The organism is Limosilactobacillus gastricus DSM 16045, assembly GCF_001434365.1.
In the GTDB taxonomy this organism is placed as follows: domain Bacteria; phylum Bacillota; class Bacilli; order Lactobacillales; family Lactobacillaceae; genus Limosilactobacillus; species Limosilactobacillus gastricus.
In genome coordinates this window covers 1-57,321 of record NZ_AZFN01000005.1, presented here as the reverse complement: position 1 = coordinate 57,321, position 57,321 = coordinate 1, and the positions used below count along the sequence as shown (strand labels likewise).

Annotated in this window: 61 protein-coding genes and 1 pseudogene (1 of these 62 only partly in view); 12 read left to right on the top strand and 50 right to left on the bottom strand. The window is 40.7% G+C overall.

All coding sequences use genetic code 11. The features are described from left to right. Window positions 1–174: the 5' end (the start) of a helix-turn-helix domain-containing protein gene (locus tag FC60_RS02445; protein WP_056936916.1), read on the bottom strand. Its footprint begins 705 nt before the window's first position; only the first 174 of its 879 coding nucleotides appear in the window; the start codon lies at window positions 172–174; its stop codon lies beyond the left edge, outside the window. 139 nt (window positions 175–313) lie between these two features. Between FC60_RS02445 and FC60_RS02440 the strand changes: the two genes are divergently transcribed. Both FC60_RS02440 and FC60_RS02435 read left to right on the top strand, forming a co-directional pair. Further along, window positions 314–1,291, top strand: coding sequence for a polyprenyl synthetase family protein (locus FC60_RS02440; protein ID WP_056936915.1), 978 nt, complete (start codon window positions 314–316; stop codon window positions 1,289–1,291). Between the two features lie 111 nt (window positions 1,292–1,402). Further along, window positions 1,403–2,845, top strand: a complete 1,443-nt coding sequence (locus FC60_RS02435; protein WP_056936914.1) for a DHA2 family efflux MFS transporter permease subunit — start codon at window positions 1,403–1,405, stop codon at window positions 2,843–2,845. Window positions 2,846–2,908: 63 nt separating this feature from the next. Here the strand turns inward: FC60_RS02435 and FC60_RS02430 are convergent, their stop codons facing one another. Beyond that, the gene (locus FC60_RS02430) at window positions 2,909–3,103 is read right to left on the bottom strand and encodes a hypothetical protein (RefSeq protein ID WP_050950862.1); all 195 of its coding nucleotides are present in this window, start codon (window positions 3,101–3,103) and stop codon (window positions 2,909–2,911) included. A gap of 298 nt (window positions 3,104–3,401) precedes the next feature. Next, the gene (locus FC60_RS02425; RefSeq protein ID WP_056936913.1) at window positions 3,402–4,163 is read right to left on the bottom strand and encodes an NADPH-dependent oxidoreductase; all 762 of its coding nucleotides are present in this window, start codon (window positions 4,161–4,163) and stop codon (window positions 3,402–3,404) included. Between the two features lie 163 nt (window positions 4,164–4,326). Here FC60_RS02425 and FC60_RS02420 point away from each other — a divergent pair, with 163 nt between their 5' ends. Then, window positions 4,327–6,072 (top strand): ABC transporter ATP-binding protein/permease, encoded by a 1,746-nt coding sequence (locus FC60_RS02420; protein ID WP_056936912.1) that lies wholly within the window; start codon window positions 4,327–4,329, stop codon window positions 6,070–6,072. Further along, window positions 6,069–7,676: an amino acid ABC transporter ATP-binding/permease protein gene (locus tag FC60_RS02415; RefSeq protein ID WP_056936911.1), complete on the top strand. Its 1,608-nt coding sequence runs from the start codon at window positions 6,069–6,071 to the stop codon at window positions 7,674–7,676. Before FC60_RS02420 ends, FC60_RS02415 begins: the two co-directional genes overlap by 4 nt. Before the next feature lie 39 nt (window positions 7,677–7,715). Here the strand turns inward: FC60_RS02415 and FC60_RS02410 are convergent, their stop codons facing one another. Both FC60_RS02410 and FC60_RS02405 read right to left on the bottom strand, forming a co-directional pair. After that, complete coding sequence (locus FC60_RS02410) at window positions 7,716–8,444, bottom strand: amino acid ABC transporter ATP-binding protein (RefSeq protein WP_056936947.1); 729 nt, start codon at window positions 8,442–8,444, stop codon at window positions 7,716–7,718. Between the two features lies 1 nt (window position 8,445). Then, window positions 8,446–9,969 carry an ABC transporter substrate-binding protein/permease gene (locus tag FC60_RS02405; protein WP_056936910.1) on the bottom strand — a complete coding sequence of 508 codons (1,524 nt, stop codon included), beginning with the start codon at window positions 9,967–9,969 and terminating at the stop codon, window positions 8,446–8,448. A gap of 193 nt (window positions 9,970–10,162) precedes the next feature. Here FC60_RS02405 and FC60_RS02400 point away from each other — a divergent pair, with 193 nt between their 5' ends. Further along, complete coding sequence (locus FC60_RS02400) at window positions 10,163–11,023, top strand: NAD(P)-dependent oxidoreductase (RefSeq protein ID WP_056936909.1); 861 nt, start codon at window positions 10,163–10,165, stop codon at window positions 11,021–11,023. Window positions 11,024–11,074: 51 nt separating this feature from the next. Here the strand turns inward: FC60_RS02400 and FC60_RS02395 are convergent, their stop codons facing one another. The 8 genes from FC60_RS02395 to FC60_RS02360 form a co-directional block, all read right to left on the bottom strand. Continuing rightward, window positions 11,075–11,338, bottom strand: a complete 264-nt coding sequence (locus FC60_RS02395; RefSeq protein ID WP_056936908.1) for a PspC domain-containing protein — start codon at window positions 11,336–11,338, stop codon at window positions 11,075–11,077. After that, a complete protein-coding gene (locus FC60_RS02390; protein ID WP_056936907.1) occupies window positions 11,322–12,158 on the bottom strand; it encodes a DUF4097 family beta strand repeat-containing protein in 837 nt (278 codons plus the stop codon). The genes FC60_RS02395 and FC60_RS02390 overlap by 17 nt, the downstream gene beginning before the upstream one ends. 2 nt (window positions 12,159–12,160) lie before the next feature. Then, window positions 12,161–12,757, bottom strand: a complete 597-nt coding sequence (locus tag FC60_RS02385) for a DUF1700 domain-containing protein (protein ID WP_056936906.1) — start codon at window positions 12,755–12,757, stop codon at window positions 12,161–12,163. Then, window positions 12,758–13,084 carry a PadR family transcriptional regulator gene (locus FC60_RS02380; RefSeq protein ID WP_056936905.1) on the bottom strand — a complete coding sequence of 109 codons (327 nt, stop codon included), beginning with the start codon at window positions 13,082–13,084 and terminating at the stop codon, window positions 12,758–12,760. It lies immediately after the preceding gene. A 113-nt stretch (window positions 13,085–13,197) separates the two neighbouring features. Continuing rightward, a complete protein-coding gene (locus tag FC60_RS02375; protein WP_056936904.1) occupies window positions 13,198–13,620 on the bottom strand; it encodes an OsmC family protein in 423 nt (140 codons plus the stop codon). 61 nt (window positions 13,621–13,681) lie between these two features. Then, entirely contained in the window at window positions 13,682–14,239 is a 558-nt protein-coding gene (locus tag FC60_RS02370; RefSeq protein ID WP_056936903.1) for a DapH/DapD/GlmU-related protein, read from the bottom strand. Between the two features lies 1 nt (window position 14,240). After that, window positions 14,241–15,077, bottom strand: a complete 837-nt coding sequence (locus FC60_RS02365; RefSeq protein ID WP_056936902.1) for an SDR family oxidoreductase — start codon at window positions 15,075–15,077, stop codon at window positions 14,241–14,243. 27 nt (window positions 15,078–15,104) lie between these two features. Beyond that, window positions 15,105–15,704 (bottom strand): NAD(P)H-binding protein, encoded by a 600-nt coding sequence (locus FC60_RS02360; protein WP_056936901.1) that lies wholly within the window; start codon window positions 15,702–15,704, stop codon window positions 15,105–15,107. 107 nt (window positions 15,705–15,811) lie between these two features. Here FC60_RS02360 and FC60_RS02355 point away from each other — a divergent pair, with 107 nt between their 5' ends. Next, a complete protein-coding gene (locus FC60_RS02355) occupies window positions 15,812–16,681 on the top strand; it encodes a LysR family transcriptional regulator (RefSeq protein WP_056936900.1) in 870 nt (289 codons plus the stop codon). A gap of 52 nt (window positions 16,682–16,733) precedes the next feature. On the opposite strand, the gene FC60_RS02350 is transcribed toward FC60_RS02355, so the two are convergent. The 4 genes from FC60_RS02350 to FC60_RS02335 all read right to left on the bottom strand — a co-directional run bounded on the left by FC60_RS02350 (window position 16,734) and on the right by FC60_RS02335 (window position 20,893). Further along, window positions 16,734–17,900, bottom strand: a complete 1,167-nt coding sequence (locus tag FC60_RS02350; protein WP_056936899.1) for a phosphoglycerate dehydrogenase — start codon at window positions 17,898–17,900, stop codon at window positions 16,734–16,736. Next, on the bottom strand, window positions 17,900–18,985 hold the full coding sequence (serC, locus tag FC60_RS02345; protein WP_056936898.1) for a 3-phosphoserine/phosphohydroxythreonine transaminase: 1,086 nt from the start codon (window positions 18,983–18,985) through the stop codon (window positions 17,900–17,902). Before serC ends, FC60_RS02350 begins: the two co-directional genes overlap by 1 nt. An 11-nt stretch (window positions 18,986–18,996) precedes the next feature. Beyond that, window positions 18,997–19,587 carry a histidine phosphatase family protein gene (locus FC60_RS02340; protein ID WP_056936897.1) on the bottom strand — a complete coding sequence of 197 codons (591 nt, stop codon included), beginning with the start codon at window positions 19,585–19,587 and terminating at the stop codon, window positions 18,997–18,999. A 145-nt stretch (window positions 19,588–19,732) separates the two neighbouring features. Continuing rightward, entirely contained in the window at window positions 19,733–20,893 is a 1,161-nt protein-coding gene (locus FC60_RS02335) for a hydroxymethylglutaryl-CoA synthase (RefSeq protein ID WP_056936896.1), read from the bottom strand. 155 nt (window positions 20,894–21,048) lie between these two features. On the opposite strand from FC60_RS02335, the gene FC60_RS02330 reads away from it, so the two are divergent. Next, window positions 21,049–21,402, top strand: a complete 354-nt coding sequence (locus tag FC60_RS02330) for a HesB/YadR/YfhF family protein (RefSeq protein WP_056936895.1) — start codon at window positions 21,049–21,051, stop codon at window positions 21,400–21,402. 45 nt (window positions 21,403–21,447) lie between these two features. Here the strand turns inward: FC60_RS02330 and FC60_RS02325 are convergent, their stop codons facing one another. Next, window positions 21,448–21,798 (bottom strand): hypothetical protein, encoded by a 351-nt coding sequence (locus FC60_RS02325; protein ID WP_056936894.1) that lies wholly within the window; start codon window positions 21,796–21,798, stop codon window positions 21,448–21,450. A 213-nt stretch (window positions 21,799–22,011) separates the two neighbouring features. Between FC60_RS02325 and FC60_RS02320 the strand changes: the two genes are divergently transcribed. Further along, window positions 22,012–23,211, top strand: a complete 1,200-nt coding sequence (locus FC60_RS02320) for an aminotransferase-like domain-containing protein (protein ID WP_056936893.1) — start codon at window positions 22,012–22,014, stop codon at window positions 23,209–23,211. A 50-nt stretch (window positions 23,212–23,261) separates the two neighbouring features. Here FC60_RS02320 and FC60_RS02315 read toward each other — a convergent pair whose 3' ends face one another. The 3 genes from FC60_RS02315 to FC60_RS02305 form a co-directional block, all read right to left on the bottom strand. Further along, on the bottom strand, window positions 23,262–25,070 hold the full coding sequence (locus tag FC60_RS02315; protein ID WP_056936892.1) for a heavy metal translocating P-type ATPase: 1,809 nt from the start codon (window positions 25,068–25,070) through the stop codon (window positions 23,262–23,264). A 73-nt stretch (window positions 25,071–25,143) separates the two neighbouring features. Continuing rightward, on the bottom strand, window positions 25,144–26,250 hold the full coding sequence (locus FC60_RS02310; RefSeq protein ID WP_056936891.1) for an NAD(P)/FAD-dependent oxidoreductase: 1,107 nt from the start codon (window positions 26,248–26,250) through the stop codon (window positions 25,144–25,146). Beyond that, a complete protein-coding gene (locus FC60_RS02305) occupies window positions 26,243–27,328 on the bottom strand; it encodes an ammonium transporter family protein (protein WP_056936890.1) in 1,086 nt (361 codons plus the stop codon). The genes FC60_RS02310 and FC60_RS02305 overlap by 8 nt, the downstream gene beginning before the upstream one ends. A 174-nt stretch (window positions 27,329–27,502) precedes the next feature. On the opposite strand from FC60_RS02305, the gene FC60_RS02300 reads away from it, so the two are divergent. Beyond that, the gene (locus tag FC60_RS02300) at window positions 27,503–28,162 is read left to right on the top strand and encodes a hypothetical protein (protein ID WP_056936889.1); all 660 of its coding nucleotides are present in this window, start codon (window positions 27,503–27,505) and stop codon (window positions 28,160–28,162) included. A gap of 103 nt (window positions 28,163–28,265) precedes the next feature. On the opposite strand, the gene FC60_RS02295 is transcribed toward FC60_RS02300, so the two are convergent. The 11 genes and pseudogenes from FC60_RS02295 to rpsP all read right to left on the bottom strand — a co-directional run bounded on the left by FC60_RS02295 (window position 28,266) and on the right by rpsP (window position 35,544). Further along, window positions 28,266–28,496 (bottom strand): hypothetical protein, encoded by a 231-nt coding sequence (locus tag FC60_RS02295; protein ID WP_056936888.1) that lies wholly within the window; start codon window positions 28,494–28,496, stop codon window positions 28,266–28,268. Between the two features lie 107 nt (window positions 28,497–28,603). Then, complete coding sequence (gene rplS / locus FC60_RS02290) at window positions 28,604–28,960, bottom strand: 50S ribosomal protein L19 (protein ID WP_007122374.1); 357 nt, start codon at window positions 28,958–28,960, stop codon at window positions 28,604–28,606. A 120-nt stretch (window positions 28,961–29,080) separates the two neighbouring features. Beyond that, window positions 29,081–30,838 carry a 1-deoxy-D-xylulose-5-phosphate synthase gene (locus FC60_RS02285; protein ID WP_191978589.1) on the bottom strand — a complete coding sequence of 586 codons (1,758 nt, stop codon included), beginning with the start codon at window positions 30,836–30,838 and terminating at the stop codon, window positions 29,081–29,083. 28 nt (window positions 30,839–30,866) lie between these two features. Next, a complete protein-coding gene (locus tag FC60_RS02280; protein ID WP_056936886.1) occupies window positions 30,867–31,493 on the bottom strand; it encodes an SDR family oxidoreductase in 627 nt (208 codons plus the stop codon). Then, window positions 31,468–32,286: pseudogene (locus tag FC60_RS02275) on the bottom strand (aldo/keto reductase); the annotation flags it as partial. The gene FC60_RS02280 and the pseudogene FC60_RS02275, both read right to left, overlap by 26 nt. A gap of 11 nt (window positions 32,287–32,297) precedes the next feature. Next, complete coding sequence (locus FC60_RS02270) at window positions 32,298–32,819, bottom strand: NAD(P)H-dependent oxidoreductase (protein ID WP_056936885.1); 522 nt, start codon at window positions 32,817–32,819, stop codon at window positions 32,298–32,300. A gap of 6 nt (window positions 32,820–32,825) precedes the next feature. After that, entirely contained in the window at window positions 32,826–33,125 is a 300-nt protein-coding gene (locus tag FC60_RS02265; protein ID WP_056936884.1) for a YciI family protein, read from the bottom strand. Window positions 33,126–33,135: 10 nt separating this feature from the next. Continuing rightward, entirely contained in the window at window positions 33,136–33,753 is a 618-nt protein-coding gene (locus tag FC60_RS02260; protein ID WP_082601321.1) for a TetR/AcrR family transcriptional regulator, read from the bottom strand. 106 nt (window positions 33,754–33,859) lie between these two features. Next, window positions 33,860–34,612 (bottom strand): tRNA (guanosine(37)-N1)-methyltransferase TrmD, encoded by a 753-nt coding sequence (gene trmD / locus FC60_RS02255; RefSeq protein ID WP_056936883.1) that lies wholly within the window; start codon window positions 34,610–34,612, stop codon window positions 33,860–33,862. Next, complete coding sequence (rimM, locus tag FC60_RS02250; protein ID WP_056936882.1) at window positions 34,612–35,121, bottom strand: ribosome maturation factor RimM; 510 nt, start codon at window positions 35,119–35,121, stop codon at window positions 34,612–34,614. Before rimM ends, trmD begins: the two co-directional genes overlap by 1 nt. Window positions 35,122–35,268: 147 nt before the next feature. Beyond that, a complete protein-coding gene (rpsP, locus tag FC60_RS02245) occupies window positions 35,269–35,544 on the bottom strand; it encodes a 30S ribosomal protein S16 (protein ID WP_007122380.1) in 276 nt (91 codons plus the stop codon). A 198-nt stretch (window positions 35,545–35,742) separates the two neighbouring features. Here rpsP and FC60_RS02240 point away from each other — a divergent pair, with 198 nt between their 5' ends. From FC60_RS02240 to lpdD, 3 genes are read left to right on the top strand one after another with little or no spacing between them, the layout of a single operon-like run. Then, the gene (locus tag FC60_RS02240) at window positions 35,743–37,230 is read left to right on the top strand and encodes a UbiD family decarboxylase (RefSeq protein ID WP_056936881.1); all 1,488 of its coding nucleotides are present in this window, start codon (window positions 35,743–35,745) and stop codon (window positions 37,228–37,230) included. A gap of 9 nt (window positions 37,231–37,239) precedes the next feature. After that, window positions 37,240–37,803 carry a UbiX family flavin prenyltransferase gene (locus FC60_RS02235; RefSeq protein ID WP_056936880.1) on the top strand — a complete coding sequence of 188 codons (564 nt, stop codon included), beginning with the start codon at window positions 37,240–37,242 and terminating at the stop codon, window positions 37,801–37,803. Next, window positions 37,778–38,194 (top strand): prenylated flavin chaperone LpdD, encoded by a 417-nt coding sequence (gene lpdD, locus FC60_RS02230; protein ID WP_420804646.1) that lies wholly within the window; start codon window positions 37,778–37,780, stop codon window positions 38,192–38,194. Before FC60_RS02235 ends, lpdD begins: the two co-directional genes overlap by 26 nt. Window positions 38,195–38,241: 47 nt before the next feature. Here lpdD and FC60_RS02225 read toward each other — a convergent pair whose 3' ends face one another. From FC60_RS02225 to FC60_RS02140, 18 genes are all read right to left on the bottom strand, one after another. Further along, a complete protein-coding gene (locus FC60_RS02225) occupies window positions 38,242–39,441 on the bottom strand; it encodes an MFS transporter (protein WP_056936879.1) in 1,200 nt (399 codons plus the stop codon). 99 nt (window positions 39,442–39,540) lie between these two features. Further along, entirely contained in the window at window positions 39,541–40,374 is an 834-nt protein-coding gene (locus tag FC60_RS02220) for an alpha/beta fold hydrolase (protein WP_056936878.1), read from the bottom strand. An 89-nt stretch (window positions 40,375–40,463) separates the two neighbouring features. Then, complete coding sequence (locus FC60_RS02215; protein WP_056936877.1) at window positions 40,464–41,762, bottom strand: O-acetylhomoserine aminocarboxypropyltransferase/cysteine synthase family protein; 1,299 nt, start codon at window positions 41,760–41,762, stop codon at window positions 40,464–40,466. 140 nt (window positions 41,763–41,902) lie between these two features. Continuing rightward, entirely contained in the window at window positions 41,903–42,745 is an 843-nt protein-coding gene (locus FC60_RS02210; protein WP_082601320.1) for a homoserine O-acetyltransferase/O-succinyltransferase family protein, read from the bottom strand. A gap of 374 nt (window positions 42,746–43,119) precedes the next feature. Continuing rightward, the gene (locus tag FC60_RS02205; protein WP_056936876.1) at window positions 43,120–44,250 is read right to left on the bottom strand and encodes a trans-sulfuration enzyme family protein; all 1,131 of its coding nucleotides are present in this window, start codon (window positions 44,248–44,250) and stop codon (window positions 43,120–43,122) included. A 3-nt stretch (window positions 44,251–44,253) separates the two neighbouring features. Then, window positions 44,254–45,408 carry a trans-sulfuration enzyme family protein gene (locus FC60_RS02200; RefSeq protein ID WP_056936875.1) on the bottom strand — a complete coding sequence of 385 codons (1,155 nt, stop codon included), beginning with the start codon at window positions 45,406–45,408 and terminating at the stop codon, window positions 44,254–44,256. Between the two features lie 339 nt (window positions 45,409–45,747). After that, a complete protein-coding gene (locus tag FC60_RS02195; protein WP_056936874.1) occupies window positions 45,748–46,875 on the bottom strand; it encodes an amidohydrolase in 1,128 nt (375 codons plus the stop codon). Window positions 46,876–46,887: 12 nt separating this feature from the next. Further along, entirely contained in the window at window positions 46,888–47,565 is a 678-nt protein-coding gene (locus tag FC60_RS02190; protein ID WP_056936873.1) for a methionine ABC transporter permease, read from the bottom strand. After that, a complete protein-coding gene (locus tag FC60_RS02185; RefSeq protein WP_082601328.1) occupies window positions 47,562–48,581 on the bottom strand; it encodes a methionine ABC transporter ATP-binding protein in 1,020 nt (339 codons plus the stop codon). The genes FC60_RS02190 and FC60_RS02185 overlap by 4 nt, the downstream gene beginning before the upstream one ends. 36 nt (window positions 48,582–48,617) lie before the next feature. Then, window positions 48,618–49,454: a MetQ/NlpA family ABC transporter substrate-binding protein gene (locus FC60_RS02180; protein WP_082601319.1), complete on the bottom strand. Its 837-nt coding sequence runs from the start codon at window positions 49,452–49,454 to the stop codon at window positions 48,618–48,620. 20 nt (window positions 49,455–49,474) lie between these two features. After that, window positions 49,475–50,641, bottom strand: coding sequence for an aminotransferase class I/II-fold pyridoxal phosphate-dependent enzyme (locus tag FC60_RS02175; RefSeq protein ID WP_056936871.1), 1,167 nt, complete (start codon window positions 50,639–50,641; stop codon window positions 49,475–49,477). A gap of 8 nt (window positions 50,642–50,649) precedes the next feature. Next, complete coding sequence (locus tag FC60_RS02170; RefSeq protein WP_082601318.1) at window positions 50,650–51,693, bottom strand: iron-containing alcohol dehydrogenase family protein; 1,044 nt, start codon at window positions 51,691–51,693, stop codon at window positions 50,650–50,652. Window position 51,694: 1 nt separating this feature from the next. After that, window positions 51,695–52,990 (bottom strand): lanthionine synthetase LanC family protein, encoded by a 1,296-nt coding sequence (locus FC60_RS02165; RefSeq protein WP_056936870.1) that lies wholly within the window; start codon window positions 52,988–52,990, stop codon window positions 51,695–51,697. Between the two features lie 13 nt (window positions 52,991–53,003). Next, window positions 53,004–53,654, bottom strand: a complete 651-nt coding sequence (locus tag FC60_RS02160) for an amino acid ABC transporter permease (protein WP_056936869.1) — start codon at window positions 53,652–53,654, stop codon at window positions 53,004–53,006. A 17-nt stretch (window positions 53,655–53,671) separates the two neighbouring features. Next, complete coding sequence (locus FC60_RS02155; protein ID WP_056936868.1) at window positions 53,672–54,463, bottom strand: transporter substrate-binding domain-containing protein; 792 nt, start codon at window positions 54,461–54,463, stop codon at window positions 53,672–53,674. A gap of 305 nt (window positions 54,464–54,768) precedes the next feature. Beyond that, on the bottom strand, window positions 54,769–55,503 hold the full coding sequence (locus FC60_RS02150) for an amino acid ABC transporter ATP-binding protein (RefSeq protein WP_056936867.1): 735 nt from the start codon (window positions 55,501–55,503) through the stop codon (window positions 54,769–54,771). Beyond that, complete coding sequence (locus tag FC60_RS02145; RefSeq protein WP_056936866.1) at window positions 55,504–56,199, bottom strand: amino acid ABC transporter permease; 696 nt, start codon at window positions 56,197–56,199, stop codon at window positions 55,504–55,506. It lies immediately after the preceding gene. A 3-nt stretch (window positions 56,200–56,202) separates the two neighbouring features. Further along, on the bottom strand, window positions 56,203–57,000 hold the full coding sequence (locus FC60_RS02140; RefSeq protein ID WP_056936865.1) for a transporter substrate-binding domain-containing protein: 798 nt from the start codon (window positions 56,998–57,000) through the stop codon (window positions 56,203–56,205). Window positions 57,001–57,321: the final 321 nt, after the last annotated feature.

The window sequence follows — 57,321 nt, the reverse complement described above, 5'->3', positions numbered from 1 at the left end:
TTCATCTAATGATAAACCCAAGCGGTTACACAACTGTTGTAAAATATTTAAAGATGGAATTTGACCGTTATTTTCGAATTTACTTAGGGTTGCTTGGGTACAAATTCCCTGAGCTAGCTGTACTTGCGAAAAACCTAGTTCCTTTCGTCGACTGACAAATCGATTAATATCCATCTTTGCATCCCCACTTATAAATATCGTTACCTTTAATTATAAAGAAATCCGCTGTAAATATGAATGACCAATCTTAGTATTTCTAAAATTAAGATTGTAGGTTAGAATATAAGTTAACATATGATAAAGGAACAATAAAATGTCACGCTCATTTATCCCTCAATATCCCGAATTAAATACGAATCTCCAAGCGGTTGCTGATTTAATTACTAATCGCATTCAAACAGCCGATCATCAATTAGAAACTGCTTTAAAAACGATGGCCAATAATGGTGGTAAATATATTCGTCCGGGATTTGTCTGCCTTTTTAGTATGATCAAGGGGCCAAATGATCATGAACAATTATTAAAAGCGGCAGCCTCGATTGAAATTTTACACATGGCTACATTAATTCATGATGACATCATTGATGATGCTCCGCAACGTCGCGGAGCCATTAGTATTCAAGCTGCTTTTGGTAAGGATATTGCGGTTTATTCGGGCGATTATCTTTTTACCGTATTCTTTCAATTAATCACTGAAGCGTTTGCCAATACACCGTTGCTCAAGGTTAATGCGACGGTGATGTCTAAAATTTTGAATGGTGAACTGGGACAAATGGCCCACCGGTTTGATCTCAATCAATCAGTGTCCACCTATCTGGATAATATAAAGGGAAAAACTGCCGCCCTATTTTCTTTAGCGGCTCGTGAAGGGGCATTCCTCGGCAATTTATCGGAGCAAGAAGTTCAAATCGCCCAAGCCATTGGCGAAAAGGTGGGGATGGCTTTTCAAATTTTGGATGATATTTTAGATTATTCCGACGGCCGCGACATGAATAAACCAGTTCTCGAAGACTTAACGACGGGCGTTTATTCGCTCCCCTTACTAATTGCGTTAGAAAATGATCCTTCCCATGCCATCAGCGATCTGCTAGCCAAACAAAGCCAAATGACAATGGATGATCTTTTACAAATTCGACAATTAGTAATTGCTAACGATGGTGTCAAAATTGCACATCGGACTGCTCAACAATATTCTAATGATGCTTTAGCATTATTAGCTGACTTACCTGATAGCAAGGCAACCCGTAATCTAAAGAAACTAATCAATAAATTATTAAACCGAACTAATTAGATCCGTGATAACTTGAGAGAAATCTCAAGTTTTTTTATTGATAAACTTACGAAAAATTTAAAATTCTGGTAGAGTAATCAATTGTGTGAAAAAGAAAGAAGGAGTTTATTTATGGAAAATACAAACGTTATGTCCGCTCGCGTACAAGTGAAACATCCTTGGATCGCGATGTTTGGAATGTTGTTGGGCGCTTTTGTCGGAATGTTTAGTGAAACATCCCTCAACATTGCAATCCCCCAACTTGAACAGGCCTTTCACCTGCCAACCTCGACCATCCAATGGTTGGTAACGGGTTATATGCTAGTAATTGGGATTGTCATGCCCCTTTCTAGCATCATCGGTAAATGGTTTACGACTCGCCAAGTGGTGATCTTTGCGATTGTCGCCTTTATGATTGGGTCGATTATTTCAGCCCTAGCCGGCGACTTTGCAATCCTTTTGACCGGTCGAATGATCCAAGGGATCGGAACGGGGTTGATTCTTCCAACCATGTTCGCAACTGCCATGCAACTATTTCCGCCCCAAAAATTAGGGGCCGTCAACGGGGTCATGGCACTGGTGATTATGTTTGCCCCTGCTATTGGACCGACTTTAACTGGGATCATCTTAGGGATTGCTTCTTGGCGTTGGATTTTTTGGACTTTTGTCATCTTTTTAGCAATCGCCTTAATCTTCTCGATTTGTTTTGTTAAAAACGTTGGTCAACAAACTAAACCGCCCGTTGATTTATTATCAATTTGCGAATCAATCATTGGTTTCTCCGGAATTGTAGCGGGAGCTAGTTTAGCCAGTGAATTAGGCTGGCTTTCTTGGCAAGTTCTCACCTGCTTAGTTGTCGGGATCGTCGTCTTTATTCTTTACTGTGTTCGCCAATTAAAATTAGCAAATCCAATTCTCAACCTTAAGGTAATGCGCAATTCCAGTTTTTCCTTAGGGGTTGCAGTTGTCATGCTCGACTTTGGAATCATCCTTTCGGCAATGTACTTAATGCCCCAATTCATTCAAAATGCAATGGGGATTGCGGTTGCATTAACCGGAATTATTATGTTACCAGGGGGTATCATTAACGCGCTTGTTTCAGCAATTGCTGGTCGAATGTACGATCAAGTTGGCGCTAAGCTCCCCGCCACCATTGGCTTCATCGTTGCTTTTGTTGGTGCATTGATGCTAGCCGTTGCTGGTCCTTCATCATCCATTCTTTACATCATCATTGCCCATGTAATTTTGATGATCGGGGCACCATTAGCCATGTCACCAGCTCAAACTAGTGCTTTAAACTCTCTCCAAGGTTCTGAAGCCGGCGACGGTAGTACCATTATGAATACTTTACAACAAGTTGTAGGAGCCTTAGCTACGGCCTTAGCAACTAGTTTCATGAGTATGGGACAAGCAGCTAGTCATGCCTCATCTGCCGCTCGCTTTGCGAATGGCGCTCACTATGGTTTTTGTTTCACAATTGTCTTAATTGTAGTCGCCTTGATCCTATCATTTAAGCTTAAGGGTCGAAAAGCTCAAACCCGTAGTACAGATATTGATCTCGACCAATTTAAATAATTTAGCTACCCGATATAAAAAACCTGCGACCACTGAGCCGCAGGTTTTTTATGATGTCTAATCTTAATATTGGTAAGGTAAAAATGCCCCGTGTTTCCGAGCAATTCGTTCAATTTCACTTTGGTCATTCTTTTTCGGGACGTAGAAAATCACCCCATCTTCAGCTACGAATACTTGGTATTCTGATGCAACTGGTTTGATAAAACTGGGTACTGTTAATGTGTTTGATGTCCCCACACGTCTTAATTTAACTGTCATCTTCTCACCTCACATGATGTCTAAATAGGTAAAATATTACATATTTGGTTCATTATATTATCATCCATCATAGATGCTCAGACTACCCAAATTAATTGATTTGCGTATATATTATATATTCTTATTGTAACAATAATAATGGATATTTAAACTGCATCACGATAATTTTAGTTATATTCTTAATCATAATTATAGGAATTATATAAAGATACACTAATTTAGATAATGAGTATTTTTGCTAAAGTAAAATAAAAACCCGCCCCTTTTGATTCCTCAAATGGCGAGTTTATCTTAAGATTTAAACGTTTAAATCCAAGGCTAAACCTTGTTGATGTAAAGCAGCTACAATCTCATCACGCTTTGTAACCTGTTGATTCAACTTATCGCTATTAATCTGATTGGTAAATGTATCTACCCGCTGATTAGCGTTTCGTAAATCGTAATAAGTATTTACAACTCGGTCGTAATCCGGCATTAAATTCATTGGCATCGTCTTTGGATAATCATTTTCAAAGGCCATTAATGATAAAGGCAACCGCGGTTTTAATTGTGGCTCTTGATCTGGGATCCCAATTTGCAGACCTAAGATTGGAAAGGTTATTTGCGGTAAATCTAAGACCTCAATTAATTTTTGCGAATCATTCTTGATTGACCCTAAGACGACCCCACCGAGTCCCATACTTTCGACCGCATTCAACACGTTTTGGGTAGCTAATACTGTATCTTCAACAGCTTGTAAAAAGATATCCGTAGTGTGTAACCGACCATCATCATTTCCAGCTTGTTGACGAATTATTTGGTTACGGTGCAAATCAGCAATAAAAATTAGCAGATCCCCATTGGCACCAACGTAGGGTTGATGACAAATTTCCCGGACAGCAGCCCGTTTTTTCTCATCCGTCACATGTAAAATCGTCATTTGTTGCATAAACATACTAGTGGAAGTTTGCCGGGCCACCTCATATAGGGTCGTCAGTTGTTCGGTCGACAATGATGCAGGTTTGAATTGACGAATGGAGCGGTGATTTAATTGGTGTTTGATGGTTTCGTTTTCAATCATAAAAGGATCCCTTCTTTTCATTAAATTATTTTAATCTTGATTGGGATCATTATCGCACAATTTAAATTAGCTTCTCAACTCTGAATCTTAATTTTATTAAATTAAGTATTTCGAAATGAAAGTGAAGATGATAAAATCTTATTTATTTACGGGAGATTAGAATATGATTAAAATTCGCTTATTAAAAATGCTGACCTCATCACGTCGACAGATTGCTCTCCAAATTTTCTGGCAATGGCTTTCATTAATTGCGCAAATCATGTTAATTTTTGCATTTGCCTCGATCTTTGATCTAATTCTACACAATGAAGGCAAAACAATATCGTTTATGTCCGCCCTCTGCACAATCGGGGTGGCAATTATCGTTCGGATGGGATGCTCGCTGGCTTATGATCATGCAAGTTTCTTTGCTGCGAGTGAAATTAAACAAAGTCTCCGCTTCGCCATGTTTGAAAAGTTAGCACGCTTAGGAACTGGTTATCGAGAACAAATTCCTTCCGTTCAAATTACGCAAATGCTGACCGAAGGAATTGAACAACTAGAAACTTACGTTGGCCGCTATTTAAGTCAATTTTTCTATGCTCTTTTAGCTCCAATTACCCTTTTCATTATTTTGGTTCAAATTAATGCTCCAACCAGTATTGTTCTCCTTTGTGCCGTCCCGTTAATTTCCATCGTGATAATGGTGGTTATGAAGTTAGTCACTTCGGTCCTCTCGACTTATTTTAGAAGTTACTACCAACTGGGCGATACCTTTTTGGAGAAGCTCCATGGGATGACCACCTTAAAAGTTTATCAAGCAGATCAGACGGCAGAAGATGAGATTGTTGCCGAAAGTGAACAATTCCGTCGGGTGACCATGAAGGTCCTTTCTACTCAACTTTTTAGTACCATCATTATGGATCTCGTGGCTTATGGTGGTGCCGCCGTGGGCATTGTGGTGGCTCTTAGTCAATATCATCAAGCTCAGATTACGCTTCAAGAAACCATTATCTTGGTATTACTTGCCACCGAATATTTCTTACCAATGCGACAATTAGGTGCTTATTTCCATATGGGAATGAACGGCATGAAGGCTAGTGACAAAATTTTTGAATTCTTAGATTTAACTGAACTAACCGATGGTGATCAAAATCTAGCTGATCAGGAATTTACAATTAGCAGTCAAGATCTTACTTTTACTTATCCGCATGCTCATCAGCCGAGTTTAACTAATATTGCTTTAACCATTCAGCCTCATCAGTTGGTGGCTTTCGTGGGTCCTTCGGGAGCTGGTAAATCTACTTTAGCAGCTTTACTAAGCGGACAAGTTCGTCAATATGCTGGATCGTTAAAATTCGGTCCCACTGAACTGTCTGATTTATCACAGGATTCCCTTAATGATCGAATTACTATTGTTAGTCACCATGCTTTTGTCTTTAAGGGCAGTTTTCGCGATAATCTTATCTTGGCTAAACCTGATGCCACCGATCAAGAGCTAATGCAAGCTTTAAAGCAAGTTAACTTATGGGACTTTTGTCAATCTAAAGCTGGGCTAGCGACGCTGATTGAGACTGATGCCGCAAATCTATCGGGTGGGCAAAAACAACGGCTAGCCATTGCTCGAGCCTTACTGACAGATGCCCAGGTCTTTATTTTCGATGAAGCAACTTCAAATATTGATCAAGAATCAGAAGCTATAATTATGCGACTTATTAAACAAGTTGCAAAAACTAAAACAGTTATCTTAATTTCACATCGATTAGCCAATGTGACTGATTGTGATCAAATCTTTTACCTTGACCAGGGAAAAATTATTGAAAGTGGTGATCATCAAACCCTGCTGGCGCAGAACGGTGCCTATACCAATCTATTTAATCATCAAGCCGAATTAGAGAGTTTCACAAGCGCTAAGGAGGAATTATCATGAGTGCCCTATTTCGTCTATTTAAATTAATTGCTCCCTTGACTGGCGTCATGTTTGCAGCCATCTGCTTAGGGGTGCTAGGTCAGTTAACGGTTATTGCCCTTCCCGTAATTGCTATTACTGGTCTACTCACGGATCCTAGCAATTTTACTAATTATCTTTGGCCTATTCTAATCTGTGGTTTTTTGCGAGGCCCTCTTCATTATGGGGAACATTATTGCAATCATTTAATCGCCTTTAAGCTTTTAGCGCTCCTGCGGCAAAAAGTGTTCTCGGCGCTTCGTCGGTTAAGTCCGGCCATCTTAGAAAATAAGAGCAAAGGAGATTTAATCGCACTAGTAACCAGTGATATTGAAATGTTGGAATTATTCTATGCTCACACCATTTCCCCGGTCGCGATTGCAACCCTGGTGTCAATTATGGTTCCTGGATTGCTAACTTGTTTATCACCCTGGCTTGGTCTGTGGGCCCTGTTGGGATATCTTTTAATCGGCTACCTAATTCCCCTAGTTAGTCACCATATCATGGACGCACGAGGACTTCAGGTCCGTAATCAACTGGGCCAATTATCGTCATACGTCCTCGATTCCCTATATGGATTAGGTGAACTCTTACAATTCAAAGGCATGCCGAAGCGATTACAGTCACTTACTGACCAAACTAAAGCCTTAAATCATACCCAAGGTCAAATTAGTTTGGGAAGTGGCCTCCAAAATGCTGCCATCTACTTGGTAGTTTTTGGTTTTTCCCTTGGGACCTTGTTAATAGCCTATGCCTTGCATTTAAGTCCAGTAACTATCATTATTGCTACAGTTATAGTCCTTTCATCTTTTGGGCCAGTAATTGCCTTATCTTCGCTAACCGCCGGGCTCTCCCAAACCATTGGCGCTGCCCAACGACTAATTGACTTGTTAGATGAAAACCCAGTTGTGCAAGAGGTTGAACAAGGTCAACAACCGACATTTGACCAAGCCCAATTAACTAACGTTACCTTTACTTATCCTGATACCGTCAACCCGGTCATCCAGAAACTTAATTTGACTATTCCAAAGGGACAGATTATGGGAATCCACGCCCCAAGTGGGACTGGCAAATCAACCATTTTAAAATTATTAGCGCACTTTTACGATCCCGATACTGGTCAAGTTACCATTAATAAGACTAGTTTAACGAAAATAAACAGTAATTATTTACGTCAGATGGAAAGCTACGTTTCCCAAGAAACTTGGCTCTTTCAAGATACCATCGCGAATAACCTAAAATTAGGTAACCCACAAGCCAGTGATCAGGAAATTCAACTGGTGGCTCAACAAGCCGGGATCGCTAATTACATCGAATCTTTACCAGAACAATATCAAACTAAGTTAAGCGAACTAGCCGATAGCATTTCAGAGGGTCAAAAGCAACGATTAGGAATTGCCCGCGCCTTTTTACATGAAGGTGAGTTGCTGCTTCTCGATGAAATTACTGCTAACTTGGATGTTTTAAATGAAGCGATTATTTTAAAGTCGCTGCAAAAAATTGCAAAAGAAAAAACGGTGGTAATTGTCTCCCACCGCTTATCAACTCTATCAATTGCTGACCAAATCTATGAACTTACGCTCTAACTGGAAAAAGGAGATCCAAATTTTGGATCTCCTTTTCTACTATTTTAAAATCTTAGCTAGGAAGCTTTGGGCCCGTTCACTAGTTGGGTGATCAAAGACTTCCGTTGGGGTCCCTTGTTCTTGGATATATCCTTCATCCATGAACCAAACTTCATCCGCCACTTCTTTAGCAAAACCCATCTCATGAGTAACAACTACCATCGTCATCCCAGATTTAGCCAAGTCTTTCATAACTTCCAGCACTTCGCCGACCATTTCCGGATCCAAGGCACTGGTTGGTTCATCAAATAGCATCAAATCGGGATTCATTGCTAGGGCTCGCGCAATTGCCACCCGTTGTTGTTGTCCTCCTGATAGGCTGGCGGGATAGGCATCCGCCTTTTCGGCCAAGCCAACCCGATCTAATAACTCTTTAGCTGTCGCTTCAGCTTTAGCTTTTTCGATTTTCTTAACCTTGATCGGTGCCAAAGTGATATTATCCAAAACGGTCATATTTGGGAACAGGTTAAAACTTTGGAAAACCATGCCCATTTTTTCCCGCAACACATCAAGTTGAGCTTCCTTAAGATTCGTTAATTCCTGTCCCTCAAAGATCACCTTACCAGAAGTTGGTTCTTCTAATAAATTTAAACACCGTAAAAAGGTACTTTTCCCGGAACCAGAAGGACCAATGACACAAATCACTTGCCCGTTATCAACTTCAGCGGTGATGTCCTTTAAAACTTCATGATCCCCAAATTTCTTTTGGAGGTTCTTAATTTCGAGCATCTTATCCATTGTGATTCATCTTCCCTTCGTAGTATCCCAGAATCTTTGAAACAGTGAACGTCATAATAAAGTAAAGTACCATGGTGATGGCTAGTGGCGCCACTCCTTTATATGTAGAGGTTTGTACTAACTGAGTTTGGTACATTAATTCGGCAACCCCGATCGTCGAAGCTAAGGAACTATCCTTCAGCAAGGTAATAAATTCGTTTCCTAAGGCTGGCCAAATATTCTTTAAAGCTTGTGGCATCACAACATATTGGAAGGTCATCTTTTGACTCAACCCTAAGGAACGAGCAGCTTCACTTTGACCTTTGTTAATTGATTGAATCCCGGACCGAATAATTTCGGCGACATAAGCTCCCGAGTTTAAGGAAATTGCGATAATTCCGGCCAAAATAGCAGGCATGGATGAAATTACCGCCCCAATCCCAAAGTAAATGAACATAATTTGAACCATTAACGGGGTACCCCGAACGAATTCAATATAACATACCGCGATCCAATGTAACAGCTTGATTTTGGAAAGCCGCATTAATGATAGCAGAATCCCTAATACAAACCCAAAGAAGACCGAAACCACCGTGATAATTAAGGTATCACCAATCCCTTTAGCAAAGTATGTCCAGTAGTTCCAAAGTGTCCGCTTAGCTTCAACTTTCTTCATATATTTAGCAGCTGCTGGCAAGTAAGTTTTTTCGACCGTCTTATTTTGGTTAATCCGATCGATTGTTTGGTTAACCGCATTTACCAAACTCGTTTGCCCTTTTGGCATAGCAACCGCCGTTCCGGCATCACTTAAATCATTCTTAATACCGGTTTTTGATACCACTGCTAAAGAATCATCGTTGCTAGCATAGGCTTTGGCAATTAAAGCATCCATCAGGACGGCATTGGTCTTGCCCGACTTCAAAGCTAAAACTAAGTTACTGAGGTTAGATAAGGGTTTCACCGTGGCATTTGGGAAACTATTCTTAGCCATCGTAGCTTGGACAGTCCCGGTTTGGACCCCAATATTAGCCGTTTTAAGATCATTACCTGATTTATACTTTGCTTTGTCCTTTTTATTAATCAGGAAAGTGGCCCCACCCTTGTAATAAACATGCGAGAAGTCCACACTTTGCTTCCGTTCGGCCGTGGCGTTCATCCCTGAAATAACCATATCAACTTTCCCAGTTTCCATGGCCACCAAGAGCGAATCAAAACTCATATTCTTAATTTCAAGTTTGACGCCCAGATCCTTGGCGATTGCTTTAGCAATGGACACATCGACCCCAACATATTCCGTTTTACCATTAATTTTGGCAGTAAATTCTAATGGTGGATAATCAGCAGATAGTCCAACCACGAGGACCCCTTTTTGTTTAATCTCGGCTAATTTATCACCCGAAGTTGAAGAAGCCGAACTGCTGGTAGCTTCACTACTACTAGATGAACTACTAGCAGCCATCGCTGAAGGAACCAGCGCCGACATCATTAATGCTAAAGTAGCAACTAACATTAGCATTTGTTTCCAAAGTTTTTTCATAATCAAATCCCTTTCTATGATTTTCATTCATGATTATGTATGTATAATACTAAAAAATGAATATTAATACAATACAATCGGGATATTTTTGCTGTTTTTTGTATATCTACACTTGTTATGCACTATTTTTGTATACAACCTCTGATAACATAAAGAGTATAATGGAAATAACTTAACGAAGGGAGCAGATCTTATGACAAAGATTGGATTTATTGGGACCGGCTTAATGGGTCATGGAATGATTAGAAATTTGCTGAAAAATGGTTACCAAGTACAGATTTGGAATCGGACCAAGGCCAAAGCGGAAGACCTTATTAATGATGGAGCTGATTGGACTGATGATGCCGCTCAATGTGCACATGATGTGGACTTTGTTATTACGATAGTTGGCTATCCTAAAGACGTTGAAGAAGTCTACTTTGGTGAACATGGGATTTTAGCAGGGGCTAACCCGGGTACCACCATTATTGATATGACGACAACCAGCCCACAATTAGCCCAAAAAATCTATCAAGCTGCCGTTGATCATAAGCTCTTAGCTCTGGATGCGCCGGTTTCTGGTGGTTTAGCGGGAGCTGAAAATGGTAGTTTATCAATTATGATCGGTGGAGATCAGGCCACTTTCGATCATGCTTTTCCAATTTTTACTGCCATGGGGAAACAAATTGTCTTACAAGGACCAGCTGGATCCGGTCAACATACAAAAATGGCTAACCAGATTGCCTTAGCGGGCGCATTAGCAGGAGTTTGCGAATCCTTACGGTATGCCAAAGCCGCTGGGCTGGATCCGCAAAAAATGTTTGATACTATTCGCGCTGGGGCAGCTGGAAGTGCTCAAATGGAAGCCTTTATGCCTATGTTAATTAACAATGATTTCAAGGCCACCTTTTATATGAAACATTTTATTAAAGATCTCAAAATCGCCCAAGGTGAAGCCAATGATCGTGACCTTAAATTAGCAATTTTAGACCAAATTCTAAAAGAATGCCAAGCCGTTGAAGCTATGGGCTTCGGTGATGAAGGAACCCAAGCTTTATACCATTGGTATGAATAAAAATGGATCATAATCTTAGTCAATATCCTAAGGTTATGATCCATTTTGTTTTTATTTTTCTTCAAATTCCCCTTCAATCGGTGCATCGGAACGATGATTACCACCCTTTTGATAATCAGGTCGGTTTGGCATAATTTCCATCGCAATAAAATATGCAAGTACCCCTAAAAATAGTTGACCAACGAAGAGAATAATTAAAGTGCCAATTAACCGTACCACCGTTTTATCCCAGCCAAAATATTCAGCAATTCCGCCAAAGACTCCGCCAATGATTCGGTCATTTGATTTATATAGCTTTTTAGTCATCGTCATCATTTCCTTTCAAAACATTAATGTCACCATTACTAGCGGTCAATTTCACTTGAGTGCTATTGTCTTCATTGACCTTTAATTGATCTCCACTGTCATTTGATTGTTTAAAAAGCTTCGCATCTCCATTAACAGCTTGGACTTGGTAACCAACCTGATCATTGGCATTAGAAACTTCAATATCGCCATTCTTGCTATTAATGGTTACTTGACCATTAAAGGTCGTTTTTTGGAGGTCAATATCATCTTCACTAATGATTTGACCACCATTAATAGTGGCTTGGTTAACAGTAATATCGCCACCAGTTGAAAGATAAACATTATCAGCCTTAATGTTCTTCAGCGTCAGATCACCAGCTAGGTCAACATTGGTTTCATTAATAGAAACATTCGATAATTGGGTGTCTTTAGGTACCGTGATGATTAATTTCGAATCGGCATGTTGATCATGGTCGTAAATCCAGAAGAAACCTTTCGTCCGCATTCGGTAGCCCTTCGTGGCGTCCTTGGTTTGCTTAACAGTTAAAGTTTGATCTTTTTTACTTACCTTAAATTTAGCATCTGGCGAACCGACAAACTTAACGTTATATGAATCACCGGTTTGGACGACAACATCAACATTCTTCACATCAACATTAATTTGGTTAAAATCACTTTCTGACCATTTGGTCGTTTTAGTAGTGATCTTGGATGACTTAGTAACGATCTTAGCATGATGCCAGTTTTCAAATTCAATCGTTTGATTACCATGACCTATAAAACCAATTGCAGTTGCAACGAGTCCAACAATAAGGACGATCAAACTCCAAAAATACCACTTTTTCATGATTAGTGTCCTCCCCGATGTAATTTCTTCGTAATCCATTGAATTAGTTCCACCATCCAGTGAATTAGTAACTTAAAGCCAAACCAAATCAACGGCAATAGGAACATAGCTATAGCTAAGGCAATAATCGCGATTCCAATATAGAATAAACTGACGGCTGGATTCGTCGTTGCCATTAGAATGCCGATATAAATGTTAGTAATTCCTAAAATAATTCCGACCATGATAGTGGAAATGATTCCCATGATTACACCAAAGGCAGCTCCAATAATTGCGACGACAATCCCAAAAGCAATGCCTAATAAAATCATCCAAATCGGAAAGGTAATCACAATTACTAAGAGGATTAAAGCCAATGTTCCAGCGTTCAAATGTCTCCTAGTTAGTTGCGAACTTGTTTCCTTAGATCCTTCTTGGTCTCCTACAATCTTATGGGCTAAACTCTCCGGTTTACCCAATTTCATGACCATCGCGTCCCAAGTTACTAAGCCGGCGTCATCAATCATTTCGCTATAAAAATCGATGGCGTCTTGACGTTCTTCTGCTGATAATGGTGCTAGATATTTAGCTAGTTCTTCCAAGTATCTTTGCTTGTCCATCTATCCTTCCTCCCCATCTAGATGACCATTAAAAATTTGGTCTAAACTTTCTTTATAATCATTCCACATTTTGATGATCCGCTCCAGGTGTTCCTGACCCTCTGGTAAGATTCGATAATAACGACGATTACGACCATCTAAAGCTTGATCATAAGTTTCTAAATACCCATTTTTCTTTAATCGTCGCAATACCGGATACATTGTTGACTCAGAGATTGAAATCACTGCTTGCATATCTTGGGTTAAGGCATAGCCATAGTAGTCTTGACGACTTAATAAGACTAAGACTAACCCATCCAGCAGGTCAGCATTAATTGTAATTTTCATTTTCTGTACCTCCGCTTCAACAATATTATACAATATATAGTATTGTTCGTCAACACAGTATAATTTTATATATAAAAAATCCACTAGACCCCGGAGTCTAGTGGATTTGGTACTTATTCAATTATGAAGTTGGTCTGGTTTACGATCGTTCCTTCAACCGGACAATACATCCGACATTCTTCAATAAAAGCTTTTTCTTCATCAGGATTTAAATCTGATTCCATGTCAACATGAACCCGAATTTCAGTAAAGCGATTTTGAAAATCCGGATCCTTGGCATGTTTCATCGAATAGGTGCCTTCAACATGCGCATCAAATTGATCTAACCGAATTCCCTTTTGTCCTGCTAACCATTTAGCAGTAATTGTTAAACAGCCAGCTACTGCTCCTAATAAATATTGCACAGGGCTAGGACCCACGTCGGTTCCATGACTGCTTTCTGGTTCATCAATCATCCACTGATGGTGATCCGCTTTGATTTTCACCTGACGACCAGCTGGCAGTAATTGCCCATCAATCGAAATCGTTTTTGCCATTGTTAGCTACCTCCTAAGGTTTTCCCTTATCATAACAATTGGCAATGGAATGTCAACGATCTTAATCGATTGTCTTGATAACCCGGGCTGGAACCCCTGCCACAATCGTATTATCGGGGACATCATGAGTCACTACTGCCCCAGTTCCAACGATAGCATTTTCACCGATTGTTACCCCTGGTAAGACACTGACACGAGCGCCTAACCAAGCGTTTTTCTTGATGTGAATTTCACCTGTATAAACCGTGCGAATATTTTTGGGTTCATGATTGACCGTCAGTAAAGCAACTTCTGGTCCCATCATTACCCCATCTTCAATTGTGATTGTTCCTGCCGACATGATGTCTAAATCATGATTAGCAAAAACATTTTTCCCTAAGAAAACACGACTGCCACAATCAATATTAAAGGGCGGCGTAAAATAAGTTCCATCATGCATTTGATCATTTAATAGTTGATTTTCCAGATCAAGAATGCGTTCCTGCTCATTTGGATCGGTTTGACTGATTAGATAACTTAAATGTTCACTCCGATTAATCTCTTGGTGAACCTCAGCTTGATAATCAGGATCACTAATCGCATAATGTTGGCCTTTTCTTAGATTTTCAAAGACACCCATCTTATTCCTCCGTTGGTTGTAATGGTCCGTAGAAGTAGGATGCAGTTGCTCCACCATCAATCAAGACCGTTGAACCAGTAATGTATTGGGAACGTTCACTCATTAATAATTCAGCAACATCTGCTACTTCATCCGCCGTTCCCGGACGACCAGCTGGTGATTTAGCAAACATATTCTTGTAGAAATCACCACGGATTCCATTAAATTCATCAATAGCTAAAGGTGTAACGATAATTCCTGGAGCTATATCGTTGATCCGGGCACCTTTTTCACCCCACTTAACGGCTTCATACATAACCCGCTTCTCATTGGCCCGCTTTGCTAATTGGTAGGCATGTAAGGTGTTTTCGATTTGATCAGGTTGTAAGAAATCAAGGTCTAACAATTCTTCGGTTGGGGTCATCGCCAAAGCTCGGTCTTGTTCGGCCGTTAATGCTGGCATCCGGAATCCTGATTGACTTGAGATCACGACCCCACTCCCACCAGGAACGATTACTTTCCGGACTTCTTCCATTAAGACAGCCGTCCCGTAAAGATCAACTTTCAAAATCGTTTCCACTGGAACTTGGGAAGGTGAAACCCCAGCACCATTAACTAAGTATTTAATGTCTCCAAAGGATTGACCCACTTTAATTAAATTTTGAATTGATTCACGAGATGACAAATCCATTTGAACGGCTTCAACATCAAAACCGGCATTCGTCATCACTTCTGCGATGTTCTTAGCATTATCAAGACTTAAGTCCCCTAAAATAATCTTCTTTCCAGATCCCATGCGACGTGCAATCGCCATTGATAATTGTCCGGCACCAGTCACTAACATTACTTCTTGCTTCATTTTTTCTTACCTCGTTTTCTATATTAATTATGCTGGAGTATTAATTCCAACGCTTTCCTTTGAATACAATTGATTGTCGTTAACTAATTTAAGAACTAAATCGGCAATACTGTTAATTGAAACATCATGGCCGCCGAATGGTTCGCCCTTATGGGTCACTTCATAATTAGCTGGACCACCAGTGAACCAACCTGGCCGAATCACCGTATAGTTCAAATCACTAGCTTCGATCACATCTGCCGCCTCACGGTAGGGACGCAATACCGAATTGTATTTTAAGTTACCGCGTGAGCCGACCGAGGTTGGAATTTCATCATAAATTCCCATTGAAGAAATAAAGATTAAACGTTGGACATGATTACGATCCATTGATTCAACAATTGATTGAGCATATCGTTTTAAATTACCACTAAGAGCTGCAAAGACCACATCCTGACCTTTCATCACTGCATCTAATTCTTGACCATTAGTTAGATCACCACTGACCGCTTTTTCACGCTTTGGATCAACCGTTAACCGATCGGCGCTCCGTGAAAATAAGGTTAAATTAACTTCAGTTTGATTTAAGAGTTCTTGACGAGCTGCTGAACCTAACGTTCCAGTAGCACCAAGGATTAAGACATTCATTTCATCAACCTCCTTTGTTGATGGTTTAATCATATACCTGATAAATAGACTAGTCTAATACTTAAAATCTATTTATAATAGAATAAATCTATTAATGAGGTGAACCCATGAATTCGCGTCAAGTTGAATGTACCCTTGCCGTTGCTAAAACCTTAAATTTTAATCGCGCAGCTAACGAACTTTATATTAGTCAACCCACGCTCTCACATCATATTCAAAGCCTAGAAGCCGAAGTAGGCTTTAAGATTTTTGATCGTTCCAATCGAAAAGTCGCGTTGACTTCTGTAGGGCAACAATTTTGTAATGCCCTCCAATCACTAAATACTGATTTACAAACTATAATTGAACGTTGCCAGAACTATGCTCGTCAATACAGTGATACCATCCGAATTAGCATTTTTACCCGTACGGCCTTATTAGAATTACCAGAAGTCATGTATGCCTTTCGTCAACTACACCCAGAAGTTTTTATTGATCCAATCTTTGACAATAGTGAACATCGCCTAGAAAATTTTTTAGCTGGTCAAAGTGACATTATCTTTTCGCGGGGCGATGAATTGCAAGATATTTCTGGGGTTGAAGCCCACCTCTTATATGATAGCCGGCTCAAATTAGTTCTCCGAGCTGATGATCCTTTAGCAGATCAAGGTCTAATCACCCCAGCTGATCTACAAGGTCGAACCCTTTTGGTTGGTGGGGGCAGTCCTCAACCGCTGCGTGACTTGCAACAAAAGCTCAAAGCCGAGCTAAATTTAGCTACTATTAATAGTCACGATCACAGTACAACTTTAACTTATGTTGCGGCAGGCGAAGCCGTTTGCCTTAGTCCCGATTTATATGAAGATGACGACCCCACCTTTATTTGGAAAGATTTCGCCGCTGATGTTAATCTTCCCTGTTGCCTTTTCACACATGACAACTGCAGTCCGTTAGTGACTGCTTTTGTCCGCTTGCTCTGCCAAGCATACCAAGCATAAAAAAATAAGATCATGATTTATGGATTTGCGTCCCTAAATCATGATCTTTTTTTTAACGATTCAATAGCCGAACCCGAACAACAGCTGGAATAGCTTCCAGATTCTTAATTAAGGCCTCAGTGTCATCATCTAATTGGTTAAGGTCAATCACCGTATAAGCCATTGTTTCCCGTGACTGGTTTGATAGGTTATCGATGTTGATATTAGCATTGGCAACCGCCGTCGTAATTTGCCCCAACATGTTAGGGACATTTTGGTGCATCACTGTAATTCGATGATTGTATTGCATTGGGGTCGTCATTTCCGGCATGTTAACTGAATGATGAATGATCCCTTGTTCCAAGAAGTTTCTAATCGTATTGGCTGCCATAACAGCACCATTGATTTCCGCTTCTTCAGTCGTTCCTCCAAGATGCGGGGTCACGATCGCTTTAGGATTTTCAACGGCTGCTTGCGTTGAAAAATCAGTCACATATAGTTGGAGATGTCCTTGATCCAGCACTTGAGTCGCCGCCGCATCATCAACAATATCGGTTCGCGAATAGTTGAATAAGACTGCGCCTTTTGGCATCATCGCAATTTCATTTTCACCAATTAAATGCCGATTGTCTTCCGTATATGGAATATGGACCGTCACAAAATCACTTTGTTGCAGTAATTCGGCTAACGAGTCTAACCGGGGGATTTGATTTGATAATTGTAAAGCATGTTCGACCGAGATATAAGGATCATACCCAACTACTTTCATACCAAGTTGTTGAGCCGCACCAGCTACGCGTGAGCCAACATTTCCTAGACCAATTACCCCAATGGTTTTACCCACTAATTCATGACCAGCAAAATGATTCTTGTTCTTTTCAGTTTGTAGAGAAACATCAGCTCCCACCAGTTGGGCCGACCAATTAACTGCGTCAATTACGTGCCGATTACACAAAATCAGCATCCCAATTACTAATTCCTTCACCGCATTGGCATTGGAACCCGGCGTATTAAAGACTACCGTGCCTTGTTCATTCGCCTTATCTAAGGGAATATTGTTAAAACCTGCTCCCGCTCGGGCGATCACTTTGACATTTTTACCAAAATCCGTGGTATGCATATCTTGACTACGAATAATCAGGGCATCTGGATCATCGGATTTGTTAACAGCATATTGACTGGCTGGTAATTTGGCCAAGCCCACTGGCGAAATGACATTATAAGTTTTTACCTGATACATTATTTACCCCCATGTTCTTTTTCAAATTCTCCTAAAAATTTAACCAAAGCTTGGACGCCATCAATCGTCATGGCATTATATAAACTAGCCCGCAGACCACCAACTGACTTGTGTCCCTTTAAACTCATTAAGCCTTGCTTGGTTGCCTCTTGAACACATAAAGCATCTAAGTCAGCATCTCCAGTGACAAACGGAATGTTCATCGTCGAGCGATCAGCCGAGACGACCGGATTACGGAATAAGTTTGATGAATCTAAAAATTCATATAGTAATTGCGCTTTAGCTTCATTTCGCTTTTGCATCGCTGCAACGCCACCTTGTTCTTTGATCCACTTGAAAACTAAGCCTGCCATATAAATTGCAAAGACTGGTGGAGTATTTAAAGCCGAATGTTTCGCTGCTTGTTTTGAAAAGCTTAACATCGCTGGTAAATCCGGCACTTGCTCTAATAAATCTTTACGAACGATGGCTACCGTCAAACCAGCAATTCCCGAGTTCTTTTGAGCCCCAGCATAGATAATACCAAAGTCATTTACATTATATATTTGGCCTAAGAAATTGGAGGATAAATCAGCCACCAAGGTTCTCCCATCCAGTTCTGGTAAATCCCGGTACATGGTTCCTTCAATCGTGTTATTAGTTGTTAAATGAATAAAGTCGTAATCACCATTTAAAGTAACTTGATGGACTAACTCCGTAAAATGTTGATCGGCTGATGAACCCACTTCTTCCACGGTTAAACCTGAAACGTAACGCGCTTCTTCTTCAGCTCGTTCGGACCAGTGCCCAGTATTAATATAGCCAACTCGATGAGCTTGGTTAGCAAAGTTTAAAGGCAGCGTATAGAACATTTGCGTCGCGCCCCCTTGCAAAAAGAGGACTTCATAATTATCAGGAATTTGCATTAAATCCCGTAAATCTTGTTCAGCTTCACTAGCCATCGTCGTGTATAAATCAGACCGGTGACTAATCTCCATGACACTCATCCCGCTGTCTTTAAATGATAGCAATTCAGCTTGCGCCTTTAAGACAACTTCATGTGGTAAGGTCGCAGGCCCTGCCGAAAAATTATACACTCTATCCATAAAATCTCCTCCTAACGTCCATAAAACTCTAAAGTTTTAGTTGATGGTGTAAGGACCAATTTAGTTAAACCCGCATTTGATGGCTCACTCAACCCAGTTAAATTCCCGATCTTTAAAACTAGATCAGCCATTAACTTAATGGTGAAACCATGACTGACGACTAAAATTTTCCCATCGGGATATGTAGCAACAAGTTCATCAAACAAGGAAACTAAACGATCCTTGACCTGATCATAAGTATCGCCATGAGAGACCTCCCATGACCCGGCTAATAGATTATGATGCTCATCAAAATATTGTTGGTACTTATCCCACAGGGTTGCTTCTAATTCGCCATCCCAGTCCCCATAATCATATTCTTTCAACCGATCATCTAAGTGAATATTCGCATCATTACCGGCAATGATTTGGGCTGTTTCATGAGCTCTTAATAAAGGACTCGCAACTACGTGGTCATAGCTTATCCCGCTTAAATGTTCTTTGGTTGCTTGGGCTTGCTGACGACCCAATGGTGTTAAGGGGGTGTCAATTTTAGCGCCTTGCATAATTCCCTTGGAATTAGCAACGCTTTGGCCATGGCGAACTACGTATAAAATCGTCATGATATTCTCCTTTTGTTTGTGATTTATGTTTCAATTATACTCTAATTAAATATCTGTAACCACTTTTTAATTAAAACCCGTCAAATTTAACGAACGACTTACAAAAAGAAGGTTTAAAACTTAATCGTCTTAAACCTTCGCTTATTTATGAACGAGTCAAATATTGTCGTTGATGATCACGTTGTCCAGACAGGACAAAACGTGATGGATCCTGGCTTAAATCAAAGTTCACATCTTCAGCCTTCATTCCTAATTGCTGATTGAATAATGCTTCGTATTCGCTCACCGTAACTTGCTGACGATGGTCTAAAGCTAACGAAGCTGCCTTTAATCCATCTTGATAATTTGGCTGTAAGATACCACTGTAGAATTCACCCTCTGCCCCCGAGCCATAGGAAAATAAACCGATGCGTTCACCAGGTTGGACATCACCATTCACCAAGAGTGACATTAGCCCTAAATATAATGACCCCGTATAAAGATTACCGACTTCGCGTGGAATAGCTTGTTCTGCAACTAAATTATCCCGCAAGCGTTGACTAATCGCATCTTCTTGGTCACCTAGCTCGGCTTCTAATGCCTTTTTGCCCATTTTGGTAAATGGTAAATGAAAAGCCAGCGCAGCAAAATCACTTAATTGTTTATTTTGCCTTTGGCAATAGCGATCAAAAGTCCGCTGGAAGAAATCAATATACACGTTGGTCGAGTACTTACCATCAACCATAGCTTCCGTAGCATATATTGGACGCCAAAAATCCATCACATCTTGGGATAAGGCTACACTTCCTGACTCGATCGCAAGCATTTGTGGATCAGCACTGATTAGCATGGCTACCGCACCAGCCCCTTGGGTTACTTCACCGCCCGTGTGTAAACCATAGCGAGCAATATCAGCCGCAATTACCAAAACTTTTTGCTGAGGATCCAAGGCGACTAAGCCACGCGCAAACTGGATGGCGGCTGTTCCACTATAACAGGCTTCTTTCACTTCAATCGTCCGGACAAAATCATCTAAGCCAAGTAACTGCTTAACGTAAATTGCCGCCGCTTTAGAGTTATCTATACCCGACTCGGTTGCCACGATAACGGTGGAAATATCTTTCCGGTCATGATCATCTAGTAAACGACTAGCAGCTTCCGCAGCCAGGGTCACAATATCCTGGGTTGGCGGAACGACCGCCTGTTTATTTTGACCAATTCCAATTAAATATTTATTGGGATCTTCTCCGCGGGCCTGAGCCAAGTCAACTAAATCTAAATAATACGGGGTAGTGGCAAATGCCATTTTATCAATCCCAATTTGCATGATCATGAACTCCTCTTAAATTCGTATCTTTCCAATGGATTATTATACCTTAAAAGCTTTAATTTCGCTCAGATTTACACAAACTAAATGGTTGACCATGCTAGTTATAAAATAGTAAGCTAACACTATAGAAAACGATTTCAAAGGAGTTTACTATGTCTGAAATTACTAAAACCAAAATTACCCTCACTCCCCAAATCTCTGAATGGTTTCGCAACGAGATGAACTTAGAACCTGGCAATGGGATCCGTTTCTTCGGTCGGGTCTATGGCGCAACGAATGCGCATACTGGATTCTCGGCGGCTATGTCCCGGTGCGACCAACCTAATTCACCGGTGGTCGATGAAGTAATTGACGGTATTCACTACTATATTCAGGACAGTGATTTTTGGTTCTTTAATGGCTTAGATCTTGAAGTATCTTATGATGAAGCAATTGATGGACCTGCCTACCATTTTAAACCTAATGATGGATCTAAACTTGATGCAAAGGCGTCCGCCTCACATTAATGAACAAAAGGGTGAAAGGAAACGACAAAGTTTCTTTCCACTCTTTTAATTTATAGTTAAATTACGATAGCGAATGATATAAGTACCTAAATTTCCTTCTACCGAACTAATCTTTAAGGTTACCGTCTGACCTGATTTAACTTTTGGTTTTTCTTTACTAACAAAGCGAAGTTGTTGATCATCATCATTAGACTTCATGACATATCCATAATTATCATTAGTCACGACTGATGTGACCTTAATTTTGACGTATTTACCATTCAGTTGCTTATTTTGGTTCAAGGCCGTCTGCACTTGATTAGCATTTTGATAGGCAACTTTAACACTCTGCCGATTCTGACAACCAGCAATAATGATCACTCCTAGGACTAGGATTAAATAGATACACTTTTTCATGGTTTTTAAATAGCTTCCTCCTGTTCCAGATTCAGTTTACCAAATTAATATTGACCGCGCGAAAGTTTTCGGAAAAGCTAATTTCTTTTGCATTTACAGAAAACTATCGAAAAAAAGTAAGAATCTCCTAATTTTTCCTTTAATTTTTAAATTGTTGGGTATACAATACTCATACATTAGAAATTTATTAGAAATCAATTAAGGAGTGATTTTATGGCAACATTTAAATATTCGAATCGAGTTCCTGCAGATGGTACGGATGCCGTTGGAGCAATCTTGGCAGCGGCAGCGGACCCATCAATTATTTCCTTTGCCGGTGGTCTTCCCGCTCCTGAACTTTTCCCAGTCGAAGCAATGAAGAAGGCAGCTGAAGCCGCTTTTGACGAACACGGCCAACAAGTCATGCAATATGGTGATGCCCGCGGGGTTGCCGCCATGCGTGAATTAGTTACAAAGATTGTTAAAGAACACGAAAACATTGATGCCAAAGACGAAAATATTTGTATGACGTCAGGTTCGGAACAAATCTTGGAATTAGCTGCTAAAGCCTTAGTTAATCCTGGTGACACTGTTTTAGTTGAAGATCCAACTTATCTTTGTGCGGTTGACGCTTTTAAGTCATACGGGGCTAACCTAGTTGGGGTCCCAACAGATGAAGATGGCTTGATTCCAGCGGAATTGGAAAAGACCGTTCAAGCACACCCGGAAGCAAAGTTCTTATATGTGATCCCAACTTTCCAAAACCCAACTGGTCGGACAATGCCAGCAGAACGGCGGAAACAAGTCGCTGAATTAGCTTCTAAGTATGACTTTTTAGTCTTTGAAGATAATCCATACGGTGATATTCGTTTCGAAGGTGAACACGTTGATGCCATTAAATCATATGACAAGACTGACAATGTCGTTTATATGGGAACCTTCTCCAAGATTCTTTCCCCAGGTTTCCGGTTAGGATACTTTGTGGCTGATCCTGGTTTTGTAAAGAAGTTTACAGTTTTGAAACAAACGGCTGACTTGGGAACTGACAACCTGGTTCAATGGTGTACGGTTAAGTTCTATGAACAAAATGATGTTAACGAACACGTTAAGCAGATCAGTGATCTATACGGTCAACGTAAAAAACTGATGGAAGAAGGTATGAAAAAGTACTTCCCTGAAGGCGTTACTTATACTCACCCTGAAGGTGGGATGTTCCTATGGGTAACCGTACCTGGTGTCGAAGATACGACAGAATTATTTGAAACCTGTCTAAAACAAAAAGTGGCCTTTGTACCTGGTGAACCATTCTACGCTGCTAAGCCAGAACCTGGTCATCTCCGACTCAACTACTCCAATATGAAACCTGATCAAATTGAAGAAGGTTTAAAGCGGCTTGGTAAAGCACTTGAAGAAGCCATTGCTGCTAATAAATAAGCTTGATATAAAACAACTCCCTAGCAAAGCTAAGGAGTTGTTTTTGTATATTAAGCTGGTAATTTTTGTCCGGTCCGAGCTTTTAAGGACCAGAGAATACATACCGTATCAATCACTTCTTGAAGCAATGCTCCAATAATCGCTGGAATCCAACCAGTCATACAAATTAACATTAAACCGATACAGATGAAAATCCCGATCAACACGGACTGTTTAGCAACTTTTAAGGTATCGCGAGCAATTAAGACGGCCGAAGCAACTTTCTCAAGATTATCAGTCATGATAACAATATCAGCCGACTCACTTGCCGCCGTTGAACCCCGCGCCCCCATGGCAATCCCGACGTCAGCCGTTTTGAGAACCGGAGCATCATTAACCCCATCTCCGACCATGACCGCCGGGCGTTGATCAGGAGTCAGCGCCTTAATTCGACTAATCTTATCCGCCGGTAATAAGTTCGCTGCCACTTGATCAAACCCAATTTCTTGACCAATCCGTTTAGCGGTTTCTTCCTGATCACCAGTTAACATCATTTGATTATTAATCTTTAATTGATGCAACTCACTAATTGTTCGAATTGTTTCTGGACGTAATTGGTCCTCTAAAGTAATGCAACCCGCATATTGACCATCAACCGAAACATATGATGCAGTTTGATTTAACGGTTTGATCGCTTGATCGTCCGTAACAAAGATCAATTTCCCGACTTTGACTAAGTGATCATTGACCATAGCTTGTAGACCATTTCCCGTCACTTCTTTGACTTCATTGGTCGTTATTAATTTAATCTGATGGTCTAAAGCATAATTAGTAATTGATTGGGCAATTACATGACCAGAATTTTGTTCCACGCTCGCTGCTAATTGTAAAACTTCATCTGAGGTGAAGTGATCAGCAGGTTTCACCTGATCAACCGTTAAATTTCCTTGCGTCAAGGTCCCAGTTTTATCAAAGGCCATCGTTTTAGCAGTCGCTAATTTTTCGATCGAATCCCCAGTTTTTACGACAATCCCGTTTCTCGAAGAGCGTCCCATCCCTGACACGAAAGCTACAGGAGCTGCTAAAATCAACGGACATGGCGAAGCCACCACCAAGACTTGGGCAAATCGAACGGGATCTTTACTCATCCACCAGGCAATCCCAGCTAAGACATAAGCTACAATCGTAAAAGGAATGGCATAGCGATCAGCTAAACGAACAAAGCGTCCTGGATCGTTTTCAGCTTGTTGAATCAAGTGGATTAATTGTTGATATTGACTGTTAGCTGCCGTTCGTTCAGCAACCACCTTCAACATACCTTCCGTATTCACTGACCCAGATAAAACTTGATCACCCACAGTCTTTTCAACGGGGACTGATTCACCGGTTAAGGATGATTCGTCTAAACTGGAATCACCTTCTAAGACCCGACCATCGACTGGCACAAGTTCACCTGGTCGAATTAATAAAACATCATCAACCTTAACCGAGTCGGCTTTAATGTCTTCAACTTGATCTCCATTTAAACGGTGGGCTTGTTCTGGCGAATTATCTAAAAGGCTTTTTAACTCACTATTGGCTTTCCTATTAGCATAGTCTTCTAGGGAATCACCACCAATTAACATTAAAAGAATAATCATGGAAGCCCAGTAGTCACCGACTGCTAGCGTCGCAACAATCGCTGTCACGGCCAGAATATCAACCCCAAAATCCCCATGGATCATTTTCTTAATCATTTCAATCAGCATCGAAATCGTTACTACCGCTCCGGCAATGGTAACCACAATCTGCGCATATAAGGGAAGACCAAAGCCCCATTGTAGAATAGCTGCTAAGATCGCAATCCCGAAAATGGTTATAAGTTTTTGTTTATGTGTCATAATCATCCCTCCTCTTATATTATATTAGAATCATTCTAAAATGTATAAAGGAAAGATATATTAAATGTATTTATTAGCACCGGCACGCGACACCACAGCTACCACAATCATCTAAATAAAAATCGTTTCGTTGATTGGCTTCAATTAGATCACTAATGTCTAGGCCCTCCCGCTTAGCAATCTCCTCCATCACGACACTAAACCGTTGCCGGAATTTATAAATGTAACAAAAGATCGCGTCTTGATGGCGCACATCCGGACCGACTACAAAGATATTAGAAGCAACTGTCGATTCGTCAAATTCATTGAGCACCATTTGATGACCGTCAAAACGGAATAAGTCTGGCCATAAAGTAACTGGACCCGCGGAAAAACCAATACATAAAATTGGTCGCTCCTTACTCTTCATCCGTCGCCCGTCTTCAAAAAGCAATTCATAGCCGTGATCATTATGGATAACGTCAACGAGGTGTTGGTGGCGAACCAAATTGACTCGATCAGCATGATCAAGTAATAAATTCATAAACCGATGCCGAGTATGAGGTGCCAAGCGAATACTAGGATCTGCTTCATCAGCATCTAGTCCCGTTTCATCGGTAATGACCGTTACTTTATCGCCCAGTTGTGCCAGGTTAATTGCCGCATCGATCCCACTTTCATTCGCCCCCACGATAATTTGATCATGCCCACTAAAAGATTCCCAACTATCTACTTGGCTATAATGAACGACATTCTCAGGGTGAGGAGTTAACCTCGGCGTATGGTATTGTCCCACTGCCATAATTAAATACTTCGTCGTAATGGTGCCTTGATTAGTAATAACTTGATAGCCATCATCTACGGTCAGAATATCTTTAGCAGTGGTATGTTCGATAATTGGTAATTGATAGGCTTGAGCCACTAACTTTAAATAATGAGCATACTGACGACCACTTAAATGTTCCATACCAAAGGTATAGGCCGGCGAAGTATCAATTGTCACTGCATTTAAATCAGGCATTCCAAAACCATTACTGGTAAATGATGGAGTAATGAACCGAGTTTCGTTGGGCCACTTTTGGAAACTATCTCCGATCTCCCCTTGTTCAATAATCTGGAAATCAGGATAATTAAGCTGTTTTAAGATCACGCCCATGCCAATTCCGGCTGCCCCAGCCCCGATAATGGTGATTTTATTCATTAGTTGATTCTCCTTGAAACTTGAACTTTAACAATAATTTTTGACTAAATAAGAGGCCGGTCTGATGGGCTATCATGGTCCCAATTACTGTGACGATAATCGCGATGATAACGGCTAATGATTCCGCCAGAATGAAGCGACTAGTTTCCTCTGGTTGGCTAAAAATCCCACCAAATTTAATTAACATTAGTCCTCCGACCCCAACTAGACCCCCAATTGCATTCATCGCAAAGGAATCCACCGCATCATAAAAAGTTACAGACTGATTCATTTTATTTATAACGGTTGGACAGGCGATACCAGCCACGAAGGTAACCAGGCCGATCTCAAGTGGTCTAACATACCCAACCAGACAGGTACTGGTAACTAATCCACAGATAATGCCATTTAAAAGATCATCTGTTTCGATGCGTTTGGCTACTAAGCGAGTAAACAACATCCAGCCAATCATCGCGCCAATTACCGCCCCCAGCGTATTGACCAAAACCTGATTAGCTAACTGATTAAAATGACCAGCTGGTGCTAGGTTGAAGCCAAACCAACCAATCATGATCATTAAGGTGGCCGCATAGTTAGTCCGAAAATCATTTTCACGGATGGGATCATTGATTGGCTGCACTTTTCTGGCCAAAACTAAACTGGTTAGCCCAGCGGTCAAATGGACGACAATTCCACCTGAGAAATCCAAGGTCCCCATTTGCCTTAACCATCCCTGGTCATTCCAAATTAGGTAGGCGATTGGACAATAAACTAAAAGAGTCCACAGGGGCACAAAGCCGATAAAATAGCGGATACCTTGAGTAACTACAATCGTCCCAATTAGCATCACAATAGCATACAGGTAAAATTCCATTTGAACTAGTCCCGTTACGATGTTGCTAACGGAACCAAATAAAATGTTCGCCCCCCCGTTTAACTGATTACCAAAGGCAAACCAACATACGATCGCGACAAAAATGGCAACTGTCATCCCCAGCAAAGCTTTTTCTTGACCTTGTTGTCCCAGCATTCCCACATACAATATAGGAACGCTAAAAATCATTGGCAACATGATGAGAAAGCAGACTAACTCAAACATCACTAACTCCCCCCTTTTTTCAGATAGTAAAGATTACTATTTATCAAGGAGTTGAGTTTAACATTATCTAATTTTATCTGTCAATGTATTTTTAGCTTCTTTTTACTCGTTGACAAAACAGACAAAACAAATTTATATTAATTATGGTTACAATTGTTAAGGAGAAGAAAATCAATGGAAAATATAATTGTTGCGCTTGTACTTTGGGTTCTTGGGGGCTTAATAATTTGGAAACTAATACTCCCCGACTGGAATAAGAAGAAGCGTGTTCGAGCTATTCTATGGGGATTTGTTGCTTTTACATTTATAATTGATGGTTTCGTTGGTATTACTGGAAATTACGAAAACACTAATTCATCATCGGAGAATACAAGTTCTTCAAGTAAAATCTCTTCGAAACAATCTCAAAGTTCAAATAAGGCATCATCAAAATCTTCATCCAAAAAAGGATCTGAGTCTAAAGCTAACAAGGCTCTAGAAAAATGGCTTGAACAAGATCAAGAATGGGCATATGGAAAACTTGATAGTGACGGCAACTCTACTGATAGCGGCGAACCCCAATCACAGTTTAATTGGTCCACGCATATTCAAAAGATGACCTATTCAAAAAACGATCATTTAAGTATTTATTTCTTTGACTCTCAATCGCTATCAAAGACAGAAAAGGATGAGATAGTTTCGTCTGCTCGAAATTCGGCAATTGCCGCTTTAATGGATGCCGGAGTGATTGACGATGATGAAGCTTCCGACGGACTATCAGTCACAGTCTATCAGGGAAATAAGATCATTGGCACAAGTAAAATTCTTAATAAAAACGAAATTTTGTGGGATTAAATACTAGGATTTAGTATGACTTTACACATATTAAATCCTTTTTATTTACTAAAATTTTGCATAACAAAAGAGCAGTTTAACGACTTACTCAGGTCAGCTAACATTAATCTTTACTTGTTACTTCAATTTGATCGACATCTTTAAGATAGATCGCATTACCGTAGCTAAAACTTCCAGTGGTGTTGTATACAATAGCTTCACCAATATCATTATCAAAATCTATATCTACCATAAAGACTTTTTTGATTTGACCATTCTTAAATCTTACATTTACCCATTTCCCAGAAAAGGCGTCATCAATATCATAAATATATGTCTGATCGGTAATCTTCATTTTCATCTCCACCTGTATAGATTCTAATTATCATTCACAATTATCTTCTCATCTTTAAACTTTTGAAAAAGAAAAACCCTCGCATTAAGCAAGGGTTTTTCAGATAATTAGCCTCGACGCCGTTCAGCGATCCGAGCACTTTTACCAGTTCGTTCACGTAAGTAGTAGAGCTTAGCCCGACGAACCTTACCATGACGAACAACTTCGATCTTTTCAACTCGTGGTGAGTGAAGTGGGAAAGTCCGTTCAACACCAACCCCATTACTGATCTTCCGAACAGTATAGGTAGCACTGATACCTGAACCGTGGCGCTTAATAACCACCCCTTCAAACACTTGCACACGTTCACGTGAGCCTTCAACAATGAGGGCGTTAACACGCACCGTGTCCCCGGCCCGAAAGTCAGGGATATCACTACGTAATTGACTGGCAGTGATCTTTTCGATTAATTGATTTTGACGCATAATCATCTTTTCCTTTCGCCGACATTCATTCGTTCCCACGGAACCAGCGGAACACCGTTAATCACGGCTAATAGCCAATAACTAACTTAACACATTCCATTACTTAGTTCAAGTTATATTTTACTTTAAGGATTGTACAACCTGATTGACAATATTATCAACAGTAATGCCATTTTGAGCTAAGTAATCTTGCGGATTGTAACGATCTGGATAAGCCTTTTTCACTCCGTAATTTTGGACCTTCAAATCAGTATTGCCGAGGTAACTGGCTACCATTTGACCGTATCCACCTTCTAAAATTCCATCTTCTAAGGTTACAACTACTTGATGATCGTCCGTCAGACTATCTAGCAATTCCGTATCCAAGCCCGTAATAAACTTCGGGTTAACGATCGTTCCCTGAATTCCATGATCATCCGCTAATTTCTTAGCGACTTCTTCAGCCAGTGAATAGAAGTTTCCTAAACCAAAGAGGGCTACTTGAGATCCCTTTTGCGTTACCTGATTCTTGTTTAAAATGGAGTAATCAGTATGATCAACCGCTCCCGTTTCTCGCAGTGGACCCACTGGTACCCGAATAGCTACTGGATGGTCCTTTTGGTCGATCGCCCAATCCATCATCGCTAAATGTTCTTCTTTGCTAGTTGGTGCTAAGTAAACTACGTTTGGGATGTGGGCTAAGAATGGAATATCAAAGAATCCCAAGTGGCTCTCATCGTTCATCCCACTAACGGACGCCATGTAAACCAACACCGTTGCCGGTAAATTGTTTAAGGCAATATCATGGGACCATTGATCATAGGTCCGTTGCATAAATGTCGAGGCCACAAACCAAACTGGTTTGGCACCGTTCTTAGCCAATCCAGCTGACATGGTCGCCGCTTCTTCTTCAGCAATCCCGACGTCAACAAATTGACTCCCTAAGGCTTCGCGTTGTTGCTGATCAAAGGCAAACATTGGCGTACCAGAACTAATGGTAACGACATCCGCATCTTTTTGGGCTTTTTCCATTAGGTAATCAGTTGTCACGCTACTATAAGTAGGTTCGTTATTGCCAAAGCTTTGGTAAGCTCCAGTTTTCGGATCGTATGGACCACCAGCGTGAAAGGCTTCCCGATTTTCTTCCATAAATGGAATACCCTTCCCCTTTTGCGTATGGATATGCAAAAGAACGGGATGATCAGTGTCTTTGACATCTTGGAAGAGCTTAATTAATTGTTCAAGGTCATTTCCTTCATCCAAGTAATGGTAATCATAACCTAAGGCTTTAAAAATATTATCTTCCGCCGTTCCCTTACTTTGCCGCAAGGTCCGCAAAGCGGTGTAAATCCCGCCAGCAGGGTTCTTAGCAATGGATTGATCATTATCATTTACAATCACGATAAGATTAGTGTTTTCAGTGGCAATTTGATTCAATCCTTCATAAGCCATCCCACCAGATAGCGAGCCATCACCAATGACAGCCACAACATTATATTGGTCACCCTTGACATCCCGGGCTTTGGAAACCCCAGAAGCTAATGCTAAAGAAGTTGAAGTATGTCCAATCGTGAATAAATCATGCTCACTTTCCTTGGGGTTGGTATATCCAGATACATCGTCGTAGTGAACTGGATCCAAGAAGGCTTGCGCCCGCCCAGTTAACATTTTATGAATGTATGATTGATGCGAGACATCAAAAATCAATTTATCAACTGGCGAGTTAAATACATAATGTAAGGCAATGGTCATTTCAACCATTCCAAAGTTTGGCCCATTATGGCCACCATGGTGACTTGTTTTTTCTAATAAAGCTTGCTGTGCTTCGGCTGCAAGTTGAACTAATTCTTCTTTTGATAATGACTTGACGTCTTGGGGTGAATTGATTTGATTTAAGATCATAATAAACTCCTTTATAGATGTGAAATTAATTTAATTCAGTAAAAACTTGCTCAATCGAATGCTCACCGGGATTAATCTGGATTACCTGATGATATGTATTCGGTTTGTCGACTACCGTTGCCAAAACTTTCGCAACATCAGGAATTGGGATCGACGTTAATCCCTGTTCGCCTAAAGCAATATTCCCCGTCCCGGCTTCATCTACCAAGATTCCTGGTTGAATAATCGTGTAATCGAGATCAGTTTGGTTTACTAGATAATTGTCAGCGAAAAACTTGGCAATATAATAGTTTTTCAGTTTCTCAGACCATTTACCTGGTTCCAAGGTATAAAGGGCACTCAACATCACAAAACGGTTAATTCCTAAGGCTTTAGCCAACTGCATTAATTTAACTGGCCCATAAGCGTCCGTTTGTAATAGATCTTGGCCCCGTGATCCGGCCGTAAAAACAATCGCCTCCACTCCTGATAAAAGCGGTTTAATTGTTTCGGGATCTGCATGCAAATCTAATTTAACCGGTACTATCTGTTCTGTAGCCATAGCTAAATCAGGATTTCGTGATCCAGCCACCACTTGATGTCCGGCAGCAACTAAATCTTGAACCACATTCTGACCAACCCGGCCACTGGCTCCGGCTAACCTGATAGCGATCAGATAATTCGGCCACGCGCTTTACAATTGCGAGATCTTGTTCCTCGGTGGCATCGTACTTCTTTTTAGCAATCTCATCCGTCTGACTTCGCGCGGTATCGGCGTCCCAGTCACGGATGACCCGCCCGGCTGCAAAAGGACTATAAGGGGCCAGACCGACACCAGAATCCTTACAAAATGGCATCATTTCTCGTTCGTCTTCCCGGTATAACATATTATAGTGGTTCTGCATCACTGAGAATTTTGTCCACCCATGCTTATCAGCTACATATTGGGCTTTTTGAAGTTGCCAAGTGTACATCGCAGAAGCCCCTAAATAACGGACTTTGCCGGAACGGACTAGATCATTTAGAGCCGCCATCGTTTCTTCAATTGGCGTTTCATAGTCCCAACGGTGAATGTATAAAATGTCAATATAGTCTGTTCCTAAGCGATTTAAGCTGGCTTCCACTTGATTAAAGATCGCTTTGCGTGATAGGCCGGTCGTATTGGGCGCTGGTTCTAAACTATCACCGAAGAAGAGCTTGGTGGCAATGATAACCTCATCACGGTTGGCAAAGTCTTTTAGAGCCCGTCCCACGTATTCTTCACTGGTTCCATAACCATAAATGTTGGCTGTATCAAAGAAGTTAATGCCAATCGACAAGGCCTTTTTGATGATCCGGCGAGTACCTTCTTCATCCAAGATCCATCCCTGATGCATTCCCCCTAGATTGGCATCACCAAAGCTCATTCCACCTAAACAGATTTTCGATACTTGTAATCCGGTGGTTCCTAAACGAGTATATTCCATAAGGTTCTCCTTTAATTTTCCGATAAACGAGCTACGTATGCTTTAACTCTGGTCTCAACATCTGGTCTATTTAGATCCCGAACTCCTGTTGTAACAAACGGTTCAACCACCTTCAGTCCTGTATGAAATTTAATGGTTTTAATCGGTTTTAGGATTTCATCAACAGTAATTTCAAATCGACCATCCGATGTATAGTCATCTCCAATTGCGCCGAAACTTGGTACTAATAATAATTCTTTATCCTGCAGGGTCCGACCATTAACTCCATGAATCCAACCAAATTCTAGGACATCATCAAACCATTGCTTCAACAAAGGTGGCACCTGATACCAATATATTGGGAATTGCAAAACAATCCTATCCGCAGCTTCCAAGGCTTCTTGTTCAGCCTTAACATCAACTTTAAAATCAGGATAAAGTTGGTATTCGTCACGGACTTCAAATCCGGCCTCTTGAGCCCCTTGAGCTAGTGCTCGATTCAACTTTGAACCATCATTTAAATGCGGGTGAAAGGCAAATACTGTCGTCTTCATAATTAATTATTCTCCTTGATAATCATTAATTTTCTGAGCAATTAAATTCGCTTGAAACTCATTAACATCGTAAGTTGCTAAATCGGGAAAGTAAGCATCTTGGGCAATCATCGCTTGTAATTCATCGCGATTAGCGGCTTTAGCAATGACTAGACCTGCCATTGGTCGATCCCGATAAGGACCAACCAAGAGAAAATTGCCAGCTTCATACTGGCCCTTAAACCAAGCTCGATGCTTTGCTAACAAGTCCGCTTCTTGATCCTTTGGAACTTGATTAGCTTTAATTGTAATATTTATTAGGTACATTGATGACCTCTCATTTTAATAACATCAGTAAACAATTATTGATCATTTCTTCGGCTGACCAGTAGACATACGGGACATCCGCTTGATCCATGGCCTGTCTTTGTTTATCACTTACTATCGTATAGGGATAAACTCCATACAGGAATGGAAAGAAAGCAAAGACCACTCGATCAATCTCCGTCGATGACAACTGTGGGAAATTATCCTTCAGTAAAGATTGGATCAACTGAATTGACTTCCCATACACGGTTTTTAGACGGATTAAGGCTTGGGGACGACTTTTTTCATCCAATGATGACATATCAACCGCCAAAATCTTCAGTAACAAAGGTCGCCGAGCTAAAGACTGGGCAATTTCACTAGTAAATTGTTCTTTCTCTAATGGAACTTGATTTAACAAATCTGTTAAGTCTTGATTCCATTGCTGATACTCACGCTCTAATAATCCCAACAAGATTTCTTCTTTATTATCAAAATAGGTATAAATTGCCGTCCTAGTAAAAGATAATTGTTCGCCAATCATTTTTAGATTTAAATCATAAAATGACATTTGCTGGTAAAGCTTAGCCGTAACATTTAAAATCTCTTGCCGGCGGGCTTCCGATTCACATTTGGTTATTCTAGCCACAAGCCACCTCCTTTAATATGACTCCGTGTCAAATTAATGTCATTATACGCCAATTTGACTCCGTGTCAAATTATTTACCAAAAGAAAAAGGATCGTCAACTATTCCCTAGTCGAGATCCTCATATTCTAACTTTAAGTCTTGTAGCATAATTGCTTGTTCGGGACTTAAATGGGCTTTTTCTAATAAATCAGGTCGGCGCAATAAGGTCCGACGTAAGGATTCACGCATTCGCCATTCTGCAATTTTTTGATGATTCCCACTCGTCAAAACTTCTGGAACTTGCATTCCCCGAAAATCCGCCGGTCTCGTATATTGCGGATACTCCAACAGACCATTAGAAAAAGAATCGCCCGTTGGTGATTCCTGGTTGCCCAAAACCCCCGGCACGAACCGAACTGTTGCATCAATCATGACCATGGCCGCTAATTCTCCACCAGTTAAAACATAATCACCCAGCGAAGCTTCATCCGTTACCAGCTGACGGATCCGTTCATCATAGCCCTCATAATGACCACAAATAAAGGTCAGATGGTCCTCTTCCGCTAACTCCTGGGCATAGTCTTGGTCAAACTTGCGCCCTGCTGGATCCATTAAAATCACTCGTCCTCTAGGTAATTGACCATCGATTTCTTTTTTGATGTGATCCATGGCATCAAAAATCGGTTGGGCTTGCAATAACATCCCTGCGCCGCCACCAAAGGGCGCATCATCAACGTGACGATGTTTATCAGTGGTAAATTGACGAAAATCCGTTACGTGAAGGTCAACGAGTCCGTCTTCTTGAGCCCGCCCCACAATTGATTCACCTAGTGGTGCCGCAAACATATTGGGAAAGAGGCTTAAAATATCAATTCGCATTATTCTAAGCCCTCCAATAATTCAACCGTCACTTGTTTCGCATCTAGGTCAACTTTTTTAATCACATCATCAATAACTGGTAATAACAGGTCGGATTGGCCTTCTCGTTGCACCACCCAGACATCATTTGCTCCGGGAGCCAAGATTTCTTTAATTGTCCCTAATGAACGACCATCGATGGTCTGCACCTTTAAGCCAATGATTTGACGATAATAATACTGGCCCTCTTCAAGTTCGGCTTGATCCGCCTCCGTCACACTGAGTTGGGCATTCCGAAAATGCTCTACTTCGTTGATATTATCAAATTCAGCAAATTTCACCAACATGGTTCCCTTGTGTGGACGAGCTTGCTTAATAGTGACTGCAATTGGTGCTTGCCCAGCTTGTTCGATCCATAATTGATTACCAACTTGAAAGCGTTCGTCGACAAAATCCGTTGTAGTAATTACCTTTACTTCGCCCCGGATACCATGAGTATTAACTATTTTACCAACTTTATATAAGGTCATCCTTTTCTCCTATAATAGACAAAAACTCCCACAAACCTGTGGGAGTTACTAATGATTTAAGCCAAGCATAAGTGCAGCTGCATCAGATTCCTACTATTTCATATAATAGAGGTTTCCTCATGAATACTCACGCTTAGTGAATATTCATTAGTTCTTTGAATACTTAGCTTCGTGGAACTTCTTCATAACACCAGCCTTTTGAAGCATGTTACGAACAGTATCTGAAGGTTGGGCACCCTTTTGTAACCAATCCATCACTGCTTCTTCATCAAAGTTAACTTGCTTTGGAGTAGTTAATGGGTTGTAAGTACCTAATGATTCGATGAAACGACCATCACGTGGTGCGCGAGAATCGGCAACAACGATCCGGTAGAATGGACGCTTCTTGGAACCCATCCGCTTTAAACGAATTTTAACTGACATGGCATGACACCTCCTTTTTCTTTTTTCAACATGTAATACTATAACAAGTTTTCAATTTGATGTAAAGGTTTTTTTCTTGACAGTACAAATTTTCCAAAAATTTCGAATCCCCGTGAAAAATAAATTATAATGCAAGATAGATAAATAGCAAGTTTAGCCAATTCTTGCTTTAATTAAATTCAAACGGAGGTTCTTAAGATGACTACTAATTTACCAAACGATCCCTATGATTTACGTAAAGTCCTGAAAGAATTACAAGACCAACCAGGCCAATATCACGAAACCAACGAACCGGTTGATCCTATGGCGGAATTATCGGGAGTATACCGATACATTGGAGCTGGTGGTACCGTTCAACGCCCCACCCAAGAAGGGCCAACAATGATGTTTAATAATATTAAAGGCTTTAGCGACGCCCGGGTTTTAATTGGTCTCATGGCCAGCCGAAAGCGAGTTGGACAAATTTTCCATCATGATTACCAAACCCTAGGACGCTTTTTAAAAGACTCCGTCAATACCCCAGTACATCCAATTAAGGTTGATCATGACCAAGCACCGGCCCAAGAAGTCGTTCACCGGGCAACGGATCCAGATTTTGATATTCGTAAAATCATTCCTGCTGCCACTAATACGGAATTTGATGCTGGTCCCTACATCACGGTCGGCGTGGTAAAAGGTTCCAGTCCTGATCAAACTATGACCGACGTTACCATCCACCGAATGGTCTTAGAAGATAAAGACACCATCGGGATGTACATCATGCCGGGTGGTCGGCATATTGGTCATTTCCTCAAACAATATGAAGACTTAGATCAGCCAATGCCGATCACCATTAATATTGGCCTCGACCCAGCAATTACCATCGGCTGTACTTTTGAACCGCCAACAACTCCCCTAGGTTACGATGAATTAGACATTGCCGGTTCCATTCGTCAAGAACCAGTCCAATTAGTTGATGCTGTTACAGTCAAGGAACAAGCGATTGCCCGGGCTGAATATGTGATTGAAGCAGAAATTCTTCCTCATGCCAGCATGCAAGAAGACATCAATACCCACACGGGTTATGCCATGCCCGAATTTCCCGGCTATAATGGTGACGCCAATCCTGCTGTTAATGTAGTTAAGGTTAAAGCAGTTACTCACCGCCAAGACCACCCAATCATGCAAACAATGATTGGTCCCAGTGAAGAACACGTTTCAATGGCCGGGATCCCTACTGAAGCATCAATTCTAGATCTGGTCGATAAAGCTATCCCGGGTAAGGTTACGAATGTTTACAATCCGCCAGCTGGGGGTGGAAAGTTGATGACCATTATGCAAATTCATAAGGACAATGAAGCCGATGAAGGGATTCAACGTCAAGCCGCCCTACTCGCCTTCGCTTCCTTCAAGGAACTTAAGACGGTCTGGTTGGTGGACGAAGACGTGGATATTTTTGATATGAATGATGTCGTCTGGACAATGAACACCCGTTTCCAAGGTGACCAAGATGTTGTCGTGATCCCTGGGATGCGCAACCATCCACTGGATACATCAGAACGGCCCGAATATGACCCTAAATCCATTCGGTTTAGAGGGATGAGTTCCAAGACGATTATCGACGGAACAATTCCATTTGATATGCGGGAGACCTTTAAGCGGGCACCTTTTAAAGAAGTTAAGGATTGGCAGAAATACTTGGAATAAGGTGAGAATATGAAAAAGATTATTGTTGGCATTACCGGTGCTTCCGGCGTGATTTACGGGATTGATCTTTTAAAAAAGCTCCATGCGCTCCCAGAAGTTGAAACCTACCTAGTTATGTCAGCCTGGGGGAAGAAGAATATCGAATTAGAGACAGATTATGCAATTAGTGAAGTAGAAGGCCTTGCTGACCACCTCTTTAAGAATCGGGATTTGGGTGCCACAATTGCCAGTGGGTCCAATCTGTTTGATGCTATGATCATCGTCCCGGCAACCATGAAAACTGTTGCCGCCCTTGCCATCGGTTATACTGATGACTTAATTACCAGAGCGGCTGATGTGACAATTAAAGAGCAACGACAATTAATTATTGTCCCACGAGAAACTCCGCTCAGTGCTATTCACCTCGACAATTTAAGTAAACTTGCTCACCTTGGTGTCCAGATCATTCCTCCTATGCCGGCATTTTATCAGCGACCAACTACTATTCAAGAACTCCTCGATCAGCACTCCATGCGCCTGATGGATGCTTTAGGAATTAAGCAAGAAGTTGGTCGACGCTGGGAAGGAGATTAAAGTGAATTTCACGATTCAAAAATCTGGTCTTCAGATGCAAGCTGAACTGAAAATCATTAATGGTGACCTCCTCATCGTCTTAACCGGGGGTGACACCCCGCACATCGGTACCATTACTGCTTTTGATCAGGCAACTAGAACGATTACGACAACCCAATTTACTAGTCATGATAACCGGAAACATAAGGATCAAGTCCTGGCGGAAGAACTTTTAAATATCATTCGACCAGTCTTACCCGGTAACTGTGTCATTACTTCAGGAGTTCACGTTAATAGGATTACAAAAGCACAGATTCAAGCCACTTTTCCAATGGCCCAAAATTTAGGTCAACAAATTAAGGCATGGCTGCAAGAACTCCCTCTCGAAATTAAGAAACCGGAATATCATTAATAGTTGAGGCTGGAAAGAAACATCATCACGTTCTTTCCAGCCTCTTTTTAACTCACAAATTTAATGTTCCTTGTTGCCAAGGCAATAATAATTGCCATTAAAACGGCCACTATTCCGATAACAATATCGCCAGCAAAGGCCATTTGAATGCTGATATCCGATAAAATCCCGGTAATAATGGGAACGGTGAATGAAGCGATCGCCCCGAAGAAATAAAAGACGCCGGTTACCATTCCCCGATGTTGCGGATAGAGTTTCATAAATAAGGTTAAACCAGTTTGCATAACGCCACTAGCAGCACTGAAGCCAAAGATAAAACTAGTAATTTCCGCCACCACTAACTGATGAGAAAGCACAAGCATTATCAAAGATCCGTTAGCGATTAAATTCATCGCAATGATAATCTTCGCTTCACCAACATTTCGTCCTAATAGGATAAATAAAGTTAGTACTCCCAAAATGGACCCAATACTATATAAGGAAAGTAACCAATGACTTTGACTGGCAGTATAGTACTGACTGTTTTCACCAAAAAGGGTAACCCATTGCGTAAACCAAATCATCAGCGCCATTGAAACATAGCCATAAATAACGAAGGCGCCACTAGCGATTAAACGTCCAGGATTGTTTTTTCTCTCCTGGCTATCCTGCTTCAAACTCGATGTTACTTCTGGTCGTTTGGGGAATCTAATCGGCATTAATAAAACTGCATTTATCGCCAATAAGCCCGCCATAATCAAAAATGTCCAACCGTACCAGCGCCCATCACGGGAGAAAAAGGAAACCAGAAGCGGCAAAATAAATTCCCCCACCGAAACCACGGCCCGCAATAAAACATTGAATTGCCCATTACCATTGTTCATTTCAACAAAGGTCGTATAGGTACCAGCATCAAGAGCGGAATTGGCAATCCCTGCCAAAATTGCTAACCCGTAGGCAACTGGAATGCTCGGTGACATCACCATGCCGATCGCAAAAATAAAGTAACAGGTCATCCCAAGATAAACAAACAGCTTACGACTGAGTCGATCCGCCCAATATCCGGTGATCAAATAAGCAAGCAGGCGGCCAATCCCAACTCCGGAAATAATAAAGGAGACCATCTTAATGGTTACTCCCCACGACGAAGCTAAATTTGCCATATTTTGCGCTAATATTAACAAGCCAAAGCCATGAACAACATAATTCAGATATAAACTGAGCGATAATCGTCGACGTTGCCCAACCGTGATTGTCGTTTGATCCATATCAAGTTCTCCTTAAATATTGATTCATTTGTTTGTGATAAACCATACAAAGTTAATATGGATATTAGAACATACCTATTTAAGCAGGTCAAGTTCACCCTAATAATGATGGCGTTCAAGCCAACGCAAAATTTCTTGATAGATTTCAGTTTGCCGACTCGGGTCAACCAATAGGGAATGCATAATATATGGATATAAATGTAATTCCTTATCTTCCGAACTAATTTGATCGTAAACCGTTAAGGTGTCGTGATAGTCAACCACCCCGTCTGCTTGACCATGTAAAAACAAGATCGGATCAGTAATCTGATTTAAATTATCTTTTAATTCTACTGCCCCGTTCCCCAAGGCATTCATAATCCCGACTTTTAAATTGGCTAAATTAGCTGGATCCTGCGCCGCCCGCTGTTCAACCCGAGAGTCAGCATTCACGCCTTGACCGCCACTAGTCTGATCAGGAATGACCTGATGCGGATCAAGATTCAGAGGTAATTTCCCTAAAGTTGGGATCTGATAAACCGAAAAAGGATCTACAACAACGGCCCCCGCAATCTGACCCGTTGTTTTAGTGAGATAGCGCAAGATGGTAAAGCCACCCATACTATGCCCGATCAAAAAAGTTGGGAAATAGTAAAATTCACTCTTTACCTGTTCAACTATTGTTGCCAAGGTTGTTTCCAAATCACTAGCCGATTGTAAATACCCCCGTTCGCCTTCTGATTGGCCGTGACCAGGTTGATCGTAACGAAAAACATTACAGTGGTTAGCGAGCAAAAAACTTGTTAATTGGTCATACTTTTCCAGATGTTCTCCCAATCCATGAACAATAATGACATTGGCTTGCGGATAATCGGCTAAATTAGCAACAGTATGAATTTTAATACCTAAAGCGTCAATTAAAACTTGGTTCGTCCTTTGATCGTAAAATCCCATTTGATCCTCCCGAGTGAACACAAAAGCGACCAGGTGATTTCACCTGATCACTACATTAGAAATTAAGAAATGAATTTAGCAACCAATTATTAGTCTAGTTGGGCCAAGGATTGATCCAAATCAGCAATTAAGTCATCCACATTTTCAATTCCAATCGACAAACGAATGAGGTCTGGCGTAATGCCAGCAGATAACAATTCTTCTTCGCTTAATTGAGCATGGGTGGTTGAAGCTGGGTGCACTACTAAGGACTTAGCATCTCCAACGTTAGCTAATAAGGAGAAGAGTTTCAAATTATCAATAAATTTGACAGCCGCCTCGGCACCACCAGTTAATCCAATCGTAAAGATTGACCCAACCCCCTTCGGGAAGAATTTATCAGCTAATGGCTTATACTTGTTTCCAGCCAAACTCGGATAGTTAATCCAAGCGACCTTCGGATGATTGTTTAAGTAATCCGCTACCTTTTGAGCGTTTTCGACATGCCGTTCAATTCGTAGCGACAAACTTTCTAACCCTTGTAATAACAAGAAGGAGTTGAACGGACTTAAAGCTGCCCCGGTATCCCGCAGAATTTGTGCCCGTAGTTTCGTCGTAAAGGCGGCCCCACCAAGATCTTTCCAAACTAAACCATTGTAATGTTGATCAGGGGTCGTAAAGCCAGGGTAACGTCCTGATGCTTCGTAGTCGAATTTATCACCTTCTACGACAACCCCACCCATGGAAGTTCCATGACCACCAATAAATTTAGTAGCTGAATGAACGACGATGTCAGCCCCTAACTCTAGAGGACGGATTAAGTAAGGAGTTCCAAAAGTGTTATCAACAATCAGCAAGATCCCGTGCTTGTGGGCGATTTCAGCGACTGCTGGAATATCAATCAAGTTTGCGTTTGGATTACCAATTGTTTCCAAATAAACTACCTTGGTATGATCATTAATTGCCTTTTCAAAATTAGCTGGGTCATCAGGATCAACAAAATGAGTCGTAATCCCAAATTGAGGCAAGGTCGCTGCAAATAAATTATAAGTTCCGCCATAAATCGTCGATGCGGAAACAATCTCATCACCTTGACCGGCTACATTTTGAATCGCTGCTGTGACTGCCGCAGCACCCGAACCAAGGGCTACTCCCCCGGTCCCGTTTTCTAAGGCCGCCACCCGCTTTTCAAAGACTTCCGTCGTCGGGTTGGTTAGCCGTGAGTATATATTTCCCGCATCCGTCAAGGCAAACCGACCGGCAGCTTGTTCAGCGTCTTTAAAAACATAGGCCGTCGTTTGGTAAATTGGAACTGCCCGCGATCCAGTTTCAGCATCTGGATGTTGTCCCGCGTGCACTTGTAAGGTTTCAAATGATAATCCATTAGTATCTAAATCGTAAACTGACATGGTAATCTCCTTTTAGATCATGAATTTGTAACGACTTTTAATTAAGACTTAGCTCCACATGACATCATCATCCAGATCAAGGAGGACACTGACATATCCCCAATTCTGATAATGTTTCATTAGTATCCTCCTCGACTAACCTAAACTAAGGCAAAGCAACTTTTAAAAACATTTTTGTATAGCTTTAAAGCATCCTGGTGCCAAGAATCCTGGACATTATCTGGTTCCGGCGTCCCTTTAAAATAATTAGCCGGTAATTCAATGCTCTTTCCAGCTTCACTATCACGATGATACTCCTGGTACAAGGTCAAACGATCGTATTCGGGATGCCCCGTGATGTATGTGAAGTGGTGATCAGCGCTTTCGACAATTTGCGGGCCAACCACTTCATTTGCCGCAATCAAGACAAGGTTGGTACGCTCGATATTCATGATCCGGTTAGTAGTGTGACGAGAAAAGGGAATCTTCAAACGATCAACGTCGATCCCATCAAACAGTTCGCTCTCATGGAAAACCGTGACGGGATAAAGGCCAAACAATTTTTGATCCGTTGGGTATTTGGGTAAATCCGCCTCATAATACATACCGGCTTGGGCTGCCCAACAAAGACACAAGACTTTGGTGCAGTGATCGCGCGACCAATCAATAATCTGACAAAATTCATCCCAGTAATCAACTTCTTCAAAATCAACGGTTTCAACTGGCGCTCCAGTGATAATTAAGCCGTCAAAATGTTGATCCGCAATCTCTTGCCACGTGGCATAGCATTCTTTAATCGTCGCTGCTTGATTACTCTTGAAGTGATGAGATGTCGGATAAAAGAACGTTAATTCAACATCCGTTTCCAAAGCGGCTAAAACACGACGATATTGATTTTCAGTCGTTTCTTTAGTTGGCATCAAGTTTAAAATCGCAATTCGAAACGCTCCTGAAATACTTTGATCAATATCCTTGGTATACCCGTTTAAACTATATACTGTCATGTTAATAACCTCCTTGAAAATTTTACTTATTTGAATTTCTGTTAATAAAAAATCGTCCCTAAATAGTTGCCTATCCAGGGACGATCACTCGTGTTACCACCCATCTTCATTAACTTGTTACCAAGTTAACCTCATCAGCACACCGAAGTATGCTAGGGATGGTATCGGATCCTGCCGGAATCATCAGCCTTGCGACCAAGATTCAGCGACTCGGAGCTCATCTTCAGTAATGATTCATCGTCTTCTTTCACCAAACGAAGCTCTCTGGAACTAGAATCAACTACCTACTCTTCTCGTCAACGTCATTCATATTAATAAGTTGAAACCACTATAGTCCTCTAATATGAGATGTCAACAACTTTTATCATTTTTATTTAATTTTTGTCTAATGATTGGGCTAAATCGGCAATTAAGTCATCCGGATTTTCGAGACCAACTGATAAGCGTAAAAGAGTCGGTGTAATCCCTAACTTCTCACGTTGGGCTTCTTCAACGTCGGCATGTGTTTGATATAACGGGATCGTAATGAGACTCTCGGCGCCCCCTAAACTTTCTGCAAAGGAAATGAGTTTGACATTATCTAATACCTGCCGCGTTAATTCGGGGGTTGATAAATAGAATGAAATCATCCCCGCTTTTCCTGGATAAAGAACCTTGGTAACTTCTGAACGCGATTCCAAAAATTCCTTAATCTTTAAAGCACTTTCCGTGTGACGTTCCATTCGAATTGGTAAAGTTTTCAAACTACGTAAGAGCAACCAGGCATCAAAAGTCGCCATGGTATCACCAGTGGTAATATAGTATTCATAGTATTCGTTAGCCAATTGTTCATCATTCACTACAACGACACCACCTAAGAGGTCATTATGTCCCGAAAGATATTTGGTGGCTGAATGAACAACGACGTCCGCACCCAAGGTCAATGGCTGTTGATAAATTGGCGTGTAAAAAGTATTATCCACCATGACCAAAATGGATGAATTATATTCATGAACAACTGCAGACAAAGCTTCCAGATCGAGCTTCTTCATCGTGGGATTGGAGGGTGTCTCTAACCACACTACTCGAGTCGCTGGACTTAATAAATCCACTAGATCGGCTAATTTTTCCCCATCCCATTGTTTGAACTTAACTCCTATATGACTTTCCAAATACCGGAAATAGCGGAAATCACCACCATATAAATCATCTAAAGAAATTAACTCATCACCAGTCTTTAAAATACTTAAGGCTAACTGAACTGCTGCCATCCCAGAACTTAAGGCAAAGGCGCGCTGACCACTTTCTAATTCTACTAAGGTTTCTTCGAGCACGCGCCGTGTTGGAGTCGCTAAGCGGGCATAAGTGTATTCCTTTTGCTCATCAAAATTAATTGCTTGCTCTAATGATGGATGACGATAGTTAGATGAAAAATATAAAGGTGCTGAAACCGACCCATTTGCATCCCGATGATTTCCAGCTTGCGCAGCAATAGTTTCTACTGACTTTTTACACTGACTACCCATAAATTATTCCCCTCTCTGTGCACTTAATAATGCTTGTTTTAAATCTGCAATTAAATCCTCGACATCTTCAATCCCGACTGAAAGCCGAATTAACCCAGGTTTAATCCCCGCAGCTAATTGTTCATCCGGCGATAATTCGGCATGACTCATTTGACTTGGTAATTCCACTAAACTCTCTACTGACCCTAAACTAACGGCTAATTTAAAGTAGTTAAGTTGGTTCACAAAAGCCACGGGATCAGCTTGATCATTTAACTCAAAGGATAAGACACCCCCTGCCCCTTTAGCCTGAGCCCGGAGGCTTTCGTAACCTGGATATCCGGGTAAACCTGGATAATTGATTTTAGACACGACACTTTGACTTTCTAAAAATTCGACAATGGCTTTCAAATTTTCCATTTGACGATCCATCCGTAAAGATAAGGTTTTAATCCCCCGCGCTAATTCATTTGAGTCTTCAGGTGATAAGATTCCGCCCAAGGCATTTTGGACAAAGTAGATCCGCTCGGCATACTGATCATCTTTGACAGCAACGGTTCCAGCACTAACATCGGAGTGCCCCGATAAATATTTAGTAGCACTTTGAATCACCACATCTGCCCCTTGTGTTAATGGTTGCGATAAATATGGACTTAAAAAGGTGTTGTCAACAATCGTAGTTAAATGATGTTGCTGAGCTAACTTTGCCACGTCTTCAACTGAAGTTACTTGTAACAAGGGATTGGTTACTGGTTCAAAATAAATTCCCTTCGTATTAGGCTGAATTGCGGATTCAATCGCTGCTAAATCACGGGTATCGACGGTGGTAATCGATAAGCCCCACCGATTAAAGAACTGATTCAGTAGCCGAAAAGTACCGCCATAGATTTGATCACCAACAATGAGGTGATCGCCTTCTTTAAAGATCGCTAAAGCCGCATGAATGGCTGCCATTCCTGAAGCAAAAGCGAAGGCATGCTTGCCACCTTCTAGATCGGCAACTTGATCCTCTAGAGCTTGGCGAGTAGGATTACCTGATCGCGAATAGTCATATTTAACTTGCGCGCCAATTTCCGGGTATTCATAAGTCGTTGCCTTATAAATGGGCACCGTCACGGAACCCGTTTGATTGTCTTTTGGAGCTGGTACATGGACCAGCCGAGTATTAAAACCTGTCATATTCTTCTCCTTCAAATAAAAAACGCCCCCAAATGACCGAAGTCATCCAGGGACGATTGCTCGTGTTACCACCCATCTTCATTAGTCTGTTGCCAAACTAACCTCAACAGCACACCGTGGTATGCCAGGGATGGTATCGGATCCTGCCGGGATAACTATAATTATTCTAGTTTCCATTTGCTCCGAGGTGATCTTCAGAATCATCTTAATCCCGCCTTTTCACTAACGACGGTCACTGCTGATCTCCATAATTCCTACTCTTCTCATCAACACATAAATATTAAAATTTAATTAGAATGATTGTAGTATAGTAGGTCACCTATTGGCTGTCAAGGGAATTCATAAACTATTCAATAATCGTAAACCAATCCTGTAATACCATTCAATTCCATACTTTAATGAATCATCATTCAAAATTAAATCGGAGTGATGCCAATCACTATTACCATCGCTACCAACAAAGACAAAAACACTTGGTATTCTTTGTGAGAAATAAGCAAAATCTTCACCAGCACTTGATGGGGTGGGATGAACTACTTGCGCAAACTTGCTTGTCTCATCTTCAACTATTTTTGTTAGCTTAACGTTATTATCAACCACATCAGGTCCAGTAATCCAGTTAATTGTAGCTGACAATCCAAATGAACGTGATTGATAATTTACGACTTCGTAAAATCGTTCTTTAATTTCTGCACGAACCTTTTCGTCAAAAGTCCGGACTGTCCCTTCAAAGAAAGATTGTTCAGGTAAAACATTCCAAGTATTACCACCTTCAATATGAGTGATTGAAACTACTGCAGATGAATGAGAGAAAATATTGCGACTAACAATTGTTTGTAACGCAGTGATAGTAGAAGATAAGGCGACTATTGGATCTTTTCCTAACTCTGGCATAGCAGCATGAGTCCCTATCCCATTAAAAGTAACTTTAAATTGATCGACTGCTGCCATTAACCCGCCTGGTAAAATACCAATTTCACCGGTTTTCAGATCCGGCTTATTATGGAAACCGATTATGGCATCGATCCCATTCGTAGCACCAGATTCCACCACTTCTTCAGCCCCCACATGAGTTTCCTCAGCCGGTTGGAAAATCAATCGTAAAGTCCCATTAATATCATTTTGACTTAATAATTTGGCAGCTCCTAACAGTGACGCTATATGAAAATCATGACCACAAGCATGCATGACACCATTATTTATGGAACTGTATTCTAAACCAGTATCTTCTTGAATTGGTAAGGCATCGATATCTGACCGTAAGGCTACCACAGGTGAACCTTGACCAATTTCAGCGATCACACCTGTATTTAGCGTCTTAGGAGTCGTAATTCGATAGCCAAATTCAGTTAGTTTTTCTGTAACAAATTTGGTTGTTTCGAACTCTTGATCTGACAATTCAGGGTGCCTATGTAAATAATGACGAACGCGAATTGATTCATCCACTATTTCATCTATTTTCGTCATCGATTTCATCTCCTAATGTTCAACAGCATGAATCAACAAATCACCAATAAATTGAATAATAAATACCATTACAAGAATAATAAGTGTTGCTGCCAAAGTAATATCATTTTCAAATTGATTGTAGCCAAGGGTTATTGCAATATCACCAAGTCCACCAGCTCCCACTGCTCCAGCCATTGCTGTGAGTCCTATTAAACTAATTAAAGTTACAATCGATACACGAATAATCTCACCCAAACCTTCACGCAAATATACTTTTACGATAATCTCAAAATTGGACAAACCCATTGACTTAGCTGCTTCAATCAATCCAGGATCAATTTGTGAAAGAGCATTTTGGATTTGTCTGGCATAAAAGGGAGCGCATCCTAATGTTAACGGGACTAATGCCGCAGTGGTTCCAATTGATGTACCAATTAACCAACGAGTAAATGGAACTAACAAGGCTAACAAAATTATGAATGGGATCGACCGCATAATATTAACAATTTTATCTAAAATCTGATAAATCACCTGGTTAGATAATATATGCCCCTCTTCAGTTGCTGACAGAATGATTCCAAAAAACAAACCTATAATTCCGGTTAGGATCGCTGAAAAACAAACCATATATAATGTTTGCCAAATTGAACTAACAAATTGTTCCTGATTAGTAACAACATTGGGAAAGTATTGACTTAACCAACTCATGATAATTCCACCTTTTTTATATTAACGTGACGTATCTCGAGTTCATTTAAAATATGTTGATATAGTTCTTTTGAAAATTCAACAACTGCTTTTATAATCACATGATTTTGAACAGCAACACTATCTGTATAAATAATCTTAGTTCGAATTTCAAATTGATCTCGAAGCCAATCAAACAAGCTACTATTATCATTCTCGCTTGAGTCATAACTCAAGCGATATAAAGTTTTCAATCTTATCTGCTCTGTTGGAGTAATCTTAAGTAGATTATCACTCGAGAAAAATGTGTCTTCAAATAAATCACGGGTAATCTGATGTTGCGGATTTAAAAGAATCTGATAACTTTCAGCTTGTTCAACAAGTTCACCATCGTTGATTACTGCAATCCGATTACAAATATCTTCAGCCACCTCTAATTGGTGGGTAATCAGTACTATTGTTAAACCAAGTTCACGATTTAATCGCTTTAACAAAGTCAGAATAGAAGCCGTCGTTTGTGGATCTAAGGCACTCGTTGATTCATCACTTAACAAAATTTCGGGATTATTGGCAAGAGCCCGAGCGATGGCGACCCGTTGCTTTTGTCCGCCTGAAAGTTGACGCGGATAAACTTTTTCTTTTCCTGATAAACCAACCAAATGTAATAATTCAGTTGCTCGCTGGCACTTTTCTCTTTTTGACAAACTGCTATGTCCCAAGGACAATATTACATTATCGACCACATTTAAACTGTTCATTAAATTAAAATGTTGAAAAATCATTCCAATTTTTTCTCTTGATTTGCGGAGTTCCTTTGCTGAAATTTTCGTTATTTGCTGACCATTAACAATCACTTCGCCTGAAGTTGGCTTTTGCAGAAGATTAATGGTTCTAATTAGGGTACTTTTTCCAGCCCCAGAGTAACCAACAATTCCAAAGACATCTCCACGATCTACTTCCAACGTTACGTTATGAACAGCTTGGACTACTTTATTTTTATTTTTGAACTCAACTGAAACATCTTTTAATGCGATCACAGGATCCTTAGCCATCGGAACTTCCTCCATTCAAAATTATTTATAATTTGGCACATACCAGTATCCCTGCTTATTATGCTTGTTGACATAGTTCTTAAATTCTTGCGATTGATAGGCTTTCTTAACTGCCTTAGTCCAAGCGGTATTTTCATCTTTTTTGTTAACTGTTGCCTGTAACAAGTATTGTGATTGAATTTTTTCTTTTGCTAAACGCTTCTTAGTAGAAACCTTTGAACTATAACTAATGCTGCCTGGCAAAATTCCGTAATTAACATCTTTAAGTGACCGTGGAATTTGACTGGAATTCATTTCTACAAATTGTAATTTGTGAGGGTTTGAAGTTATATCTTTTTGCGTTACAGTAGGAGAATTCTTAGCCGATGACTTCAATTTAATGATGCCTTCTTGAGCTAACAATTGATACGCTCTCGAACGATTAGAAGCGTCGTTAGGAATTGCTACTTTGGCCTTATTAGGGATATTCTTTAATGAAGTACTCTTTCCAGCATAAATTCCCATTGGAACCGAAGGAATAGCAGTTAACCCAACAAAATCAGCATTGTTTTGCTTATTATAATTTTTTAACCATGCAGTATGTTGTTCTACATTAAGATCTACTGAACCTTCTTTCAATGCTTCATCTGCATGATTCAAATCTGAAAAGTTTACTTTCTCAACTTTATAACCATCTTTTTCTAGAATTGGTCTGATCCCGTTCCAAAACAAATCACTATATGGTCCTGGTGAAGTTCCTAATTTAATAGTTTTAGTATCTGAACTATATGCATGAACTTTACCCTGATTTATGCCTACAAAAATTCCTATTGATAAAATAAAAATTGAAATAAGTTTTATGACGTTTTTTAATCTCATTTTGTACCTCCCATTCATTATCAATTTTCTTCAATAAACGAAATCAGCCGCTTAAGGGTCTCCAAAATTGTTTCGGTCTGGTCGACCAGACTTACCCGAATATAACCTTTCCCATATTCACCAAAAGTACTACCAGCCACCACAGCCACGTATTTTTCTTTCAGCAAGTCATTAGCAAATTGCACATCATCTACATCATTCGGCAATTTGATCCATAAAAAGAAGGTCCCGGCCGAATCCAGCACTTCGATGTGGTGAGCTTTCAATAATTGGACAGCTGCGGCTTGTCGGTCCTGGTAGACCGCTCGCAAGTTAGCTCTCCCTTCTTGCGAATTTAAAAGTCCAAACTCAACCGCATCCTGAATGGCCCCAAAGACACCACCAAAAGAAACACGGATAAAACCTTCAATTAAATGAATAAGTTCTTGATTACCAACGGCGAAAGCGATTCGCCAACCAGCCATATTAAAAGTTTTCGAAAGAGTATACAATTCAACCCCAACGTCTTTAGCCCCCGGAACACTTAAAAAGCTAGGTGCCGACTGATGAAAGGAGATATCGGCATAAGCAAAGTCATGCACCACTGGAATCTGATTTTGCTTGGCAAAGCTAACCGTTTCTTCAAAGAATTCTCTCGTGGCTCCTGCCCCCGTCGGATTATTGGGATAATTCAAAAAGAGCAAATTAGCCTGGTTTAAAACAGCCGGAGGAATTTGATCATAGCTTGGTAGATACTGATGATCGGCTTTTAGTGGTAGGGGATAACTGCGTCCACCCGCCATCTTCACGCCGTTTTGATAACCGAAAAAGGCGGGATCAGGAATCAAAGCATAATCGCCAGGATTTAATAAGACCATTGGTAAAGCGGTAATCGCTGCTAAAGATCCAGAAAAAATAGTGATTTCATCTAGTGATAATTCCACTCCGTATTCACTTTGATAGAATTTTTGAATCGCGACCTTTAACGATTGTTTTCCACCATATGGCGGGTAACCATGATTTAATGACTTTTTACTATCTTGCAGAAATTCATCTACAATATCTGGAAAAGTTGGTAAATCGGGACTTCCCCGTCCTAGGGAAATCACTTCATGACCAGCTTGTTTTAATTCACGAATTAACTCTTGTTGGCGCGATAAAAAATTATCAGTTTCGCCATTAATTCTGCTTGCCTGATTTATTTTCATGATCGACCTCACAAACGTTCAAATACCGCCAGAATCTGTTCAGCTGAGATAGCGGGAAAAATCGATTGCATCCGCTCATTTTGTACATCCGTCATTTGAATAGCAATCTCCCGTGCCTCTCGGTCACTAATCGCCAAATCACTTAATTTCTCCGGTAAACCGAAATGGGGATAATAAGAATGGATTTCCGATATTAAGCCCTGATTTGCTTCTAATTCCACTTGAATTAAATTCCCCAGTGCTACGATTTCGCCATGCGTGAATTTAGTTACTCCTTTAACTTTCATAAATGCATTGTAGAAAGTATGGGCGGCGACACTACGCCCATTCGAATCCGCAAACCCATCAACGGCCGCCGCAAATAAAAAGACCGTATCTAAAAAATTGATTAATTGTTCTGACTCTAATTGATCAACACCCTTGACTGCTATGATTTCATCTCGACACTCATCCAAAAAGAAGCGGGCCGCTTTTTCGGTAGCTAAAGATAGGCGATCCTTCGGCAATCGGCGACGAATTTCATAAAACTTGGCTAAGGTATCCCCGATTCCTGAATTTAAATATGGTCGCGGACTCTCCTTTAAGAGTCGGGGTTCAATTAACACGGCAGCAATTGGATTGGCAATCCGGACACTTTCAATCATTTCATGCGCATGATTGTAGACAATACTTTTGGTGGTCAAGGCAGCACAATTAGACGGCACGGTTTGGATATTAATTAACTTTACCTTTAATTGATCCGCCACTAATTTGGCGTTGTCCATTAATTGTCCTCCGCCTAAAGCAATTAATCCATCCACTTGGAACTGACTAATTAGGTCCACTAACCGGGAAACTTCCGCAAAAGTATTCGCGCCCGCAAACAAAAATAGTGGGTATGTTTCATAAAAATGAGCTGGCAGGAAGTCGGCCGTCACTTTTTTTACCAGTTCGTCAGTCACAATCACTGGATATTGAATTTCAAGGTCAGCCAAGATTTCCTCAATTGATTTTAAAATTCCGGGTTCATTAATATAAATCCCCGGGCTTTGGCGAATGACTCGCTTTGCCATGTTAACTCACCTCCGCAGGAAATGGATCATCTAACATCCGGTAAATATGTAATGTATCGGGATGATTTAACAATTGATGCAACTGTAATAATGAAGCGGCAATCCCTGCTGCCCCATCATAATATCCAAGAGCGGCGGTTTTAATCGCAGGATTTTTGCGTTCAAATGATTGCACCCACTTTACCTGGCCATTCGTTTCACTAGCCCGATTGATAATAATTTTCGCCGTTACTTTAGCTTTTTCTAAATAGTTATCATCCTTAGTCGCTAAGTAAGCTCCGATATACATTTGAAGGAGCCCCGCCGATGAACAACAATAATTATCAAGTTCCCAGTATCCTGCCGACCGTTCTTCCGGTGCTTTGAGATAATCAAGCCCAGCAATCGATGCTTTTAACAATTCTAAATGTCGCTGATCATGCTCGAGCTGCCATTCTTGGTAAAAATAGCGGGCTACTCCAGTGGGACCTCCACAATAACCAACATAGCAAATATGTTCATCATCAGGTAAATAATGGGGTAGAACAATCTTAGTTTGATCTAGCGAATTCTTTCGATAAAAGTCATCAATCCCTTGCGTTCCTAACCGATACTTTTCTTGCCCGGTGATTTCCCAAATTTTTAAGAGAACAAAGGCGACTCCGCTCGGGCCTAATGGAAAGCCCGTATTAAATTTACCAAGCGGTCCCCCCACAAATTTAAGGTCCAGCCCTACATAGTATTGACCAAACTGATCGTGTTGTTGTTGTTTTAAGACATAGTCCCCAAATTTTGCCAATGCTGCTTGAAAACCTGACAGTTGGTATTTAGGTCCCAACTTAGCTAATAATAAAGCTGTCCCCCCATCAGCGACGACACCAATCTGCCCAGACCAAGCTCCTTGATCAGTTTGATCATCAATGATTGATTGTAGAATTTCTTGAACGGTATTTCGATAAATGGCTTGATTAGTAAATTCAAATAGTTCATCTAAAATAAAAGCAATGCCGCTATAACCAGTCGTGATCGCATAGGGACTAAAAGCCTTTTTTAAAGCCCGTTGATTTTGCCAGCGATATACCAAGTATTTTCCACCTTGATCTGCAATTTGGAGGTAATGTGGATCTTGTAAGCTGGTATAAAGACCTAAATAAAATTTAATAATCCCGGCACTACCAGCATACAAAGAGATTTCGTCATAATAATTCCAGTCACCATGAAAAGATTCTGAAATATCCCATACCGTGCCTTCATCGCGATCAACTTGATGGGCTGCTAAATATTTTTCAACACCTAAGACCGTTGCTAGATAATCCATCTCTTACCCCCGTCTAATATTGACTATAGCGTCGTTCCAGAAATTGCTGAAAGATGGTATAGATCAAAATTAAAATGACATACCAAATTCCCACGACAACATAAACTTCAAAATATTGGAAATTCTCTGAAGCAATCAACTTCCCTTCCCCAAATAATTCGGTGACCCCGATGGAAAAAGCTAAGGAAGTTTCTTTGAGCAGTCCAATAAAGGTATTCCCGATGTTAGGAATCATAATCCGAATGGCTTGAGGAATTACAATGAACCGATAGACCTTTTGATTACTTAAGCCCAGGGATCGGCCGGCTTCAACCTGGCCGCCGTCAACTGAAGACAAACCTGACCTAAAGATCTCTTCTAAATAGGCCGCTTCTTTTAAAGCAAAACAGAAGATCGCCGCCGCTAATGGTGAAACTGATGACCCCGTATTCAACAGTTCTGGAATCCCAAAATATGCAACGAACAGAATGACTAAGGTTGGGAAGCCCCGAAAGATTAACAGATATAATCTGACAAACCAATTCGTAGCCTTAAAAGAATACATGATTGTTAACAACGCCCCGAGCGCAATTGCAATAACCATTGCCGCTAAAGCCATGCCAACGGTTTGTGGCACATAGCGCCCAATTTGTAAAAATAATTCTCCTAAATAATTTAAGTTCATACCTACATTACCTTTCGCTAATCATCAACTGATTTCTTAGTTACGTCTTCGCCGTAGTATTGCTTTGATAATTTACTAATCGTCCCGTCAGCTTTAAGCTCCTTTAAGGCCTGGTTAAACTTCTTCTTCAAAGCGGTCCCTTCACTACTCTTTTGGAATGGATAAGCTTCATTGTTCCAACCAGCTACACCTTTCACAATCCGCAAATTCAAGTTTTGCTTCTTAATCGTTTGTTGAAGGAATTGACGTTGATTTAAGACCCCTGCGACCGTTCCATTATTAGCATCGGTAAAGATCGCATTCCGATCATCATAAGTTTTGATCTTAATCTTGGAATCGTAGGCCTTCAATAAGGCAATATTACTTGAACCAAGGGTGGCCGAAACCGTTTTCCCTTCTAGATCCTTTAATGATTTAACACTGGAGTCTTTAGGAACTGCCACTTGCGCTGCATAATATGCAAAGGTATTAGAGAATTGATAGGTCTTCTTCCGTTCAGCATTGACGGTTACCGCATTGGCTACGGTATCAATCTTGCCAGACTTAACTGATTCCAACAGGGCAGGAACATCACCAATCACTTTAAACTTCACTTTATAACCAAGCTTTTTAGCCACTGCCTTGGTTAAGGCGATGTCAAATCCGGTCAGTTTCCCGTTCGAGCGATACGAATTGGGGTATGTTTGAGCTGTCGTTCCCACCGTAATCGTCTTACTGGCGGCTTTGACAGTCGTTTGACTAGCGAATAACCCTACAACAGTTAAAAGGGTCGTTAAAGTAACCAAAATTCCTAATTTCCACTTCTTCATCTTCTTTACCTTCCTTTTTCCTAAAACAAAAAGGCTATCAACCACGAACATGGTTGATAGCCTTTATCAAGGTTTAGTGCTTATCCGGCACATTATTTAATTAATGTACCCGAAAATGCCCAACTGAAACCATGTCAGTTCGGATTTAGCTGGAGTACACATACATATCATCGCTTGATTCAAACTTTTCATAATTCCAGTTCCTTTCTGTTAGATATTTTTCAATATAGATAATATATTGGAATGACCACTAAAAGTCAACATAATTTTTAAAATATTTTAATCATATTTTAAATTTAATTTAATCAAAATTCCATTGCGTCTAAAAATGCTTGAATTCGGTCCGTTGGGTGCGTAAAGAAATCATCCGTTGAACCATCAAATTCAATACGACCATCTTCAACAAAGACAATTTTATCCGCTACCCGGCGGGCAAATTCCATATTATGGGTCACCACAATCATCGACTGGTCTTGTTTTGCCAAATCTTGTAAGACGCGCAAGACCTGGGCCTCTAATTCGGGATCTAAGGCGCTGGTCGGTTCATCTAATAAGATATAAGACGGGTCAAGGGCCAGCGCACGACAAATTGAAATCCGTTGTTGTTGTCCCCCGGAAAGCTGATCTGGATATCGATCGGCAGTATCAGCCAAGCCCACTTGTTCTAATAACCGACGTGCATTGGCCTCAGCTTCCTTTTTAGGTTGCTTATGTACGACAATTGGCCCTTCAGTGATGTTTTGTAAAATCGTTAAATGAGGAAATAGGTTCCAACTTTGAAAAACCATCGCAGTTTGCTGGCGGGCTTTCAATAATTCGTTTCTAGCAATTGGCTTAGCAAAATCAATCGTTTGATCATTTATCTTTAAGAGACCTGCTTGAGGACGTTCCAAGAGGTTAATGGATCGTAAGAGAGTTGATTTCCCCGCTCCCGATGGCCCTACTAAAACCGTAGTCTGATGTTCAGGAAATTCAACACTAACATTATCTAGGGCATGGTGGTCAGCAAATTGCTTATCAACATTTTGAAAAGAAATCATTTAGGCCACCTCCTGGGTTAGATAACGAGAGAAATGTTTTTCTAAGTAATGTTGCAGAATTGACAAAATAGTACAGAAAAGCGCATAAATAACGGCCACGATACAATACATTAATAATGGCTGATAGTTTCTTGCGGCATATTGTTGACTGACCATAAACATTTCTAGAATCGTAATTGACGATGCTAGAGAAGTGTCCTTGACTAAACTGATAAAGGAGTTTGACAATGGTGGTAAGGCGACCCGAATAGCCTGCGGAAAGACAATCTTAAATAAGGTCTGTTGATAGGTCATACCAATTGAATAAGCTGCTTCCCATTGACTTTGGGGGATTGAACTAATAGCTCCACGAACCGTTTCGGAGGCATAAGCCCCCGTATTCAAGGAGAAAGTTAAAATCCCAGCAGTCCAGGCATCAAATTGAATGCCAACATTGGGTAACCCGAAGAAAACAATAAATAATTGAACCAATAACGGCGTCGACCGAAACAGCCAAACGTAAAAACCTAGAATCCACTTTAACAGATGCCAGAAAAAGACCAGTACCCGATTACCACGTGGTGTTGAGATCCGCACAAGCGCCGTCAAAACGGCAATCACTAACCCGATAGCAAAGGAAATTACTGCAATCGGGATAGTATATTTGATCCCTGCCCATAAAATATCGGGAGTTGAACTAGTTATGATTTCCCACATAAATTACTCCTCAGTTAAATCAGTTCCAAAGTACTTTTCAGAAAGTTTTTTCAACGTTCCATCTTGGCGTAGTTCCTTCAAGGCCTTATTAACCTTCTTTTGTAGTCCCTTGTTATTCTTGCTCATCATTGCCGCAATCTTTTGACTGGCGATTTGACTTGTAGGCACTTCAATTGACTTGAGATCAGCATTCGGATTTTGTTTGATGTAATAGGCATAAGCTTCATTTGAGTTTAAAGCGGCAACAACCCGACCTTGTTGAATTAATTGCATTGAACTGGCAAAATCACTTGATGAAACCACGGTCCCACCAAACTTCTTTACGTTCGATTCATTAGCGGTCCCCGTTCCAGCAGCCACCTTTTGCCCCTTAATATCATCGATACTAGAAATTGTGGAATCCTTTTTTGTTATTAAGGCTGACTTAGAATAAATGTATGGGGTTGAAAAGGCATAAGCTTTCTTCCGTTGCGGTGTTTCCGCTAAATCGTTAAAGACAATATCAAATTTATTAGAACCTAAACCAGCAATCAGTGAATCCCATTTGGTTGGCACAAATTTTACCTTGTAACCCATTTTTTTGGCGACGTTTCTTGCTAAGTCAACTTCAAAACCTTTTAGTTTCCCGTTTTCTTTATAAGAATATGGCGCATATGTTCCCTCTAAGCCGACAGTTAGCGTTCCCTTAGTGATTAAATTGGCTTGACTACTGCTCGAGCTCTTACCACAAGCCGCTAAGGTAACTGTTGCTACTAAAGCTACGGCTAAAACTGATAGACGTTTAATCCATTTCACTTTCATTGTTAACCTCCTATTAACATACCTTGAAATTAGCTTACATGTTGCAAAAAAGGCATCAACCACCCAACATGGTTGATGCCTTTTTAAGGTTAAGGAAGAATGAGTGCTTAATGTACCTCAAAACTCCCAACTGAAACCATGTCAGTCCGGACTTGCAATGAAGAACACATACACATCATTTGCAGATCCGCTTGTAACATACTTTCAGCTCCTTTCATTTTGCTTATCATTTGTAAGTACAGTATCTAGTTTACCGATCCAGTTCTAATCTGTCAACATAAATATTGAAATGGTATCTGTCAAGTTTTCATAGGTTAACCT

What these genes read in the sequence shown, in the direction of transcription:
- FC60_RS02440 (WP_056936915.1), top strand. Translation starts at nt 314, where the DNA reads ATGTCACGCTCATTTATCCCTCAATATCCCGAATTAAATACGAATCTC.
- FC60_RS02435 (WP_056936914.1), top strand. Translation starts at nt 1,403, where the DNA reads ATGGAAAATACAAACGTTATGTCCGCTCGCGTACAAGTGAAACATCCT.
- FC60_RS02430 (WP_050950862.1), bottom strand. Translation starts at nt 3,103, where the DNA reads ATGACAGTTAAATTAAGACGTGTGGGGACATCAAACACATTAACAGTA.
- FC60_RS02425 (WP_056936913.1), bottom strand. Translation starts at nt 4,163, where the DNA reads ATGATTGAAAACGAAACCATCAAACACCAATTAAATCACCGCTCCATT.
- FC60_RS02420 (WP_056936912.1), top strand. Translation starts at nt 4,327, where the DNA reads ATGATTAAAATTCGCTTATTAAAAATGCTGACCTCATCACGTCGACAG.
- FC60_RS02415 (WP_056936911.1), top strand. Translation starts at nt 6,069, where the DNA reads ATGAGTGCCCTATTTCGTCTATTTAAATTAATTGCTCCCTTGACTGGC.
- FC60_RS02410 (WP_056936947.1), bottom strand. Translation starts at nt 8,444, where the DNA reads ATGCTCGAAATTAAGAACCTCCAAAAGAAATTTGGGGATCATGAAGTT.
- FC60_RS02405 (WP_056936910.1), bottom strand. Translation starts at nt 9,969, where the DNA reads ATGAAAAAACTTTGGAAACAAATGCTAATGTTAGTTGCTACTTTAGCA.
- FC60_RS02400 (WP_056936909.1), top strand. Translation starts at nt 10,163, where the DNA reads ATGACAAAGATTGGATTTATTGGGACCGGCTTAATGGGTCATGGAATG.
- FC60_RS02395 (WP_056936908.1), bottom strand. Translation starts at nt 11,338, where the DNA reads ATGATGACGATGACTAAAAAGCTATATAAATCAAATGACCGAATCATT.
- FC60_RS02390 (WP_056936907.1), bottom strand. Translation starts at nt 12,158, where the DNA reads ATGAAAAAGTGGTATTTTTGGAGTTTGATCGTCCTTATTGTTGGACTC.
- FC60_RS02385 (WP_056936906.1), bottom strand. Translation starts at nt 12,757, where the DNA reads ATGGACAAGCAAAGATACTTGGAAGAACTAGCTAAATATCTAGCACCA.
- FC60_RS02380 (WP_056936905.1), bottom strand. Translation starts at nt 13,084, where the DNA reads ATGAAAATTACAATTAATGCTGACCTGCTGGATGGGTTAGTCTTAGTC.
- FC60_RS02375 (WP_056936904.1), bottom strand. Translation starts at nt 13,620, where the DNA reads ATGGCAAAAACGATTTCGATTGATGGGCAATTACTGCCAGCTGGTCGT.
- FC60_RS02370 (WP_056936903.1), bottom strand. Translation starts at nt 14,239, where the DNA reads ATGGGTGTCTTTGAAAATCTAAGAAAAGGCCAACATTATGCGATTAGT.
- FC60_RS02365 (WP_056936902.1), bottom strand. Translation starts at nt 15,077, where the DNA reads ATGAAGCAAGAAGTAATGTTAGTGACTGGTGCCGGACAATTATCAATG.
- FC60_RS02360 (WP_056936901.1), bottom strand. Translation starts at nt 15,704, where the DNA reads ATGAATGTCTTAATCCTTGGTGCTACTGGAACGTTAGGTTCAGCAGCT.
- FC60_RS02355 (WP_056936900.1), top strand. Translation starts at nt 15,812, where the DNA reads ATGAATTCGCGTCAAGTTGAATGTACCCTTGCCGTTGCTAAAACCTTA.
- FC60_RS02350 (WP_056936899.1), bottom strand. Translation starts at nt 17,900, where the DNA reads ATGTATCAGGTAAAAACTTATAATGTCATTTCGCCAGTGGGCTTGGCC.
- serC (WP_056936898.1), bottom strand. Translation starts at nt 18,985, where the DNA reads ATGGATAGAGTGTATAATTTTTCGGCAGGGCCTGCGACCTTACCACAT.
- FC60_RS02340 (WP_056936897.1), bottom strand. Translation starts at nt 19,587, where the DNA reads ATGACGATTTTATACGTAGTTCGCCATGGCCAAAGCGTTGCTAATTCC.
- FC60_RS02335 (WP_056936896.1), bottom strand. Translation starts at nt 20,893, where the DNA reads ATGCAAATTGGGATTGATAAAATGGCATTTGCCACTACCCCGTATTAT.
- FC60_RS02330 (WP_056936895.1), top strand. Translation starts at nt 21,049, where the DNA reads ATGTCTGAAATTACTAAAACCAAAATTACCCTCACTCCCCAAATCTCT.
- FC60_RS02325 (WP_056936894.1), bottom strand. Translation starts at nt 21,798, where the DNA reads ATGAAAAAGTGTATCTATTTAATCCTAGTCCTAGGAGTGATCATTATT.
- FC60_RS02320 (WP_056936893.1), top strand. Translation starts at nt 22,012, where the DNA reads ATGGCAACATTTAAATATTCGAATCGAGTTCCTGCAGATGGTACGGAT.
- FC60_RS02315 (WP_056936892.1), bottom strand. Translation starts at nt 25,070, where the DNA reads ATGACACATAAACAAAAACTTATAACCATTTTCGGGATTGCGATCTTA.
- FC60_RS02310 (WP_056936891.1), bottom strand. Translation starts at nt 26,250, where the DNA reads ATGAATAAAATCACCATTATCGGGGCTGGGGCAGCCGGAATTGGCATG.
- FC60_RS02305 (WP_056936890.1), bottom strand. Translation starts at nt 27,328, where the DNA reads ATGTTTGAGTTAGTCTGCTTTCTCATCATGTTGCCAATGATTTTTAGC.
- FC60_RS02300 (WP_056936889.1), top strand. Translation starts at nt 27,503, where the DNA reads ATGGAAAATATAATTGTTGCGCTTGTACTTTGGGTTCTTGGGGGCTTA.
- FC60_RS02295 (WP_056936888.1), bottom strand. Translation starts at nt 28,496, where the DNA reads ATGAAGATTACCGATCAGACATATATTTATGATATTGATGACGCCTTT.
- rplS (WP_007122374.1), bottom strand. Translation starts at nt 28,960, where the DNA reads ATGCGTCAAAATCAATTAATCGAAAAGATCACTGCCAGTCAATTACGT.
- FC60_RS02270 (WP_056936885.1), bottom strand. Translation starts at nt 32,819, where the DNA reads ATGAAGACGACAGTATTTGCCTTTCACCCGCATTTAAATGATGGTTCA.
- FC60_RS02265 (WP_056936884.1), bottom strand. Translation starts at nt 33,125, where the DNA reads ATGTACCTAATAAATATTACAATTAAAGCTAATCAAGTTCCAAAGGAT.
- trmD (WP_056936883.1), bottom strand. Translation starts at nt 34,612, where the DNA reads ATGCGAATTGATATTTTAAGCCTCTTTCCCAATATGTTTGCGGCACCA.
- rimM (WP_056936882.1), bottom strand. Translation starts at nt 35,121, where the DNA reads ATGACCTTATATAAAGTTGGTAAAATAGTTAATACTCATGGTATCCGG.
- rpsP (WP_007122380.1), bottom strand. Translation starts at nt 35,544, where the DNA reads ATGTCAGTTAAAATTCGTTTAAAGCGGATGGGTTCCAAGAAGCGTCCA.
- FC60_RS02240 (WP_056936881.1), top strand. Translation starts at nt 35,743, where the DNA reads ATGACTACTAATTTACCAAACGATCCCTATGATTTACGTAAAGTCCTG.
- FC60_RS02235 (WP_056936880.1), top strand. Translation starts at nt 37,240, where the DNA reads ATGAAAAAGATTATTGTTGGCATTACCGGTGCTTCCGGCGTGATTTAC.
- FC60_RS02225 (WP_056936879.1), bottom strand. Translation starts at nt 39,441, where the DNA reads ATGGATCAAACGACAATCACGGTTGGGCAACGTCGACGATTATCGCTC.
- FC60_RS02220 (WP_056936878.1), bottom strand. Translation starts at nt 40,374, where the DNA reads ATGGGATTTTACGATCAAAGGACGAACCAAGTTTTAATTGACGCTTTA.
- FC60_RS02215 (WP_056936877.1), bottom strand. Translation starts at nt 41,762, where the DNA reads ATGTCAGTTTACGATTTAGATACTAATGGATTATCATTTGAAACCTTA.
- FC60_RS02210 (WP_082601320.1), bottom strand. Translation starts at nt 42,745, where the DNA reads ATGACAGTATATAGTTTAAACGGGTATACCAAGGATATTGATCAAAGT.
- FC60_RS02205 (WP_056936876.1), bottom strand. Translation starts at nt 44,250, where the DNA reads ATGGGTAGTCAGTGTAAAAAGTCAGTAGAAACTATTGCTGCGCAAGCT.
- FC60_RS02200 (WP_056936875.1), bottom strand. Translation starts at nt 45,408, where the DNA reads ATGACAGGTTTTAATACTCGGCTGGTCCATGTACCAGCTCCAAAAGAC.
- FC60_RS02195 (WP_056936874.1), bottom strand. Translation starts at nt 46,875, where the DNA reads ATGACGAAAATAGATGAAATAGTGGATGAATCAATTCGCGTTCGTCAT.
- FC60_RS02190 (WP_056936873.1), bottom strand. Translation starts at nt 47,565, where the DNA reads ATGAGTTGGTTAAGTCAATACTTTCCCAATGTTGTTACTAATCAGGAA.
- FC60_RS02180 (WP_082601319.1), bottom strand. Translation starts at nt 49,454, where the DNA reads ATGAGATTAAAAAACGTCATAAAACTTATTTCAATTTTTATTTTATCA.
- FC60_RS02175 (WP_056936871.1), bottom strand. Translation starts at nt 50,641, where the DNA reads ATGAAAATAAATCAGGCAAGCAGAATTAATGGCGAAACTGATAATTTT.
- FC60_RS02170 (WP_082601318.1), bottom strand. Translation starts at nt 51,693, where the DNA reads ATGGCAAAGCGAGTCATTCGCCAAAGCCCGGGGATTTATATTAATGAA.
- FC60_RS02165 (WP_056936870.1), bottom strand. Translation starts at nt 52,990, where the DNA reads ATGGATTATCTAGCAACGGTCTTAGGTGTTGAAAAATATTTAGCAGCC.
- FC60_RS02160 (WP_056936869.1), bottom strand. Translation starts at nt 53,654, where the DNA reads ATGAACTTAAATTATTTAGGAGAATTATTTTTACAAATTGGGCGCTAT.
- FC60_RS02155 (WP_056936868.1), bottom strand. Translation starts at nt 54,463, where the DNA reads ATGAAGAAGTGGAAATTAGGAATTTTGGTTACTTTAACGACCCTTTTA.
- FC60_RS02150 (WP_056936867.1), bottom strand. Translation starts at nt 55,503, where the DNA reads ATGATTTCTTTTCAAAATGTTGATAAGCAATTTGCTGACCACCATGCC.
- FC60_RS02145 (WP_056936866.1), bottom strand. Translation starts at nt 56,199, where the DNA reads ATGTGGGAAATCATAACTAGTTCAACTCCCGATATTTTATGGGCAGGG.
- FC60_RS02140 (WP_056936865.1), bottom strand. Translation starts at nt 57,000, where the DNA reads ATGAAAGTGAAATGGATTAAACGTCTATCAGTTTTAGCCGTAGCTTTA.